This is a genomic window from Haloferax sp. ATCC BAA-644 (genome assembly GCF_000336975.1).
Taxonomy (GTDB): domain Archaea; phylum Halobacteriota; class Halobacteria; order Halobacteriales; family Haloferacaceae; genus Haloferax; species Haloferax volcanii.
The window spans coordinates 109,995-156,212 of sequence record NZ_AOLF01000014.1; the positions used below are offsets into that span (position 1 = coordinate 109,995).

Sequence of the window (46,218 nt, forward strand, 5' to 3'; positions counted from 1 at the left end):
TCGCCGTCGAACTCGACGCGCTCGCCGTAGGTCTCTCTGAGCCGCGACTGCATCCCGAAGATGCGGGAGACGCGCATCTGCGCCGAGCAGATAAACGAGACGAGACAGCCGAACGGCGGGTCGCGGACGAGTCGCATCCCCGGGTACGCCTCGTAGGCCCGCCGAACCAGCGGTTCGTCGGGCATCTCCGAGACGATGGCGTCGAGGTCGTCGTCGAGGCGGAGCAGGTGGGTCAAAAGCGGGGCGGCGTCGAGGTTCGACTCCCACTCCAGCGCGCCGTCGGTCTGACGGACCCTGACGACGGCAGACTCGTCGGCGATGCCGTCGAGCGGCGGAACGACCGTCTGGTACCACGCGTCGCCGCCGTGGGCCGCGTCGCGCTCGTACATCCGGCCGTCGGGGCGGTCCCAGAGGTACGACTGGCCGCTTTCCAGCGTCGATTGGAGGTCGAACGCTCCGTCGAGGCTCCCGAGGTCGATGACACCCGTCTCCATCGCTTCGACGTTGGGCGCGGGGGATTTGCGGGTTTCGATGCCGGCGGGCGAGGCGACGGGTGAGACAGCGGGAACGCGAGGTGGCGAAACGGGTCGCGCGCTCAGCGGTTGCGGCTCACCGGGAAGCTGACGCGGTCCGGGTGGTCGCCCAGTCGGTCGAGGATGCGCTCGTACAGCCGGTTTTTGACGCGCTGGGCGCGGGTCGGCGGAACGAGCACGCGGAGTCGGAAGACGACCCACGACTCCTCCTGTGCGACGTTGACGGTCGGGCCGCCGGCCACGTCGAGGTCCAGCGGCGACTCGCGGAGTCGGTCTCGGTAGCGTTCCATCGCGGCGTCCATGTCGTCGCCGAGTTCCTCGTCGGCCACGTCCAAGAGGAGTCGGCGGACGAACGGGAGGTCCGTCTCGTAGGACACCTGCACGGGTATCTCGGTCCAGACGCGGTCGAACAGTGCGCCGTAGTTGACGACCTCGGAGGAGAGGACCAGCGAGTTCGGGACGGTGACGGTCCGGCCGGTCGGCTGGTTCGACGCGAGGGGGCCGCCGGTCTCCCAGAGCGTCGTGACGAGGAAGTCGATTTCGGCCACGTCGCCGGAGACCGAGCCGATGTTGACGCGGTCACCGACCGCGTAAGGGCGGCTCACGAGGATGTAAAACCAGCCGATAAAAGAGAGAATCGGCTGTTGGAGCGCGAAGGTGACGGCGAAGCCGATGACGCCGAAGGAGACCAACACGCCGAGCCACTGGTCCGTGAACGCCCCGAGGACGCCGACGAGGGCGACGCCGCCGACCCCGAGTCGGAGGACGTTCCGCACGTCGTGGGCGCGGCGGCGGTCCGCGATGCGCGCGACGAGGAACGCGGTGAGAAAGCGGTAGACGCCGTAGGCGACGAGCGCGACCGCGGCGGCCGACAGCCCGGTCGAGAGAAACAGGTCGGCGTTGGGGACGGCGAACTCCGAAAGCGGGGTCGTCGCGCGGACGAGCGCCGAGAGGACCGCGGCGAGAAGCCCGGCGGCGAACGCGCCGAGACCGAGACGGCGAGACATACCGTTGCCGTCGGGTGGGCGATTGAAAAAGGTGCAGTCGAACCGAGGCGAGAGGCGTCGGCCGCTTCAGTTGCGGATGTGGAGGTCCGTGAGGCTCGCGAGGCGGTCAGCGACGCCGTCGTCGAGGCCTTCGCGGGTGACGCGCCACTCCCAGTTACCGGTCCGCGTGCCGGGGGTGTTGAACCGGGCGTCGGAGCCGAGGCCGAGGAGGTCCTGCGTGGTTGTGAACGCGAGGACGGACGCGGAGTTCCAGACGGCGTCGATGATGGACCAGTGAATCTCCGAGCCGTCCGCGCCGATGTTGTAGTGGAGGCAGTCGCGGGTGCGGTCGTCGAGGTCGCGGTAGTAGCCGACGAACGTGTCGGTGTCGTGGGTCGAGGTGTAGGCGACGGAGCTCTCCGGGTAGTGCATCGGCTGGTACATATCGCCCTCGCGGCACCAGTCGGCGTACTGCGGGACGCGCATGCCGGGGAAGGCGAACCGGTCGCGGAGGTCGACGAGCGAGGCGTCGAGGAAGCCGAGGTCCTCGACGATGAAGGGGAGGTCGCCCAGTTCGCGCTCGACCGTCTCGAAGAAGTCGTGACCGGGCGCGTCGCGCCACTCGCCGTCGCCGGGGTCGTCGGAGTCGGCGTCGATGGCCCAGAACTCGTCGAAGCCTTTGAAGTGGTCGATGCGGGTCACGTCCACGAGGTCGAACAGCCGGCGGAGGCGGTCGAGCCACCAGCCGTAGTCGTCCTCGCGGAGCGTCTCCCAGTCGTACAGCGGGTTCCCCCAGCGCTGGCCGGCGTCGTCCGGGTTCGGCGGGACGCCGGCGACGACGGCGGGTTCGTTCGACTCGGTGAGGTCGAACGCCTCGGGGGCGGCCCACACGTCGGCGCTGTCGAGCGCGACGTAGATGGGGAGGTCGCCGACGAGGGTGACGCCCTTCTCGTCGGCGTAGTCGGCGAGGGCGCGCCACTGGTCGTCGAAGCAGAACTGGACGAACTCGCGGTAGCGAATCTCGTCGGCGTACTCGGCGCGGGCGTCGGCGAGCGCGTCGGGGTCGCGGGTCTTCAACTCGGTCGGCCAGTCTATCCACGCCCGCCGGAACTCGTCTTTCAGGGCGGCGAACAGCGCGTAGTCGTCGAGCCAGTCAGCCTCGCGCTCGCGGAAGGCGTCGAAGGCGGCGCGGTCGTCCTCGGCGGCCTCGGCTTCGAAGCGGTCGAAGGCGGCGCGGAGCCGCGAGCGCTTGTACTCGCCGACGCGCTCGTAGTCGACCGCGTGGGGGTCGAAGTCGGGGACGGGTTCGAGGTCGGCGTCGGTGAGCCACCCGCGGGCTACGAGGTCGGTGAGGTCGATGAGAAGCGGATTGCCGGCGAACGAGGAGGTCGATTGGTACGGCGAGTTCGCCATCGCCGGCTCGGTCGGCCCGAGGGGGCAGAACTGCCACATCGACTGTTCGGCGTCGGCGAGGAAGTCCACGAAGGCGCGCGCGCCGTCGCCGAGGTCGCCGATGCCGTGGGGTCCCGGGACCGAGGTGACGTGCATGAACACCCCGCTCTGTCGAGAAAGTCGCATACCCACAGGGTCCGCGGGCGACCCAATTGGTACTTTGGGTCGAAACGGCGAGCCGCCGCCGAGGGCGCGAGCGCGGGGGGGACCGCGTCGGGCCGCCGACGCCGCCACAGTTGTGCTAGCAAACCGCACGAAATCGGCCGCGAGCGGGCGTCGCTCGCGCTCGTCTCAACAACACTTATTCTCCCCCGTCCGTTCCGTGCGCGTATGAGTGAAATCGCTGTCATCCTCCCCGACGGAACGGAACTCTCCGTCGAGGAGGGTGCGACGGTGCGAGACGCCGCGTTCGCAATCGGCCCCGGCCTCGGCAAGGACACCGTCGCCGGCGTCGTCGATGGCGAACTCGTGGACAAGGAGACGCCGCTCCACGACGGCGCGGACCTCGTCATCGTCACCGACCAGTCCGACGAGTATCTGGACGTGCTCCGCCACTCGGCGGCCCACGTCTTCGCGCAGGCCCTCCAGCGGCTCCACCCCGAGGCCAAGCTGACCATCGGCCCGTGGACGGACGACGGCTTCTACTACGACGTGACGAGCGTCGACCTCGAACAGGAGGACCTCGAAGCCATCGAAGACGAGATGCGCGACATCATCGAGGAGGACCTCGACATCGAGCGCGCCCTCGTCGACCGCGAGGAGGCCCTCGAAAAGTACGCCGACAACCCCTACAAGCGCGACATCCTCGAAGAGGAGGCCGCCGGCGACGACGAGCTCTCGTTCTACCAGCAGGGCGAGTTCGAGGACCTCTGTAAGGGCCCGCACGTCGAATCGACGGGCGAAATCGGCGCGGTCAAGCTCCTCAACATCTCCGCGGCCTACTGGCGCGGCGACGAGGACAACGACACGCTGACGCGGGTGTACGGCACGGCGTTCGAGTCCGAGTCCGACCTCGAAGAGTTCCTCGACATGCGCGAGGAGGCCAAGGAGCGCGACCACCGGAAGCTCGGCCAGGAGCTGAACCTGTTCGCCATCGACGAGACGACGGGGCCGGGCCTGCCGCTGTACCAGCCGAACGGTAAGCGCATCCTCGACGAGCTCGCGGACTACGCGAAACAGCTCAACCTCGACGCGGGCTACGACCCCGTCGAGACGCCCCACCTGTTCCGGACGGAGCTGTGGAAGAAGTCGGGCCACTACGAGAACTACGTCGACGATATGTTCCTCCTCGACGTGAACGACGAGGAGTACGGCCTGAAGCCGATGAACTGCCCCGGCCACGCGACCATCTTCGACCAGCAGTCGTGGTCGTACCGCGACCTGCCGGTGCGCTACTTCGAGGACGGGAAGGTCTACCGGAAGGAACAGCGCGGCGAGCTGTCGGGCCTCTCGCGGGTCTGGTCCTTTACCATCGACGACGGCCACCTGTTCGTCCGCCCCGACCAGATTGAGGACGAAATCAACCTCATCATCGACAACATCCTGACGGTGTTCGACACGTTCGGACTGGACGCCGAAGTCGCGCTCGCGACGCGCCCCGACAAATCCGTCGGCAGCGACGAAATCTGGGAACAGGCGGAGACGCAGCTCCGCGCCGTGCTCGACGACAGCGGCATCGACTACGGCATCGAGGCCGGCGACGGCGCGTTCTACGGGCCGAAAATCGACTTCGCGTTCAAGGACGCCCTCGGTCGCAAGTGGGACGGCCCGACGGTCCAACTCGACTTCAACATGCCCGACCGCTTCGACCTCACCTACACGGGCGAGGACAACGAGGACCACCAGCCGGTGATGATTCACCGCGCGCTCTACGGCAGTTACGAGCGCTTCTTCATGGTCCTCATCGAGCACTTCAACGGCAAGTTCCCGTTCTGGCTCGCGCCCGAGCAGGTCCGCATCCTGCCCATCTCGGACGACCAGATTGGGTACGCGAAGAAGCTCCAGTACGAACTCAACGACTTCCGCGTCGATATCGAGGACCGCTCGTGGACGCTCGGCCGGAAGATTCGCGAGGCTCAGACCGACCGCGTCCCGTACATGGTCATCGTCGGCGGCGACGAGGAAGAAGACGGAACCATCTCCGTCCGCGACCGCAAGGAACGCGAGGCCAAGGACGTGAGCGTCGAGGCGTTCCGCGACCACCTCCGGAGCGAGTACGACGAAAAGCGACCCGAGCCCGACTTCCTCGCCGACGAGGAGTGAGGTCCGGCAGTCGGCTCAGGCGGTAACTGATTCTTCCTTCCGGCGGTCCCGCGCCGCCGCGTCCAACTCCCGCCGGACCGTCGTTCGGAACGATTCGTCCCTGCTGAGGGTCGCGAGCACGCCGAAATGTCCGCAGTCCCACTCGCGGCGGTTCGGCCGCGGGACGCCCCACTCGTCGAGGAGCGCGCGGGCCGTCGAGGCGGGAGCCATCTCGTCGCGGCTGCCGACGAACGAGAAGACGCGTTCGGGCGCGAGACACGGCGTTTTGGGTGGATTCAACAGCGGCGCGAACTCGTGGAGCGCCGCGCCGGTCCAGCCGGCCGCGTCGAGCGCGTCGTCGATGTCGAGCAGTTTCGTGAGGCCGCCCGCGAGGAGCGTCTGGTCGATTGCGCCGGGCATTCCCACGGGGAACAGCAGGTCGGGGCGCATCGACTCGGGCCAGTCGCCGCACCGGCCGCCGACGTGGAGCGCGACGGTCCCGCCGAGGCTGACGCCGCCGACGCCGACAGCCGGCGCGCCCTCGGTCCGCGCCCAGTCGATGAGGACGGCGGTCTCCAGCGCGGCCGCCGAGTAGAGCGTGAACAGGCCGACCGGCGCGCGGGCGATGTAGGGCTCGCCGCTGTATCGACCGAGTAGCTCGCGGCGGCCGTGCCACGGCGCGTCGGGGAGGATGACCCGGTAGCCCTCGGGGGCGAGCGCGCGGGCGACAGACTCCTCTTCGGGCCAGTAGGTGAGTTGGTCGTCGAACATCCCCCAGCCGGAGTGGAAGACGAGCGTCGGCAGGTCGACGTCGCCGTCGGCGTGAGCGGGTTCGTACACCCGCGCGGTCGCCCGGTCGCTGAGGTGCGGCGAGGGCGACCGGAAGCGAAGCAGGTACTCGACGGTTCCCGGCCCGCGGACGGTCGCAGAGCGCTCGACGCGAGGGAACTCCTCGGCCGCGCTGGACTCGACGAAGCCGTAGAGTCGCTCGGGTTCGGCGAGTTCGTGGTGCCAGCGGGTCCGCGCGTCCTCGGGCGAGGGAATCTCGAACTTCACCGGCGGTACGAGGTGTTCCTTCGGGAGAAAGCCGAAGATGTCGGTCGGTTTGGCCCGCCGCTCAGAGACTTCGCGGCGCTCGCGCTCGACGGCGACGCGCTCGTCGGGCGTCGACTCGGCGTCACCCCAGAAGACGCTGTCCCAGCGCTCCATCGTCTCGTCGTACGCGCCGCGGAGGCGGGCGTACCGCGCGAGGGCGCGTTCGATTCGGTCGTGGAGGTGCGGCGCGGGCGGCGCGCCGGCCTCGCGGAGGTACGCTTCCGGCCCCTCGGAGAGCGCCACGTCGGCCGCGGCGCGGGCGCGGACGACGCCGAACTCGCGGGGGAGCGAACGGGGCTTGAACGCCTCAAACGGGCGCGAGGTCAGCAGTCGGCCGGCGGGGGAGGTGAGCAACCGGTGTACCGCCGGGGTTTCGAGGTGGTCCATACCGTGTGATACGAGTGACACGATAATGACCCTAGGCCCGCGTGTCGGGGAGTGGGAACGGGCGGGGAGAAGTCCGGCCGGGGCAGAATAAATCAGAGACCACGATACAAAACGCGCGAAGTCCTACCACGCCGTGAGCGCGTCGGTCCCGTGGGACCACGTCAGCGCCGCGAGGAAGGCGAGGACGCCGGTGATGGCCGACGCGCCGCCGACGAAGAACACCCACTCCATGCCGACTTCGGCCATGAGGTAGCCGCCGAGGAGGGGCGCGACGACGCTGCCGGGCCGCCAGAGGAGTTCGCGGATGCCGAAGCTACTGGCGACGCCCGCGCCGCCGGAGCCCTCGTCGGCGAACAGGGCCATGCTGGCCGGTTCGCGGAGGCTGTCGGCGACGCCGAGCAGACCCGCGAGGCCGACGAGCGGGAGGAAGGCGGGCGAAAGTGGACCGAGGACGGGGAAGACCGCGGGGAGCGCGAGCGCCTCACCGACCATGGGCGAGAAGGGGACGGCGAGCGCGATGAGGCCGTAGAGGCCGCCGCCGACGAAGACGAACCGCGCCCGGCCGTAGCCGTCGGAGATGCGGCCGGTGTGGGGCTGACAGAGCATGTTGGTGAACTTCTCGGCGACGACGGTAGCGGCGACGGCGATGCCGCCGTATGCGAGACCACCAGAGGCCGCCGACACGCCGGCGTAGATGGGGACCCACGTCCGAACGAGGGTGACGGCGACGGCGTACTGGACGCGGAACGTCGCCATCGTCAGGATGCGCTCGTTGAGCGCGAGGTCCGTGAACGGAAAGCCGCGGATGCGGGTCTCGTCCGGCGGGAGAAACACCCAGATGGCGACGACGGCGATGGTCAGGAGAATCGTGATGACGATGAAGATGGGCGTGAAGCCGAACAGGTCGTAGAGGATACCGGCGCTGACGCTGCCGAGGATGGAGGCCGCAAAGCGGGCGGCGTTCGCCTTCCCGATGTGGTTCGCGCGCGTTCCCTCGCGGGCGAGTTCGCCGACGAGCGCGAGCGACATCAGCCCCGCGCCGGTGACGGCGACGCCCTGTGCGGCCCGCGCGAGGATAAACGAGAGACTGGAGTTGACGAGCGGGAACGCGGCGTAGACGACCGCGCCGAGGCCGACCGTCCCCGCGAGCACGAGGCGTTTGTCGTAGCGGTCGCCGGCCCACGACAAGGGCACGACGGCGACGGTCTGGGCGAGCGTGAAGCCGGTGGTGAACATCCCGATGACGAAGCCACGAGAGAGGGAGAATCCGCCGAGCGCGAGCCCGCCGAGCGCGAGTTCGGGGACGGCGACCGCGCCCGGGTCAAGTTCGTTGATGTACTTCGGGAGGAGGGTGACGAGCGTGATGAAGCCGAACCCCCCGGCGAACCGAGTGAGATACAACGTCCAGAATCTGAGACGGGTGCGGTCCATGGGCTGTGTGCGGCCAACCGGCGAAAAGAAGTTCCGGAACCGACCGTTGCCGAGGGTAATCTAAAGCCCCGCGAAATAACGGCGGTGAGTTTTATCAGCCGCGAAGAGAGATATGCTAGCATGGAACTGGTGGGTGGAGAAGCGGCGGCGAGAGGTGCGGAGACGCGCCTCGTCCGCGTCGAGCGGGAGATGAACGACCACGGGGCGATGACCGTCCGCGTGGTCGAGACCGGAGAACTGCGCACCGTGGTGGGGTGTGCGAGTTCGGGCCTGCGGGAGCGACTCGCCTCGGTGACGACCGAGTCGGAGTTCCCGCTTCGACTCGCGCCGTCGCCGGGCCGCGGGAACTCGTGGGTCGCGCTCGAGCGGTAGTCAGGAGTCGAACAGCAGTTTCGCACCGACCGCGAGACCGCCGAAGAGCGCCACGAGCACCGCGCCCGCGACGACATCGGCCCCGAACAGCACCCCGAAGTCCGGGGTGAGCGCGGCGACGAACCGGTCGGCGTCGAAGCGGTCCCCGATGCCCATGGCCAGGCCGAAGACGATGGCGACGAGAAGCGTGATGAAGACGAGGACCAGTTCGGTCCTGTCGCTCTGGTTCATAGTCGGTAGCGTTCGGAGCGGGGCATAAAACACCCGAGGGTGGGAAGCGACGTGCCTGTCAGCGGCCCGAGTGGTAGACGGAGCGCCTCGGCCGTCGGAGTCGGTCCGGAAGGAAGGTCGTGAACCGGACGCGATTTGAACAACAACTCTTCTCTCCTAACGTTCACCCGCCTCATCAAGACGACGAGTGTGGTACTTCTGAAAGAAATGCAATGACACGCCAATGAGGATGAGCATCAGGCCGAGTGGGAGTGATATGAACGAAAGAACGACACCAGCAACAGCGATGTGAATAAATTTCATTTGATAAACACATGATGGCTGAGAATAATAATGGTTTCGCGGGGACTGAAATTAATATAAAACGTAGCTACATTCCCAGACAGCCACATCCCATGTGTGCGCGAGTCTATGTGCTGATACCGTCGAACCACTTCGACTATCGACTAATCGCAAGATTGCGTTGAGTTGCGTTAGTCTCGTATTGAACTAACACCGGAATTTCGGGAGTTCCAGAAGGTTCTAATGGCATATACTGCGTATATTTGGGCGCATCAGCCGCTCTCTGGAGGCTGTGGTTTCATCGGAAAGGTAGTGGGCCGGACGCGATTTGAACACGCGACCGTCTGATTAAGAGTCAGACGCTCTGCCTAACTGAGCTACCGGCCCTTGCAATCTCTCGTAACTGCCGGTAGGTAAAATGACTTTCCTTTCTGCACGACGACGGCAGGGACGCACACGCAAGAAACAACGAACAAACGGTGGGTGTTAAGTGGCGGCCGACCGGAGTAGCGGGCAACGATGAGTGCAGGGGTCAGCATTTCCTCGATGTCTACGTACGCGATACTCGGCTGCGGGAGCGTCGGGCACGCGGTCGCCGAGGAACTGACAGACGAGGGAAAAGACGTCCTCATCCTCGACAAGGACGAAAGCCGCGTCGAAGCCCTGCGCGACCAGGATTTGAACGCGCAGACCACGGACATCGCCGACCCGGAGCTCGCCGACGCCGTCGTCGGACGCGACGTGATTCTCATCCTCTCGTCGGACGTCGAGGCCAACAAGGCCGCCGTCTCGACCATCCGCGACCGCGACGAAGACCAGTTCATCGTCGTCCGCGCTTCGGACCCCGTCTCCGAGGACGAACTGACGAAGCTCGGGGCCGACGTGGTCATCAACCCCTCCGAGGTCATCGCGGACTCCGCGCTCCGAAGCGTCGAGTCGGGCGAACTCGAATACAAGGCCCGACAGTTGGCCGATATTCTGCGCGACACCGACCACGGGATGGCAATTCTCACCCACGACAACCCCGACCCCGACTCGCTCGCCTCGGCGGTCGCCTTACAGGCCATCGCCCGCGAGTACGACGTCGAGGCCGACATCCTCTACTCGGGCGACATGGGCCACCAGGAGAACCGGGCGTTCGTGAACATCCTCGGCATCGAACTCACCCCGCGGAGTGACTCGAAACCGCTCCAAGAGTACGGCGCGGTGGCGCTCGTCGACCACATGAAGTCGGGAATGCCCGACCTCGGCGACGCCGACATCACGGTGTTTATCGACCACTTCGAACCCGACGACGGCATCGACGCCCGCTTTACCGACGTGCGACCGAACGTCTCGTCGACCTCGACGATTCTCACGAAGTACATCCAGGAGTTCGACCTCAGCCCGTCGCAGGCGGTCGCCACGGCGCTCCTCTACGGGATTCGCGCCGAGACGCTCGACTTCAAGCGCGACACGACGCCCGCCGACCTGACCGCGGCGGCGTATCTCTACCCCTTCGCTGACCACGATACCCTGGAGAAAGTGGAGTCGCCGTCGATGTCGCCGGAGACGCTCGACGTGCTCGCCGAGGCCATCCAGAACCGCGACGTACAGGGCTCGCATCTCGTCTCGAACGCGGGGTTCATCCGCGACCGCGACGCGCTGACGCAGGCGGCCCAGCACCTCCTCAATCTGGAAGGCATCACCACGACGGCGGTGTTCGGCATCGCCGACGACACCATCTACCTCGCGGCGCGGTCGAAGGACATCCGCATGAACATCGGGAAGATTCTGAGCGACGCTTTCACCGGCATCGGTGAGGCCGGCGGCCACTCCACGCAGGGGTCGGTCGAGATTCCGCTCGGCATCTTCACGGGCATCGAGTCCAACGACGACAACCGCGACACGCTCTTGCAGCTCACCGAAGAGGCGGTAAAGCGCAAGCTCTTCCGTGCGATGGGCGTCGAGGGCAGCGAGAGCGGAAACGGGAGTTAGAACGTCAGGCGACCAGCGACTCTTCGTCTTCTTCTGGGTTCTTCAGGCGTTCGATGACGTCGTTGATGAGGATGACGTCGCCGACGGCGCGGACCCACCGATACGGGATGAGAACGCCCTTCCCGGGTTCGATCTGGTTACGGAACAGTTCGTCGTTCAGCGCCGTCAGCGCGAGGCCGGTGACCGTCTCGTGGTCCAAGTCGAGGCGGACGTCTTCGACCTCGCCGACGAACACACCGTTGTTCGAGTAGACCTCTCGGCCTACGAGCGTCGTAATCTCTTCGGGCGTCCCGTCCATATCCGCCAACATGGGATGCCGGGTCTTAATTGTTCGTAGCCCGCGAGTCGGGGCGCAGACGCGCGGCAGACGGGCGTCCGACGCCGGCGAGAAATCACCGGACGAAGACGTGTTGGTCGGTTGAGAAGACGGAGGTCAAGGGCGTCGCGGGCGACGGCCGAGACCGGGGTCGAGACGGGGCGCGTTACCGCCGCGGCGCGACCAGTTGAATCGGGTGTTGCGTCGGCCGGCTGAGGAGCGAATCGAGCTGTTCGAGACAGGAGGTGCCGCTGGCGACCACGGTGCGGTCTCTGTTCTCGTCGGTCTGGAACTGTCCCCGTAGCTCGGAGCCGACATCGACGCTGAGTTCGTAGTACTCGGATTTGTAGCCGAACGAGCCGGCCATGCCGCAGCACTCCACGTCGGAGGTGGCGACATCGTAGCCGAGGTCCGAGAGGACGGCCTCGGTGTGGCCTTCGAGGCCGAGGGTGCGCTGCTGGCAGTGGCTGTGGTAGGCGATTTCCTCGCCCGCGCCCGCCGACAGCGCGTCGGCGTCAGCGCCGTTGTCCAGCAGGCCGAAGACGTACTCCATGACCTCGTAGCTGGCCTCGGAGATGCGCTCGAAGGACTTCTCGGGGAGGAACTTCTCGTACTCGGTTCGGAACATCGCCAGGTCAGAGGGCTCGATGACGACGATGTCGCGGCCGTCGTCGATGTGCTCGGCGAGGCCGGCGTACACGTCGTGTGCGTGGTCCTCCGCGGTCGCAATCATGCCCTGCGAGAGCGGCGCGCGACCCGAGGAGCGAACGTCGGGGACGACGACGTCGACGCCGAGCGCTTCGAGGGCGCGGACGGCGGCCTTTCCGCGTTCGACCTGCACGTGATTCGTGTACACGTCGGGGTAGAGCACGGCGGTGCGGACCGGGTCGTCGACCCGCGAGGTGCGGCTCTCGAACCAGTCTTTCAGCGTCTCGCGCTGGAATTCGGGGAGATCTCGGCGGGCGTCGATGCCGAGGAACCGCTCCATGAGGTCCCGAGAGACGCCGAGGCCGGCGGCCCAGTTGGAGACCGGAGCGAAGAAGCTCCCGACCTTCGCGGCCGTCTCGAAGTTACCGAAGAAGCGCTTCTGGAGGCTGACGCCGCCGGGCTCCTCGTCGGGGGTGAGCCCCTCGACGAGCCAGTCGAGTTCGGACACCTCACCGCGGTTGACCCGGTCGCGGACGACCGTGTTAATCCACGGGATATCGATTTCGACCGGACAGGCGGTGGTACACCGGCTACAACCGGTACAGAGGTCGTTGAACTCGGCGGCGCTGTCGAGGCCCTCGACGCCGGCCTCCCAGCCGGTGCCGATGCCGCCGGAGTAGGTCTCGCCGCCGAAGGCGTGGCCGCCGACGTGCTGGAAGTTGGCGCAGACGTTGGAACACGCCGAACACCGGATGCAGTAGAGCGTCTCGCGGAGTTGGTCGTCCTCGCGCATGTCGAACCGCCCGTTGTCGATGAGGACGAGGTGGAAGTCGCGGTCCGTCTCGGTCTCCGAAAGCGGCGTGTCGGGGGCGTCGAAATCGACGGGCGGCGACTCGACCGGCGGCGTCAGAAGCGAGATGTAGGAGGTGATGTCCTGTCCCGTCCCCGACTTGCCGATGAGTTCGACGAAGGGCCGGAGGTCCTCGACGGTCGGGATGACCTTCTCGACGCCGGCGACCGCGACGTGCGTGTCGGGGACGACGGCCGTCTTCCGGGCGTTGCCCTCGGAGGTGACAAGCGCCATCGTGCCGGTGTCGGCGGTGATGAAGTTCGCGCCGGTCATCCCCACGTCCGCGCCCTCGATGAGGTCGCCGAGCTGTTCGCGGGCGAACATGGTGAGTTCCTCCGCGGTTTCGAGGGGTTCGTCGGGCTCGAACGTCTCGTTGAACAGGTCGGCGATAGCGTCCCGCGACTTGTGGATGGCGGGCGCGACGATGTGCGACGGCGACTCGTCTGCGACCTGCAAGACCCACTCGCCGAGGTCGGTCTCGACCACGTCGATGTCGGCGGCTTCGAGGTCCTCGTTGACCTCGATTTCCTCGGATGTCATCGACTTCGACTTGACGACGCGCTCGGCCTCCTTGTCCTCGCAGACCTCGCGGACGTACCGGTTCGCGTCGGCCGCGTCGTCGGCGATGTAGAGCGTGCCGCCGTTGGATTCGACCGTCTCGCGCAGTTGGTCGATGAGTTCGGGGAGGCGCTCGATGGCGTCTTCCTTGATGGCTCGCGCCTCCGACTTCAGCCCCTCGTAGTCGTCGAGCGTCTGGACCGACTCGTAGCGACCCTCGTTGAACCCGCGGGTGCTCGTGCCGACTGCGTCGCCCTCGGTCTCCATCAGCTGTCGAATCTTCGCCGCCTTGGCCTCGCGCGCCTTACTCATCGAGAATCACCACGTGGACTTCCTTCGGACCGTGTGCTCCTTTCACCAGCGCGCCCATGTCGGCGGTGGCGCTGGGACCGGTGGCGATGATGGCCGAGGAGTGTCCCGTGCGGAACTCCTCGCCCAGCCAGTCGAACGCCTCGGGCATGCCGGGGACGATGTCCGACCGCCGGAGGACGGCGACGTGGAGGTCGCCGAACAGACTCACCGGTTCGATACCGTCGGGCGTGCCTTGCACGACGACACTCCCGTAGTCAGCGATGCCCAGTCCCGCGGCCGTGACGCCGGCGTTCGCCTCGCGGAGGTCCGCGGGGGTCGGGTCCGTGTTCACCCAGTCGGGGAGGTCGACGCCGTCGTACGGGAGTTCCACGCCGACGGCCGGCTCCGGACAGCGTTCTTCGAGTACGTCCGCCAGCCCGTCGGGCGACGCGTGTGTCCAGCCTACTTCGAGTCGTTCGAGCGAGTCCTCGAACGTCGCAACCGTGCCGGTTGACATACGTTGAGCTAGCGCGTTCTACATAATCGTTCTTCGGGTTCGAGCACCACGCTGTCGGTTAATTATGAAGGATGGAGGTCAGGAGAACCGGCCGACCGCCTCGTCCGCGTCAGCGACCGTGCCGGCCGCCTCGCGCTTGCCGGCGGCGGACTTCGCCACCGCGTAGGCCTGCACGGCGAAGTAGCCCGCCCAGAGGAGGTAGCCGCCGGTCCCGCTTCCGATGATCGTCGGGACCGTCCGAAACGCCGTGAGGCCGACCCGGTTGAGCCACGTCCCGATGAGGAGGACGCTGAAGTAGCCGTAGAAGCCCGTCGCCCACCACATGCCGACGACGCGCGCCCAGCCGGGTTGGACGTGTTCGGGGAGCCGCGTCGTGTTCATCACGAGGACGAGCGCGGTGTAGGGCCACATCATCACGCCGGACATCGCGGCCCCGACGACGAGGAAGAAAAACGGCTCTTGGCCCTCGAACGGCGAACTAAACAGGAGGATGATGACGACGCCCCAGACGCAGAAGGCGGTGAGGAGCCGCCAGAACAGCTTCGGGAGGTCCCAGCCGGCCTCCCGGCCGTAGGACTCGTAGAGGGCGTCGGCGCTGTTGCGGACGAACGACTCGACGATGGCGTACTCGGTGGTAAACAGCGCGACGAAGAGGACGGCGAAGACGAGGAAGGAGCCGACCGGGCCTAAAAGCGGGACGACATCGCCGAGCCACATCTGGATGGCGTTGGCGGTCGACCCCGAGGCGTAGCGCATGGCGACGCTCATCAGCGCGGGGGCGACGAGGAGCAGGCCGAACGCGAACGTGAGCAGGTGTTCGAGTTGGACGACGCGCCACCAGCCGCGCCAGCGGCGGAGGTTCGTCAGCGTCGGGCGGAACGCGAAGCCGTCGCGCTCGATGGGTTCGGGGTCGTCGCCGCGGAGCGGGTTCTTCACGCGCCCCTGATAGTTGCCCATGCCGTAGCCCTTCTCCCGCATCCAGAGGCTCTGGGAGAGGTTCAGATAGCCGCCCGCGCCGGCGAAGGCGAGGCCGCCGAGGAAGACCGCGATATCGAGGCCCTCGGGGAGCGTTCCGACCGACCCCGTGGCCGCGGGGAGGTCAGCGAACTCGACCCACGAGCCGGTGACGGCGACGAGCAGCAGGGCCGCGCCGATGGCGACGAACAGGAGGCCGATTTGGAACACCTCGACGGCGTTGTACATGACCGACGACACCTGATACGACAGCCAGATGACGCCCATGAGGGCGGCGGCGACGAGTTTCCACGTCGCGAGCGACGCGCCGAACAGCGCCACCGTCCCGTCGAGTCCGAGCGCCGTCGTGGCGACCTGCGCCGCGCCGGCGGCCCACCCGGGCCAGCCGAGGCTGATGAGCCCGCCGACGAGGAACGCCCACGGCCAGTACGACCCCACGCGTGCGAACGCGCGGAAGATGCTCTCCCCGGTGGCGAGCGTCCAGCGCTGAAGCTCCGTGTTGATGAGGAACTGCGTGAAGACGCCGACGACGAACGCCCAGAACACCGCCCAACCGTACTGCGCGGTCAACACCGGCCAAAAGAGCGTCTCGCCGCTCCCGAGCGACGCCCCGAGCATGATGGCCGAGGGGCCGACGACGTGGCCGACCCGCGGGACGCGCGGGAGGTCAGCGAGGCGGAACGACCCGCCCTCGCCCGATTCGGGGTAGTCGTCCGAGTCGTCGGACTCCTCTAACCCCTCGTAGCGAAGCGGGAGATACCACGTCCCGCGGTACTGTTTTCCCTCGACCTCGGAGGCGTAGACGTCGTCGCCGCCGGCGACGCTCGGTTCCGTCGAAGGCGCGGACTCCGAAGGGTGCGTGTTAGACTCGTCCGAGTCGTCGAGCGCGTCCGACCGCGCGGACCCGTCGGCGTCGGAACCGGGGCGACCGTCGCTCACGAGACGAGACCCCCCGGAACGACACTATCGGACGGCGAATCGCTTGACATCGATGCGTTTGCCGGAATTGTGGCCCGATGGTGTATAAATTCGTAGGGTGGCTGTCGCGTTCGAAAACCGGACTCCCCGCCGAGGAAGTGCCAGATGTGGCCGCGCTCTTCCGGCGGGTCGACGCCGGGCAGTTGCTTGAGCGCCGGCTGAATCGCGTTCCACCAGCCCTCGGCGGACTCGAAGCCGGCGGGGTAGTCGTGGTACACGTCCCGCAGGAAATCCGCCTTCTTCGCCTCCGGGTGATCGGTGAGATACTGGTACGCCGCCGACAGCGCCTCGCGGCGAGCGTCGAGCATCGGGCCGCTCCCCGGCAGGTCGGCGCGCTCGATGGCCGACGAGACGGCGGGCGGGTGGTCGAGGTCGTCAGAACCGTCGGCCTCGGCCTCGTCCGTGGCCGCGGTTTCGGCGGTCGAAGCCGAGTCAGTCGAGTCGGCGGCCCGCCCCGCAGTCGGCTCCCCGCGGGCGGGCATCGGAATCCAGAACACCCGGCTCCGAGCGCCGACTTTCCGGGTCGCGAGGTCGCCGCGTGCTTCGAGTTCGTTCAGTTTGTTGTGCGCGGTACGCCGCGAGCAGTCGAGCGCCTCCATCACGTCGGTGGCGGTCAGGGGGCGAGCGGCGTCGTCGCGCGCCTCGAACACCTCCAAGACGGCATCCAGCGAGATGCGTCCCACGTACTGTCCGTGCTCGTTTCGAGAGCGCGCGCGAGACTCATCGCCCATGAGAATTCCTTTTCACACGACTGCATAAGCCTTTGTACACGAGTGAATCACCAGTTCATTCGTGTGTTGTAGCCGTGAAATACGTATGTGGCGGCTATTTCGAGAATCGATTTTCCAAAATCGGCTCCGAACGCGAATCGACAGGATAGACCATGTAAAACCCGAAATCGGGGTTTAATCGCGTATTTGACGCAGTATCTACGACTGTACTGGGTTGTGTACTTCGGGTAAGACGACACCAACCGAGATGTCACGAATAGCGACGAACGATAGATATATATCACAAAAGTTGTGTAGCGGATTCCACGATGCACCGCATCAGGCACGAATCTGGAACGGCACAGGCTGGAACGAACTGCGGAGGTGTGCGGCATGGTTAGCGCGACGAACGCGCTCATCGCACTGCTCCCGCTCATCACCATCGCCTATCTGATGGTCGGGCGGTACTGGCCCGCGACGCGGGCGATGCCCGTCGCGTGGGTCGTCGCAATCGGAGCCGGCGTCCTCGGCTGGGGCATGACGCCGCAGTGGATTATCGCCTCGACCATCAACGGCTTCATCACCGCCTCGAACATCCTGTACATCGTCTTCGGCGCGATTCTACTCCTGTACACGCTCAAGCAGACGGGCGCGTTCGACGCCATCAACAACGGCTTCGCCTCCATCAGCGAGGACCGCCGCGTGCAGGTCGTCCTGCTCGTGTTCCTCATGGGCTCGTTCATCGAGGCGGCCGCCGGCTTCGGCACGCCCGCGGCCATCGTCGGCCCGCTCCTCGTGGGCCTCGGCTTCCCGCCGCTCGCGGCCGTCGTGGTCGCGCTGACGGGGAACCTCATGGCCATCACCTTCGGCGCGGTCGGCACGCCGCTCATCATCGGGATGATAGACATCTTCGACGACGTGCCGGTCATCACGAACGCGCTCGACGCGCAGGGCATGGGCGTCGAACAGTGGGTCTCCGAAATCGCCGTCTTCGCTGCGATGAACCACGTCGTGGTCGGTATCGTGCTCCCCTTCATCGGCGTCGCCATGATGACGCGCTTCTTCGGCGAGGAGCGCTCCGTCAAGCCGGCGCTCGAAGTGCTGCCCCTCACGCTGTTCGCGTGGGCGTCCTTCTCGGTGCCGTACTTCCTGACGGCCTACTTCCTCGGCCCGGTGTTCCCCGGCCTCGTCGGCGCGATGGTCGGCCTGCTGCTCACCGTCTCCGCGCTCAAAGCCGGCTTCTTCCACCCCGACGAGGAGTGGGACTTCGCGCCGGAGAGCGAGTGGCCCGACCACTGGGTCGGTGACATCCAACCCGGCGAGACGAGCCAGCGCGGCGGCACGGTCGCCGCCGACGGCGGAGCCGTCCAGCAGATGTCGCTGTGGAAGGCGTGGACGCCGTACGTCCTCGTCGCGGCGCTCCTCGTCGTCACCCGCGTGTTCGACCCGCTGACGAGCTTCCTCACGTCGAACCTCGTCTTCGAGTACGCGGACATCTGGGGCACGGAGTTGGCCGGCGACTTCCAACTGCTCTACCTGCCCGGCGCGGTGTTCCTCGTGGTCCACGCCGTCACCATCGGCCTCCACGACATGGACGCGAAACAGGTCAAAGCGACGTGGGCGGAGACCGTCGAGAAAGTCACCCCGGCGGTCGTCGCGCTGTTGTTCGCAGTCGCGACCGTCCAAATCATGCTCCAGTCGGGGAACGCCACGGGCACCGACAGCATGCTCATCGTCCTCTCGGAGGGCATGGCCGGCATCGCGGGCGGCGTCTACCCGTTCTTCGCCGCCTTCGTGGGCGCGTTCGGCGCGTTCCTCGCGGGGTCGAACACCGTCTCCGACATCCTGTTCGGGACCTTCCAGTACGGCGTCGCCGACCAAATCGGCACGCCGAAGACCGTCATGCTGGGCGCGCAGGCGGTCGGCGGGGCCATCGGCAACCTCATCGCCGTCCACAACGTCGTCGCCGCGCTCGCGGTCGTCGGCCTCGTCGGCGAGGAGGGCCGCGTCATCCGCCTCGAACTCATCCCGCTTCTGTACTACGGGACCGCGACCGGCGTCCTCACGCTCCTGTTCAGCTACGTGCTGTTCCCGGGCGTGTTCTGACCGGTCGGGGACCCCCGACTCGGAGCGACCTGACTCGTCCCGAGTTGCGTCGTCCCGGTCCGGAGTGACTCAGACTGACCCGACTCAACTCGGTTCGATTCGAACCGTGAACCGACTCGCAAACCACCCGCACGCGACCCGGAATGACGCCCGTCACCGGGTGTCTTTATCCGTTCACGCAAACCGACATACGACAGAGCTAATCAATGGCATCTAACACGCACGAACCGGCCACCGACCCCGCGCTCGCTGGCGATTACGACTACGTCAGCGACGACGTCGAGCGGCCGGGGCTGGTCGAAGACCTCGAATCCCTCGTCGAGGGCGACGTGCGCTTCGACACCTACACGAGAACGCTGTACGCGACCGACGCGTCGGCCTACGAGCAAGTCCCCATCGGCGTCGTCATGCCGACCTCCACGGCCGACGTGGCGGCGGTGATGGAGTACTGCGCCGACCGCGAGATTCCCGTCCTTCCCCGCGGCGGCGGCACGAGCCTCGCCGGCCAGACCGTCAACGAGGCGGTCGTCCTCGACCTCGTCCGCCACATGGGCGGCGTCGAGGAAATCGACCCCGAGGCGCGGACGGCCACGGCCGAGGCGGGCGTCCGCCTCGGCGAACTCAACGAGGAGCTCGCCCCCCACGGCCTGAAGTTCGCGCCCGACCCGGCGTGGGGCGACCGCTCCGCGCTCGGCGGCGCAATCGGCAACAACTCCACCGGCTCGCACTCGCTGAAGTACGGCAAGACCGACTACTACATCGAGGAGTTAGAGGTCGTCCTCGCCGACGGCACGGTGACGACGTTCGGGGAGGTGAGCGTCGACGAACTCCGCGAGGCCGGCGACCCCGACGGCGACCTCGAAGCGCGCGTCTACGCCGAAGTCGCGCGGATACTCGACGAGGAGGCCGACGAGATTTCCGAGCGCTTCCCCGACCTGAAGCGCAACGTCTCGGGCTACAACCTCGACATGCTCGTCGACGAGATGCGCGGCGAGCGCCGCACGCCCGACGACGCCGGCATCGACGACGACTGGGAGGCCGGCCGCGTCAACCTCGGTCGGCTCATCGCCGGGAGCGAGGGCACCCTCGGCATCGTGACGAAGGCGACCGTCTCGCTGGAGGAGATTCCGAACACCGCGTCGGTGGCGCTTCTCACCTACGACGACGTCATCGACGCGATGCACGACGTTGCGCCCATCCTCGAACACGAGCCCGCGGCCGTCGAGGTGATGGACGACGTGCTGCTCGACCTCGCGCGGGACACCGCCGAGTTCGCGGACGTGGTCGGGATGCTCCCCGAGGGCACGGACTCGACGCTCCTCGTGGAGTTCTACGCCGACTCCGACGAGGCGGGCAAACAGAAGGTGGCGAACCTCATCGAAGACCGCGTCATCGACGCCGACGGCACGGAGTTCGACCCCGACGAGGGCTCGGCCTCGGTGACCGAAAACGAGCGCCGCGCGACCGACTTCATGGAGGCCCACGACGCCGACACGCGCGCGAAGTTCTGGAAGATGCGCAAGTCGGGGCTCCCGATTCTCCTCGGTCGGACGACCGACGAGAAGCACATCGCGTACATCGAGGACACCGCCATCCCCGCCGAGAACCTCCCGGCGTACGTCTCCGACTTCCAGGACATCCTCGACGAACACGACACCTTCGCGTCGTACTACGCCCACGCCGGACCGGGCGTCCTGCACATCCGCCCGCTCGTCAACACGAAGACGGCCGAGGGCGTCGAGACGTTCGAGGCCATCGCCGACGAGGTGACGGACCTGGTCGTCAAGTACGGCGGCTCCGTCTCGGGCGAACACGGCGACGGCCGCGCGCGGACCCAGTGGAACCGCAAGCTGTACGGCGACCACCTCTGGAACGTCTTCCGCGACCTCAAGACCGCGTTCGACCCCGATTGGCTTCTGAACCCGGGGAACATCTGCGGCGACTACGACATGACCGAGAACCTCCGGTTTTCCCCCGATTACGAGTTCGACGCCGGCTTCGACCCGGCGCTGAACTGGGACAACGACAACGGGTTCGAGGGCATGGTCGAACTCTGTCACGGCTGTGCCGGCTGTCGCGGCCAGCAGTCCACGGTCGGCGGCGTCATGTGCCCGACGTTCCGCGCCGCCGAAGAGGAGATTCAGGCGACTCGCGGGCGCGCCAACATGCTCCGGCAGGCGATGAGCGGCGGCCTCCCCGAAGACGAGATGTTCACCGACGAGTTCGTCGACGAGGTGCTCGACCTCTGTGTCGGCTGTAAGGGCTGTTCGAAGGACTGCCCCAGCGAGGTCGACATGGCGAAGATGAAAGCCGAGGTCGTCCACGAGTACCACCAGCGCAACGGCTCCAGCCTCCGCGACAAACTGTTCGCCAACATCGACTCGCTGTCCAAACTCGGGTCGGCGTTCGCCCCGCTCGCCAACGCGGCGACGAAGGTGCCGGGCGCGCGGACGGTCATGGAGAAGACCGTCGGCATCGCCAAGGAGCGCACGCTCCCGAAATTCCACTCGACGAGCTTCGTGGACTGGTTCGAGGGCCGCGGCGGGGCCGGCGTCCCGGAGGCGGAGGCCGACCGCAAGGCGCTGTTGTTCCCCGACACCTACACGAACTACAACCACCCCGAGGTCGGCAAGGCCGCCGTGAAGGCGCTTGAGGCCGCGAGCGTCCACGTCCGGATTCCGGAGGGCGTCGCCGGCTCCGGCCGGCCGCCGCACTCGAAGGGCTTTCTCGACAAGGCCCGCGCCGACGCCGAGCAGAACGTCGAGGCGCTCGCGCCCTACGTCGAGGAGGGCTGGGACATCGTCCTCTGTGAGCCCTCGGACGCGGTGATGTTCCAGTCGGACTACCTCGACCTGCTCTCCGGCGACGACGTGGAGGCCGTTTCGGCCAGCGCCTACGGCGTCATGGAGTACGTCGACGCGTTCCGGCTGGACGAGTCGCTGTCGTTCCGCCCGCAGGACGACTCCCTGACGTACCACGGCCACTGCCACCAGAAGTCCACGAAGAAGGACCACCACGCGGTGGGCGTCCTCCGGCGCGCCGGCTTCGAGGTGGACCCGCTGGACTCGACGTGCTGCGGGATGTCCGGGTCGTTCGGCTACGAGGCCGAGCACTACTCCATGTCGAAGGCCATCGGGAACATCCTCGAAGGCCAAGTGGCCGAGAGCCCCGGCGACGTGGTCGTCGCCCCCGGCGCGTCGTGTCGGACGCAACTCGAAGACATGGACGGCGCGACCGACGACCCGCCGCACCCCGTCGAGGTGCTCGCGCGCGCCATCGACGCGTAAGCGACGCGACGGCGACGCTCCGACGGCGCGGCACTGCGGGCCCGACTCGGACGCGACACGGGTCGCAGTCTTCCCTCGTTTTTCGACGCAGATACGTTTAGGGCGCTCGGCGGCCAACCGCGGGACGACCGAGATGCGAGGAATGCCATGACACCGATGGAACTCGACGACGTGCGCGTCGACGCATACATGACGACCGGCGTGGAGACCGTCGGCCCCGACGCGTGGGTCACGGACGTGGTCGACCGACTCAAGGCCGGCCCGCAGTACGGCGGCCTCCCGGTCGTCGACGACGAAGACCACCTTCTCGGGTTCGTCGGCGCGATAGACCTCTTGGAAGTCCACGGCGACGTGCGGGTCGAGTCGGTGATGAGCCGCGACCTCGTGGTCGTCCGCCCGGAGATGACGGTGAAGAACGCCGCGCGCGTCATCTTCCGCACCGGCCACCAGTTCCTGCCCGTCGTCGACGACGACCGAGTGTTGCTCGGCCTGTTTTCGAACGGCGACGCGGTGCGGAGCCAAATCGAGCGGACGACGCCCTCGAAGGTCCAGAGCACCCGCGAGATGCTCGAACGGACCCACGACACGTCCATCGGCGTCGGTGAGCGGGAAGTCGAGGTCAGCTCGCTGATTCCGACCCAGCGGGAGGTGTACGGCGACGAGCTCGAGGGGCGGAAGTACGAACTCCAGAACGGCCTCGCGGAGCCGCTCATCGTCGTCTCCCACGGCCCCGAGACGCTGCTCGTGGACGGCCACCACCGGGCGATGGCCGCGAGGCGACTCGATATCGACCGGATGCTCGCGCACGTACTCACGGTCTCGCCGGAGGAGGTCGACGAGTTGGGCCTGCGCCGGATGGCTCGCGTCGGGGGCCTCCGGTCGCTCGCTGACGTGGAGGTCAACGACTACCTCCAACACCCGCTCATCGAGAAGACCGAACAGTAGGCGGACGCGAAGCGAGGAAGCGAAACCGGTGAGTCAGTGGTCAGTGGGTGCGGCGGGCTACTCGTCGAGGTCGTCGAGCGCGTCGCCGAAGGCTTCGAGGCCGGTTTCCATCGCCTCGGGGTCGCCGCCCAGCGAGATGCGGAACGACTCCGGCGCGTCGAAAAATCGGCCGGGAACGACGAGGACGCCGCGGTCCCACGCGGCGTCGACGACCGCGTCACCGTCGGCCGAGGCGTGGTCGAGGAAGGCGAACGTCCCGCCGGCGTGGATGCGCCCGTCGAGTTCGTCGCGGTCAGCGACGAACGTCGCCAGCAGGTCGTGATTCGCCGAGAGGTGTTCGCGGGCGGCGGCCTCTATCTCGTCGCCGTGGTGGAGCGCGCGCCGGGCGAGTTTGGTGCTCGGCTCGGCGACCGCGGGCAGGTACATCGACGCCGAGCGGGCGCGCTCGACGACCTCCTCGGGGCCGATAATCCAGCCGACGCGGAGGCCGCCGAGGCCGTAGAACTTCGTCAGCGACCCGGTGACGACGGTGTTGTCGAGGCCGGACGCCGTGGTGCCGCCGAAGGGACCGTCGGCGGCGGGGTCGACGAAGGGCGCGTACACCTCGTCGACGAGGAGGTAGCCGCCGGCGTCGGCCGCGGCCGACGCGACCTCTGCGAGTTCGGCGCGCGGCGTGAGTTTCCCCGACGGATTGTGGCGGTTAGTGACGATGGCGTAGGCGAAGTCGTCGGTCGACGCCCCGTCGAGGCGGTGCGGTTCGAGTTCGTAGTCGTACTCCGGCGGGCGGACGAAGCGGTCGACGCGCGCGCCGAGCGCCTCCGACGTGGCCACGAGCGGCTGGTAGCCGGGCTTTTCCACGAGTACCTGCGGGCGCGAGGCGCTGGAGTCGTCGCCGCCGTCGCCGTCTTCGTCGTCGCCGGACGCAAGTTCGAGAAGCGCGCAGGCGGCGAGGAAGTTCGCGTTCGTCGCGCCCGCGGTGACGAGGACCGACGACTCGGAGACGCCGTAGCGCGACGCGAGCTGACCGCTGAGCGTCGCGTCGTCGGGGTCTGAGCGACCGGCGAGAACCGGCGGGACGAGGTCGTCACCGCGCCGGGAGGAGCCGAGGTCGCTCGTCGCGAGGTCGTGGGTGGCCTCGTCCACCCGGTCGACAATCCACTCCAGATAGGGGATTCCGGGAAACGTCGTCGTCATTGGGACCCCTTCGCGGCCGCCCCCGTAAGTCGTTGGGGTCTCGGGAACACCGGCTGCCGGCGGCGGGTCGTCAGGGTTCGTCGCCCGGCGGCCGGGGGAGCGGCGAGGCGTCCGACCGCCAGTCTTCGATGCGCCGGCTGGCCCACGACACCGCCGGCCGCGAGTCGTTGTAGATGACCCCCGCGAGACCTCGCTCGGAGTACGCGACCAGGAACGCGACGGGGCCATCCGGGAGGTCCGAAACGACGAGGCTGTACGGAAGCGCCGCGGTCGACCGAAGGGAAAAAGAGTCAACCGACCACGCCTCGGCGAGCTGCGGTCGATAGGCAGTGACGAGGCGTTGGACCACGTCGTCGGTGGCGACGATATCGACCGGCGTGCCGTCGTTGACGACGGCCCGATAGTAGGCGTCGACCTGCGAGGGGAGCGCTCCCCGGACGCACCCGCGGACCGACTCCGCCTCCTCGACGAGGGACGTGAGCTTCGAGAGCGCGGGCCCGGAGCCGCCGTCGGCGACGGGGACGACCTCACAGCCGTCGAGGAACACCGGCGCGAGCGGCGCGTCCGAATCGAGCGCGTCGAGCACCGCGGCGGCGGCGTCGATGTCGTCCAAGCACTCGACGAACTGCGAGTACGTTTCGAGCGCCATGCGGCCGGCGAGCGTCGAGTAGTGGACGGCGTCGCGCGTCTCGACGAAGCCCGCGCGCTCTAGCTCGCGGAGGCCGCGGTCGACGGTCGACCGCGACACCGGGAGGTCGCTCGCGAGTTCCGCGGTCGTTCGAGACTGTCGAACGACGGCCTCGAGCACGTCGGCCCGCGACGCGAGCACGTCGAACACCCCGGCGACCTCGGACCGAACCATGTCGAACTGCATGAACGTGTCACTACTTAAGTCACAGGAGAAGCCGCCATCAGAATATAAACAAACGAATTATTTTTATACTCGAAATCACGGACTGAGTGAGTGATGCGATGGGTGAAGTAAAGCGTGTAGCCGGAGTATGGAGGTATGCCGGGGTGCCTCTGACAACCGGCTTATCGTTCGAACCGGGGTGCCCGGTCCGGTTCGGGCGTCAGAAGGGGAAGACATTCCCCTTCACATTTTGCTTCGAAACGCTGCTTCGACGAGCGGCGTCACCGTCTCGACCGAGTCGCCGCGCGCGAGGTGCGCGTCGCACGAACAGTCCGACGAGCCGAAGCCGTCGATTGGGGTCGACCCGAGCGACGACGCGAGTTCGGTCGCGACCGCACACTCCACGTCGCGGTCGGTGACGCAGACGACGCGCGCGAGGTCGACGGCCGGATGGCCGCCGAGGTAGTCGACGTGCCAGTGGCGGGCGTCGTGGTCGCCGGCCGCGACGCGCCGGTGGCGGCGGACGCGGCGTAAGCCGCCGGTTCCGAACGCGCTCCCGACGTAGACGTACGCACCGGCCGAAAAGCGGTGTGCGCCCAGCGCGCCGACCTCGACGGTCGCCTCGGGCGCGTCGAAAACGAGCGCGTAGGTTCCGACGGGCGACCGAGAGCCGAGCGCCAGCGGGTCGTCGTCGGTGCCGAGGACCGCGGGGTCGAGCGAATGGACTGTCGGATTCTCGTCGGTCGGGTTCCTCGGGTCGCTCATCGAGTGACGAACGTCGCCCCGACTACGAAAGTTCGGCGGGTCGTGGCTCGGCGTTGTCGAGGAGGGGCGCAAACAGGTCGGCTGCGTCGGGGTCGAGGTCGTAGACGCTGTGGACGTCGTCGGGGTCGCGGCCGCGGCCGCTGGCTGCGCCGACGACCTTGGCGATTCTGTCGTAGTTGTCGCGGACGAGACTGCCGAGGAGTCCAGGCATCCCCGCGCGGTCGGTGAGCTCTTTGGCGGCGGCGCGGCCGGCGTAGACGCGGTCCTCCCGGCGGTCGACGAGGACCATGGCGAACGGCACGTCCGCGAACTGGGCGTCGAGAAACGCCTGCGCCGCGTCGTCGTACCACGAGATGGCTTCCACGTCGTCGAGGCGCTTCAGCGCCGACGCGGCGACGGAACAGTAGGCGCACTCGCCGTCGTAGATGAGCACGGCGTCCGCGGACTCGTTCATACCTTTCGTCGGGACGCGGAGAACAAAAACGGCGCGGCGGGCGTGCCGTGTGCTATCAGTTACGGCCTGCGACAGCGTTAGGGCGACTACGTCCGCAGTAGACGTGTGGACGACCTCATCGAGTGGCTTCGGACCAGACCGTACTACGAGGGGCAGATTCGGTCCCACCGCCGGTTCGAGGCGCGCGAGCCGGCGTTCGCCGGCGTGGACCTCGAACCGCGGTTGGCGTCGGCGCTCGAAGACCGCGGCATCGACCGACTCTACCGGCATCAGGCCGAGGCGGTCGAGGCGGTCCGCGACGGGGACAACGTCGTGTTGGCGACGCGGACCGCGAGCGGCAAGAGCCTCGCGTACACCGTGCCGGCGTTCGAGCGGGCGATGGACCACGGCGGGCGGACGCTCTATCTCGGCCCGCAGAACGCGCTCGTCGCCGACCAACTCGACACGCTGTCGGAGCTCGCCCGGGGCCTCGGCTTCGGCAGTCGCGTCTCGGTCGACCAGTACACGGGTCGGCTGTCGAAATCGGAGAAGCGCGGGGTGAGAAAGCGGATGCCGACGGTCCTGCTTTCGAACCCCGACATGGTTCACTACGCGCTGCTCCCGCACGCCCACCGGCTGTGGGAGTGGTTCTTCTCCTCGCTGGAGACGGTCGTCATCGACGAGGTCCACGGCTACCGCGGGGTGTTCGGGAGCCACGTCGCCCTGCTCCTCCGCCGGCTCAAGCGCGTCTGCGAGCGGTTCGGGGCCGACCCGCAGTTCGTCTGCTGTTCGGCCACCATCGGCAACCCCGTCGAACACGCCGCGCGCATCACCGGCGAGCGGGCGGACTCCTTCGCGCTCGTGGACGAGGACGCGAGCGGGACCGGCGAGACCAACTGGCTCCTCTGGAACCCGCCGGAGTACGACAACCCCGACGCCGGCGGGTCGGGCCGGCGGCGCTCGGGCCACGTCGAGACCAAGAACCTCTTTGTCGACCTCGTCGCGCGCGGCCACCAGACGCTGGCGTTCACCCGCGCCCGACAGGCCGCCGAGCGGTACGCCTCCGAGAGCGCGAGCGACCTCAGAAGCCGCGGCGAACACGAACTCGCGGGCGAGGTGGCGGCGTATCAGGCCTCGCTGACCCACGACCGGCGACGGGAGATAGAGGCCGGCCTCCACGACGGCGACATCGCGGGCGTCTGGAGCACCAACGCGCTCGAACTCGGCGTCGACGTGGGCGGCCTCGACGTGGTGCTCATCGACGGCTACCCCGGCACGCGGATGTCCGCGTGGCAACAGGCCGGACGGGCGGGCCGCGGCGACAGACCCGCCTTGGTCGTCCTCGTCGGCGGCGAGGACCAACTCGACCAGTACCTGATGCACCACCCCACCGAGTTCTTCGACGGCGACCCCGAACGCGCCGTCTCCGACCCGGAAAACGACCACTTGCTCCCCTCGCACGTCGCCTGCGCGGCCGCCGAGAACTGGCTCTCGACGGAAGACGAATCGAAGTTCGGCGCGTCGTTCCCCGGGGTCGTCTCCGACCTCGAAGCCGACGGGACGCTGGCGCGTCGGGAGACCGACGACGGCCTCCGGTGGACCCACGACGGGAGCGAGAGCCCGCAGCACGCGATGAGCCTCCGAACCATCACCGACCGCGAGGTCCGGCTGATGGACTCGCGGAACGACGAGACCATCGCCACGCTGGCGTTCGACGACGCGCTCCGGGATGCCCACCCCGGCGCGGTCTACCACCATCAGGGCCAGACGTACGAGGTCGCGGAGTTGGATTTGGACCGCGACGTGGCCCGCCTCCAGCCGACGTGGGCGGACTACTACACCCGCGTCCTCCACGACAAGCACATCACGGTCGAGCGGGACATCCTGTCGAAGCCGCTGTCGGCGCGGTCCGACGTGGAGGTCCGGTTCGCGGAGGTGACGATGCGCAAGCAGATTACGGGGTTCGAGCGCCGCGACCCGAAGCGCGGGACGACCATCGGCCAGCAACCGCTCGACCTCCCGGAGACGAGTCTGCGGACGAAGGCGCTGTACTTCACCGTCCCCGGCGACGTGGAAGCGGAGATGCGCGAGCTATCGAGCGACCGCCCGGAGGGCCGCGACTACGGCTTCGACGGCGGCATCCACGCCGCGGAACACGGGATGATTTCGCTGTTTCCGCTTCGACTCCTCTGTGACCGCGGCGATATCGGCGGGCTCTCGACGCCGTATCACGCCCACACCGACCAGTCGACCATCTTCATCTACGACGGCCACCCCGGCGGGGTCGGCATCACGCGCGCCGGCTACGACATCGTCGAGGGGTTGATGCGCCAGACGGCCGAGTTGATTTCGGACTGCGACTGCGAGGACGGCTGTCCCTCCTGCGTGCAGTCGCCGCAGTGCGGCAACGCGAACGACCCGCTGGCGAAGGACACGGCAGTCCTGCTGTTGGAGTCGCTGACGGGGACGCGGGACTGAAGCGGACGGTCGGGCGTGAATCGCCCGCCCTCGACGGCCCGACGGATTAATTATCACTATATCGGCATTTCAGGGCCGCTATTTCGAACCAACAGCTATTTTTGGGTTGCCTAAATCCATAGGAGCAATGAACGCGGATATCTGTGTTATCGTCCCGACTATCCGGGAGTACGAGTGCATGCGGGCGTACTTCGACAACGCGCGGGCACACGGTTTCGACCTCGACCGGCTGTTCGTCCTCCTCGTGACCGAGGACTTCTGCGACACCGAGGGGATGGCGTCGATGCTGGACGACGAGGGGGTTTCGGGCGCGGTTTTCGACGGGACGGCCCGCGAGGAGTGGTACGACGACCACGACATCTCGGAGTACTCGCATCTCGTTCCGGCGGCGAGCCACGCCCAGACGAGCTTCGGCCTGCTGTACATGTGGGCGCACTCCGAGTTCGACTACGGCGTCTTCATCGACGACGACACGCTCCCGCACGACGAGTGGGACTTCTTCGGCCGCCACATGGCGAACCTCGACCGCACCGACGAGGTGGAGTCGGTGTCGAGCGACGAGCACTGGGTGAACGTCCTCTACCAGAACGCCGACGAACACGGGCTGTACCCCCGCGGCTACCCCTACTCCGCGATGGACGAGACGGTCGAGACCGGGACGCGCGAACTCCGCGACGTGGTGGCCTCGCAGGGGCTGTGGACGAACGTTCCCGACCTCGACGCGGTCCGCATCCTGATGGACGGCGACCTCGAAGGGCAGGCCCAGACTCGGACGGACTTCGACGACTTCGACGGCGACTTCGTCGCCGAACCGGGGCAGTACCTCACCGTCTGCTCGATGAATCTCGCGTTCGAGCGCGAGGTCATCCCGGCGTTCTACCAGCTCCCGATGGACGACAACGAGTGGGAGGTCGGCCGCTTCGACGACATCTGGTCGGGCGTGTTCCTCAAGCGCGCCGCCGACGTGCTCGGGAAAGACATCGTGACGGGCTACCCGCTGTGCGAGCACAACAAGGCCGCACGGCCGACGTTCGACGACCTCAACAACGAGGTCCCGGGTCTCGAACTCAACGAGCACCTCTGGGAAGTCGTCGACGCGGTCGGCGGGGACGCCGACAGCTACGCCGGCGTCTTCGAGGCGATGGCCGACGCCCTCGCCGACGGCGACTGGTCCGACTACCGCAACGGCGACTTCTTTAACTACGTCGGCGAGCACATGCGCGACTGGCTGGACTGCCTCGACGCGCTCGCCGCACCGCGGGCCGCCGCGCCGGCCGACGACTGAGTGAGCGACGGCGAACGCCACCCCGCGCCGCCGCGGGAGAAAGCTGACCCGTGGCCCGCGATTCGGCCGCTTCGCCCGACGAATCGGTAGGTATAAATGGTTTAGGGAGACCTAAATTCACATATGCACGAACGCGACCGAGAGCCTCGCGGCCACAGTCGTCGGCGGTTCATCGCGACGACGGCGGCCCTCGGGGTCGGCGCACTCGCCGGGTGTACCGGCGGAAGCGACGAGGAGACGGAAACGACGACCGAATCCAGTACGAACGAGTCGGTCGGGCAGATTGGGTCCGGGCGCTCGCCGTTCGGTGACCGCGACATCACCGGCGGCGTGTCCGTCACGGAGATGCCGGACCTCTCGGGCGAACTCACGCTCTACTCCGGGCGCGGGCAGGCGCTCGTCGGTGAGCTTATCACCTTCTTCGAGGAGTACTACGACGACTTCACCATCCGGCCGCGGTACAACTCGGCGGCCGAACTGGTCAACCAGATTCAGACCGAGGGGCAGAACAGCCCCGCGGACGTGTTCTTCTCGGTCAACGCCGGCTCGCTCGGCGCGCTGAAGGACGCCGGTCGCACGCAGGACCTCCCGAGCGAGGTGCTCGACCTCGTCCGCGACGAGTTCCACGACCCCGACGGCCAGTGGACCGGGACCTCCGGTCGCGCCCGGACCGTCCCGTTCAACACCGACCAGTTCGACGAGTCGGGCATCCCCGACGACATCATGGCCTTCCCGGACACGGAGGCGTTCCGCGACAACATCGGCTGGGCACCGACGTACTCCTCGTTCCAGGCGTTCATCACGGCGATGCGCGTCCTCGAAGGCGAGGACGCCACGAGAGAGTGGCTCCGGGGGATGCAGGACCTCGGCGTCACGGAGTACAACAACGAGTTCCTCGTCTCGCAGGCCGTCGCGGACGGCGAAATCAACGCGGGCTTCGCCAACCACTACTACATCCAGCGAATCCTCGCGGGGCGGCCGAACGCGCCGCTTTCGACCGCGTTCACCGCGGGCGACGCCGGCTCGATTTTCAACGTCGCGGGCGCGCTCGTCCTCGACACCGCCGACGACACCGAGTTGGCGAGCAACTTCGTCCGCCACCTGCTTTCGGCCGAGGCGCAGGACTACTTCGCGCGGACCACCTTCGAGTACCCGCTGGTCTCGGGCGTCGACCCCATCGGCGAACTGCCGAGCATCGACGAACTCAGCCCGCCCGAGGGCCTCGACCTGACGCAGCTTTCGGACCTCGAAGGAACCGTGGAACTCTTGCGTGAGGTGGGCGTTCTCTGAGGTAGCTCACTCATGGCGACCGAACAGCAGACGGGGACCGGTGGGGGAGACGACGAGCAACCGCTCGGCTTGACTCTCGCGAGCGGGGCCGTCGCCGCCGCGGTCGTCGTCCCGCTGTTGTGGCTCGTCAGGACCGCGCTCGACGTGGGGTTCGCCGAGGCGGTGGCGCTCGTTACCCGGCCGGCGACCGTCGAGGTGTTCCTGAACAGCGCCGTCCTCGTCACGCTCGTCACCGCCGCGTGTATCGGTCTGGGCGTCCCGCTGGCGTATCTCACCGTCCGGACCGACCTGCCGTTCAGACGCTTTTGGACCGTCGTCGTCTCGCTCCCGCTCGTCATTCCGAGCTACATCGGCGCGTTCGCGTTCGTCTCTGCGTTCGGCCCGCAGGGCGCGTTTCAGCGGCTGTTAGCTCCCCTCGGTATCGAGTCGCTCCCGGAGATTTACGGGCTACCCGGTGCCGTTTTGGTGCTGACGCTCTACACGTACCCGTACGTGTTCATCACCACCCGGGCCGCGCTGAAGTCGATGGACACCACGCTCATCGACGCCGCGCGGACCCTGAACCACAGCCGCTGGGAGGCGTTCAAACGGGTGACCGTCCCCCAGATTCGCCCGGCGGTCGCCGCCGGCTCGCTCTTGGCGGCGCTGTACGTCCTCTCGGACTTCGGCACGCCGGCCATCATGCGGTTCGACGCCTTCACCCGCGTCATCTACGTCGAGTTCGGGACGTTCGGCCGCGACACCGCGACGCTCCTGTCGCTTCAACTGGTCGCCGTGACGCTCCTCATCTTGACCCTCGAATCGAAGATTCGGGGCGACGAGCGCACGACGACCGGCGGGCGCTCGGGAGCCCCGATGCCGCTCGGCCGCTGGAAGTACCCGGCGCTCGGCTTCGCGGCGCTCGTCGCCACCGTCGCGCTCCTCGTCCCGCTCGGCATCCTCTTTACGTGGCTCGCGCAGGGCGTCGCCGCGACGAGCGGGTCGCTCGCGTTCCAGCCGGAGTACGCGCTCAACTCGGTCCTCGTGGCGGCCGCGACGGCCGGCGCGGCGACGCTCGCCGGCCTCCCCGTCGCGTACCTCGCCGCCCGGCACCCCTCGCGGCTGAGTTCCGTCTTCGAGCGCGCGACCTACGTCGGCTACGCGGTGCCGGGCGTCGTCCTCGGGCTGGCGCTCGTCTTCTTCGGCAGTTCGTACGCGACGCCCATCTACCAGACGCTCTACCTCCTCGTGTTCGCGTACGTCATCCGCTTTCTCCCGCAGGCCATCGGGTCGCTCCGGGCGTCGTTCCTCCGGGTCGACCCCGCGCTCCCGGAGGCGGCGCGGACGCTCGGCGAGACCCCGTCGGGGGCGTTCCGTCACGTCACGCTCCCGCTCGTCGCGCCCGGCCTGTTCGGCGGCGCGGCGCTCGTCTTCCTGACCACGATGAAGGAACTGCCCGCGACGCTCCTGCTTCGCCCCTCGGGGTTCAGCACGCTCGTGACCCACATCTGGACGGCCTACGAGCAGGGCTACTTCGGTCAGGCCGTCGTGCCCGCGTTCATCCTGCTTTTCGTCTCCGGGCTCTCGATGCTCGTCATCATCACCCAAGAGGGATACGATGTCAAATAGCACACTCCCGACCACCGACCGCTCGAACCGCGCGGAAGCCACCGACTCCGAGACCGACGACGCGGACGCCGGCGGCGTCCTCGAACTCGACGGCGTCTCGAAGTCCTACGGCACCGAGTCGGTCATCGACGACCTCTCGCTCAGCGTCGAGGAGGGCGAGATTCTCACGCTGCTCGGGCCGTCGGGCTGCGGGAAGACGACGACGCTCCGGCTCATCGCCGGCCTCGACCGCCCCGACGGGGGCGAGGTCCGGCTGAACGGAAACGTCGTCTCCGGCGGCGACACCTTCCGCGCGCCCGAAGAGCGCGGCGTCGGCGTCGTCTTCCAGGAGTTCGCGCTGTTCCCGCACCTCACCGCGGCCGAGAACATCGCGTTCGGCCTGAAGGACCTCAGTGAGTCCGAGCGCGACGAGCGCGTGGCCGACCTCCTCGACCTCGTGGGGCTGGAGACCCAAGGCGACAGCTACCCCGACGAGCTCTCCGGCGGCCAGCAACAGCGGGTCGCCCTCGCCCGCTCGCTCGCGCCGGAGCCGGCTATTCTGCTCCTCGACGAGCCGTTCTCGAACCTCGACGTGGACCTCCGCGTCCAGATGCGCGAGGAGGTCCGCCGCATCCTCAAGGAGGCCGGCGTGACGGCCGTCTCCGTCACCCACGACCAGGAGGAGGCGATGTCCATCTCCGACCGCGTGGCCGTGATGAACGACGGCGACCTCGAACAGGTGGGCGAACCGGAACAGGTGTTCCAACACCCCGAGTCGCGGTTCGTCGCCGGCTTCCTCGGCTACGCCGGGTTCCTGCCGGGACGCATCGCGGGCGACGCGGTCGAGACCGAACTGGGGACGGTCGACCGCGACCAGATTCACGGCCTCGCGCCCGAGTACGACGACACGGACATCGACATCCTCGTCCGCCCCGACGACGTGTCGGCCCATCCCTGCGACGGCGGCGGCGACGGCCACGGCAAAGTCGTCGGCAAGCGCTACCTCGGGCCGACAATCCTCTACGAGGTCGAACTTCACGGCGGCGACAATCTGCTGTGTATGCACAACCACGACGAGACCGTCCCGACCGACGGCTGCGTCGAGGTGACGCTCGACGCCGGCCACGAACTCGCGTGGTTCCCGCGCGAACAGCGCCCCGAGAGCGGCCTCTACTCGGACTGAGGATGGGCCGGCGAGACTCGAACACGGGCGGCTCCCTCCCGCTTGGCGAACGCGTGCGAGCCGCAGTCCGCGGACTCGCATTCGATTTTGACGGTACCATCGACATCGACCGAACCCGGACGCAGCGGCGACTCGCAGCGCTCTGTGTCTCGCTTCTGGTCGGGCTCGTCGTGACGTGGCTCGCGGTCGACCTCTTTCCGTACCACACCGTCAACGACGACGAGGGCGTCTACCTCACGCAGGCCGCGATGCTCCTCGAAGGCAAGCTGTTTCTCTATCCCGGCCGGCTGACCGAGGCCGTCAGGCCGTGGTTCTTCGTGGTACAGGAGACGCCGAGCGCCCCCGGCGGCGTCCAGCTCTACTCGAAGTACTCGCCGGCGGTGCCGGCGCTGTTCGCGGTCGGCCTCGCGGTCGGGCTTCCGAACCTCGTGTTGGGCGCTATCGCCGCGATATCCGCCGCGCTGGTCTACGCGCTCGCGGCCGACGCGTTCGACCGGACGATCGGCGTCGTCGCGGCGGGCCTGCTCGGCCTCTCGCCGCTGTTTCTCCTCACGTCGTCGACGTTCCTCGCGTACGCGCCGACGACGATGCTCAACCTCGGGTTCGCCGTCTGTTACGTCCGGGCCGCCCGCCGCGACTCCTCGGGCTACGCGGTCGTCGCCGGCGCGCTCGTCGGCGCGGCGTTTTTCGCCCGCCCCTACACCGCCGTCCTGTTCGCGCTGCCCTTCATCGCCCACTCGCTGTGGGCGCTGGCGACCGCCCGCCGCGCGGGGACCGGCTGGGTCGTCCTCCGTCGGTACGCCGCCATCGCGCTCCCCGGCCTCGCGTTCGTCGGCCTGACGCTCGCCTACAACGCCGTCGTGACGGGCGACCCGCTCACGTTCCCCTACATCGCCTTCGCCCCGCGGGACGGCATCGGCTTCGGAGAGCGGGCAATCCTCGGCTACGAAGTCGTCTACACGCCCGCGATGGGCGTCGAGACCGCCGCCGAGGCGCTCGACCTGCTCGTGACGCAGTGGGGGCCGATGGGCTGGCTCGGCACCGTCGCCGCGGTGGTCGGTCTCGGCGTCACCGCCCGCCGCTGGTGGGGCCACAAGACCGGCCGGAACCTCCGCGGGAGCGCGAGACGCCGCCACCACGGCCTCGGCGGCCGCGACCGCGCGTTCACCGAACTCTCCGACGACGCCCTCGCCTGCGTCGTCGCGGGCGTGTTCGCCTCGGTGTTCCTCGGCAACGCCGCCTTCTGGGGGACGCACAACGGCCTCCGAAACGGCCTCATCGACCTCCTCGGCCCGTTTTACCACTTCGACGCGCTCGTCCCGCTCGCGGTGTTCGGCGCGGCCGGCGTCGTCGCCGGCGCTCGCCTCCTCCGTCGGCTGGCCCACCGTCGATTTTCGGCTTCGGAGGCCCGCGGCGTCGTCTTCTCGGTGCTTCTCGTGTCGGCGCTGTTCGCGGGCGGCGTGACGGTCGGCGCGGTCGAAGACCCCTACGACGAAAACCGGCTCCGAACGGAGAACCTCGCGGCGACCTACGAACCGCTCCTCGACGCCGGCTTCGAACAGCCGCCGCTGACCCCGTCCGTGCCGGGCGTCGACGCCGGCAGTCTCGGGGGCGGTGACGACGGTCTCGGCATCGACGGTGACTCGGCCGCGGCGGGCAACGAGACGAAGGCGCTCGTCTTCCACCCCGACCCGTACGGCGACTGGTCGGCCCATCCCTTCCAAGCGCTCCGCAACGACCCCGGCTTCGACGGCCCGGTGATGTACGCCATCGACGGCGGGGCCGAACGGGACTTCGCGGTCCTCGACGCGACGAACCGGACGCCGTATCGCTTCACCTATCGGGGGACGTGGACCGGAGCTGTTGACCCCGTCGAACCCGAACTGACCCGACTCGACGTGCTCGCTGGCGAGCGGGTCGACGCGACGACGACGCTCGGCGCGCCCGAGGGGACGAACACGGCGTCGGTCCGCGTCGAGACCGACGAGGGCTACGCCCGCTACGACGCGACGACGGCGGAGAACCTGACCGTCGAGTGGTCGGTTTCGTCGGCGGGCGTGGCCGTGACGAATCGCCCCCTGGCCGCCGGTCCAGAACGGCTGTCGGTTCCGGCGGGCGCGAGCGAGGTCGACCTCGTGGTGACCTATATCGGCGACTTCGGTGAGACGGTCACGTACCGACAGACCGCGACGGTCGAGCGCTCCGGCGACGAGGTGCGCGTCGTCTGGCCGCCGGAGACCCGCGTCTGCCGGCTGACCACCGACTGCGGGAGCGAGCGCGAGTGGGTCGGCCCCGACGGCGACTACCTCGACGGCGTCTCGGTCGAGACCGACGCGCGCGTCGCCTGAGGCGAGCGTCGAAAGCCGGCGGCTCGCGGGCAGTCGGGCGGGCGAAAGAAATGAAACGTCGCAGTCGCGGTCGGCGGCTCAGTCGTCGGCCGGGCCGGTCGAGCCCGACGAGCCGAGGAAGCCGTCGACGGTCGCGCGCTTCGCGATGTGCGGGCGGTAGACCCACGCGTTCAGGAGGACGATGGGAACCATCGTCGCCGCGACGAGCGCGTAGCCGACGTGCAGGTTCGGCAGGAGCACCGACGAGTAGACGAGCGGGTAGGTGATGCCGCCGATGGTGCCGACGCCGCCGACGACGCCCGCGACGGCCCCGGAACTGTTGGGGAACATCGCGGGAACCTGCGCGAAGATAGCGCCCTCAGCGAACGCGCAGGCCATGCCGACCATGAAGCCGGCGGCCACCGCGATGAGGACGGTCCCCGAGAGGCCGGCGAGCGTCATGACGAGCATGGAGACGACGATGAACGAGAGCGCCACGAACGTCCACTGCTCGCGGTAGCGACCCTCGAACACGGGCAGGATGTCCATCTCCTTGCGCGCCAGCACGTCGCTGACGTAGCCGCCGATGGGCCGGAGCAGGCCGGCCGCGATGGAGAACGTGGCCGCGAACGTGCTCGCGAGCACGAGGTTGTTCGTGTTGAACGCCTCGCGGTAGTAGGTGGCGAGCCAGCCGTTCATCGAGAGTTCGAGGCCGAAGCTCATGACGTAGGCGAGCGCGAGCGCGACGGTCCCGTACCGGGTCGCGGTGTGGACCCACTGCTTGAGCGTCGCGTTGTCGGCGGTCGCCTGCCGGCGCTCCTTGCTCGACGCCGCCTCGCCGAGGACGTAGTAGGCGATTGCGAGCAGAATCGAGACGACGCCGGTGTAGAAGAACGCCGCGCGCCAGTTGCTCTGGAACAGGGGGCCGCTCCAGTCCGCCCCGAACACGCGGGGCAGGATGAGCGCGCCGCCGGCGGCCCCGGCGTTCCCGATGCCGGCGTAGACGCCCTCGGCCATCCCGAGGTTCTCCTCTTCGAACCACTCCGAGACGTGCTGGATGCCGATGACGAACGTGATGCCCGCCGTGGCGACGATGAGGCGCTCGACGAAGAACACGGTGTAGCTCTCGGCGAAGGCGCTCGCCATCGAGAACACCCCGACGTAGCCGAGGACGATGGCGAACACCACCGGCGCGCCGAACTTGTCTGAGAGCCAGCCAGTGAGGATGCGGCCGAAGGGCGCGAGCCAGATTGCCGCGCTCGCGAGGATGCCGATTTCGGCCAGCGAGAGGCCGAACTCCTCAGCCATCGGTCCCGTAAAGGGTGCAAACGAGAACCAGATGAGGAAGGAGAAGTTGAATCCGATAGTGGCGAGAAGCAGCGTCCGCCACTTGGTCATCTTTACGAGTCCCATACACAATCCTCCGCAGAACATGCACAACCGTGCATAATTCTACCGTTTACTTGTATTGGTTTGGACATCATGTAGCGAAACGCACAGAGCTATCATAGAAAAGTGCTGCCCACAATGAGCCATAAACACCTACCGAATGTTTAGAGAAATGGACTAGATAAGGAGAATATTATCGATATTACCCGATAATACACCTCGTTATGAGGTAGACATACGTCCAAAAGTTTTCGGGACGTATGAATCTGGTGGTGAGGGCCGCCCTGACTGGGGCGGTCCGTCAGCGAACGCTTCCCCCTCTCGTCGGCGTGTTCGACCGCGATCGGGGTGGGTTGCGGCGAGCGGGGGGAGTCACGGCGGGCGAGGAGGGAGTCACGGCGAGCGGGCGTCAGGCGAGCGGGCAGACGACCACGTCGTCGACGCGGATACCGCCCTCGGCGGCGACCGAGTCGCCGGAGACGATATCGGTCGCGTCGACCGCGAGGTCACCGACATCGACCGTGGTCGCGCCGGGCGCGAAGTTGAGCGCACAGAGGTACGAGCCGTCGTCGTGGTCGCGGACGAAGGCGATGGCGCGGTCGGAATCGGCCTCGTAGTCGATGCGGCGGAACGTCCCGCCGTCCCGGAGCGCGGGCGTCTCGTCGCGGGCCTCGATGAGTCGCTCGTAATGCTCGCGGATGTCGTCGCGGGCGTGGTCCCACGCGAGGGCGTCGCGGCGGCCGCGCTGGCCGATTTCCTGGCCGCCGTAGACCATCGGCACGCCGGGGAGCGTAAACAGCGCGCCCGCGGCGGCCAGCGCCTCGTCCTCGCCGCACTCGACGATGTAGCGCGTCTCGTCGTGGTTTTCGAGGTAGAGCATGAACGCCGCGTGGTCGGGGAAGCCGACCTGCGTGCGCTGTTCGACGGCGTCGAGGATTCGTTCCGCGGGCTCGTCGCCGCGGCCGACCTGCCGGAGCGTGAAGTACAGCGTCGTATCGAAGTGCATATCGAACATCCCCTCGTGGAAGTCGGCGATGTAGGGGATGGTCTCGTCGAGAAGCAGGAACTCGGGGTCCTTCGCCTTCACGCGGTCGCGAATCTCCTGCCAGAACGTGTCGGGGACGGCCCACGCCATGTCGCAGCGAAAGCCGTCGACCACCTCGGCCCACATGTCCACCGCGTCGAGCAGGTAGCGCCGGACTTCGAGGTTCCGGTGGTCGAAGTTGGCGATGTACTCCCAGTCGAAGTACGTTCCCGGCTCGCCGTCTTCGCGCCACTCGTACCAGTCGTAGTACTCGGAGTCGGGGTTCTTGTAGGCGTCCTCGAAGAAGGGGTGGTCCCGCGCGGAGTGGTTGAGCACGAGGTCGAAAAGCACCTTCATGCCGCGGTCGTGGGCGGCCTCGACGAACCGCTCGTAGTCCTCGCGGGTGCCGAGGTCCTCCGCGATGGAGTAGAAGTCCACGATGTTGTAGCCGTGGGGCGCGTGGTCGTTCTGGAGGACGGGCGTGAGCCACAGGCAGTCGATGCCGAGCGATTCGAGGTAGTCGAGGCGTTTTTCGAGCGCCTCGAAGGTGTTGTCGGCGTCCTCGTCGTCCGAGGCGTAGCCGCGGACGTAAATCTCGTAGAGCGTCACCTCCCGGGACCACTGCGGCGGGTCGTTGGGGCGGGAGACTGACGCGCTCCCCGCGCCGGAGCCGTCGGCGTGGCTCGTCACGTCGGTCTGTACCGGGTCGGTCTCCGCCCCGGCGAACCCGCCGTCGGCGACGGCCTCGCGCTCGACGGTCACCGCGTCGGGGACGCTGTACGTCTCGTCGAGGGCGACCGCGTGGACGCGGAGTCGGTCGCCGACCGCCGAAAGCGGGACGCGGAGCTCCCAGCCGTCGGTCTCGACGGCCCCGTCGTCCACGTCGTCGCGGTCGTCGACGACGAACTCGACCACGAGGTCGTCGCGGTCGGTGTCGCTGTCGGGGTTCGGTTGCGGGTCGGCGCGGACGACGACCACGCCGTCCTCGACGGTCGCGTCGAGCCTGATGCGCGGGCGACCCCCCCGTCCCCGGTCGGCGTCGCCGATGGCGCTCCCGGAGCCGGACGCGCCGCCGCTGAATCCCGTCGGGCGCGCTGAGCCGCTCTGTCCGCTGTACCCGCTCATTCCGCTCATCCCGCTCGCGCCGCTTCTGGCGGAGCCGGCGGGCAGGTAGGAGCCGGGGAAGACGCGGACGGTGAGCGTGTACGTCACGTCGGGCGCGTCGAGTTCGACCACGTACCGGCCGGCCGCGTCGGGCGTGAACTGCACGACTGCCGTGTCTTCGTCGAGTTCGAGACTACTGGCGACCGGCGCGCTCCGAATCCGCCACGAGTAGTCGGCGTCGGGGTCCGGGTCGCGAGGCGCGAGTTGTACTGACTCGCCGACAGCCATGAACTGCGGCGGTCCTGGGTGTTGCATACTCACAATCAACGTGCCGGGTGACTTTGAGTTTACCCCTGGTGGGACCGGCGTTCCGGTGAGAGACGGGTTCTACCGAGTCGCCTCGGCGTCTCCCGAATTCGTCGGTTCACAGGCATAACTGATGGCGAACGGGCGGCCAATACTTATGGTTCGGGACCCTCGTCTACCTCTATGCGACTTCGGACCGCGTTAAACGAATACAAACGCGACCGGGGCGGGCGCTTCCCAGAGGAGTGTCGGACCTCGGACGGCGCGTTTTCGGGTCACGGGGACCGACTCGTCTACGTCGGACTCGACGGCTCTCTCCGGGATTATTCCGCTCCACTTTCGGGTCTCTACGGTATCGACCGCTCTCGGTTCGGCATCGAGACGAACGGCGAGACGCACTGGTTCGACGAGTTGGAGTCCGTGCGGCAGCACTACTACCGGGAGACGAGCCTCGTCGAGACCGAGTACGACGCCGGGGAGTACACCGTCCACCAGTACGACCTGACGCTCGGTCGCGCCCACGTGACGCACGTCGAACTCCGCGGTGCGATTCCCACCGACGCCCACCTGACCGCCTTCCTCACCTTCGCCCCCGAGGGGCGAGAGACGCGGGTCGGCCGGCTCATCCACGAGGCCGGCGGCCCGAACGACACCCAAGCGGTCGAGGTGTTCCACCGGAACGAACACGACTACGTCACCGCGTCGACCGGCCTCACCGACGTTCGCGGCCAGATTCCCGAGCGATTCGACGAGATTCTCTCCGACGACACCTTCGACTTCCCGCGGGAGGCCGTCCTCGACCGCTACGAGGACACCCATCTCTCGGGCGACGTGGTCGTCAGCGCCCCGCTCGAACAGGAGGGCCGCGCCGCGCGGACCACCCTCGTCACCCAGCTTTCGGACCACAACGAGATGGCGCGGACCGACGCCCTCGCCGACCTCCGACACTGTTCGGTCCAGCACGCCACCGCCGACGCGCTCCGCGATGCCGCCCGCGAGCAGGCCGAGGTGTTCGTCCCCGACGGGACGCCGCGCGAGCGAATCGTCCGCGCCGACCTCCGAGCGCTGTCGCTTCTGACCGCCCCCAGCGGCGCGCGCATCGCCGGACCCGAGTTCGACCCGTTCTACGCCCACTCCGGCGGCTACGGCTACACCTGGTTCCGCGACGACGCCGAGGTCACGCAGGCGCTCGCGCACGCCGACGACGCCTTCGGTCTCGACCTCGGTGACCGCCTCGCCACGAGCGCCGAGTTCTACTGTCAAACCCAACTCGAAGACGGCACGTGGCCCCACCGGGTCTGGGCCGTCGACGGAAGCGTCGCCCCCGGCTGGGCACACGGCCGCGTCGAGGGCACCGGCGACGAGGAGTACCAGGCCGACCAGACCGCGAGCGTCGTCGCCGCGCTCGCGTCGCTCCTCGCCGAGCGCCGCGACGAACTCGACGACGAACTCGTCGGGCGGCTCCGCTCGACCGTCGCGGCGGGCGTCTCCGGCCTCGACAGCAGCCTCGAATCCGACGGGCTCCCGAAACCCTGTCAGAACGCGTGGGAGAACATGAGCGGCCGGTTCACGCACACGGCCGCGACGTTCCTTCAGGCGTACGCCACGGTCGCCACCGCGCCCGTGAACGACGACCTCCGCGAGCACGCCGCCGAGCAGGCGACCGCAGTGTACGAGGGGCTCGACGAGCTCTGGTCCGAAGAGCGCGAAGTCTACGCCCTCCGCATCGACGGAAACGGCGGCCTCGACGACCGCCTCGATTCGGCCACGTTCGCCCTCGTCGACGCCGTCGACGCCTACGCCGACATCGGAGACGTCGACTCGCAGACCGCCAATCGGCTCGTCAAGCACATGGCCGCGACGCTGAAGGGGCTCTACCGGAACCCCCGCGGCGACGTGGCCGGGTTGGTCCGGTTCGAAGACGACTACTGGCGCGCCGAGGGGCAGGACGGCGAGAAAGTGTGGTCCGTCTCGACCGCGTGGGGCGCGAACGCCGCCGCGAAGTTCGGCGTCCTCTGTGACCGCCTCGGCAAGGACGGCCGCCGCTTCGTCGAGCGCGCGACGAACCTCTACGAACTGCTCCAGCCCGACGGCCCCTTCACGACCGACGCGGGCTACCTCGCGGAACAGGTGTTCGACGACGGGCGCTTCGACAGCGCGACGCCGCTGGGGTGGCCCCACGCAATCCGCATGGAGACGACCGCCATCCTCGCAGATATCGACGCGCTGCCGGCCCCGAAGCCCGCGCCGACCGGCCCGGAGAACCGGCCGCGGTGGACGACCGGCGAGAAGTACGGCATCGGCACCGTCGCGGACCACTACGCCGAGGACCCCTCGCGCGTCTGGTTCACCCTGACCGAGGGCGCGCTGACCGAGGTCCGCTTCCCGCGGGTCGACCTGATGAACCTCCGGACGCTCGACTTCCTCGTCGTCGACGCCGACCCGAACGACGAGTACACGGCGCGGACCCACAACGAGACCCGCCGCGACGACCACGCGGACACGGTCGAGCGCCGGGCCGAAATCGTCGACGACGACGCGCTCGTCTTCCGCCACGTCGTCACCGAGACGGGCGACGGCCGCGGCCACGAGTGGGAGCTCACCGTCGAGTACGTCCTCGACCCCGAACACGACGCGATGCTCGCGGACGTGCAGTTCGAGTCCATCGACGGCGACGACTACGAGCTGTACACCATCGCCGACACGGCGCTTGCGAACACCGGGACGAAAGACCGCGGCATCCGCCTCGGCCAGCTCGGGAGCTACCACCTCGTCGCCCGCGACGCGGGCGCGTTCGACGCCGGCGACGGCCACGAACCGCTCCTCATCGACCAAGACGGCAGGGAGTACAGCGTCGCAATCGCGCTCACCGCCGCCGGGCGATTCGAGTGGGCGACCGTCGGCGTCGCCGGCTCGCGGTATCTCGCGGACTTCTTCTCGAAGGGCGAACTCCCGAGCGCCCAAGAGCGCATCGACGACGAGAACGTCGTGCTCGTCGGGCGCATCGGCACGGGCGACGAACTCGGCGAGACGCTGGCGCTCGGCTTCGCGGAACACGCCGACACCGCCGCCGCGCTGGGCGAGGCGGCCGGCGCGCTCACCCGCGGCTACGAGACGGCGCGGGCGGCGTACGTCGACTCGTGGGCCGACTTCCTCGCCGACAAGGAACTCCCCGGCTCGGTCGCCGGCGACGACGACCTCGCCGCGCAGTACAAGACCGCACTCATGAGCCTGCGGGCGGTCGAGGACAAGACCTACCTCGGCGCGGGGCTCGCCTCGCCGTCGGTGCCGTGGGGCGAGGCCGTCCCCGCCGAGGAGGCGAAGGGGTACGGCTACAACTTCGTCTGGTCGCGCGACCTCTATCAGGTCTTCACCGTCTTCGAGGCCGTCGGCGACGTGGAGACGGCCATCGACGCGCTGGAGTACATCTACACCTACCAGCAGGACGATCGCGGCTTCATCCCGCAGAACACCTACCTCAACGGGCGGACCCGCTGGGGCGGCGAGCAGATGGACAACATCTCGTTCCCGCAGGTGATGGCGTACATGCTCCACGAGCGCGGCGTCGCCTTCGACGACGTGGCCTACGGCTACGAGAACGTCAAGTACTCCGCGGACTACGTCGCGCGGAACGGGCCGCCGACCGCACAGGAGCGCTGGGAGGAGGAGGCCGGCTACTCGCCGTCGTCCATCGCGGCCGAGATCGCCGGGCTCGGCTGCGCGGCGGCCATCGCGCTCGACGAGGGCCACACCGACGACGCCCTCGTCTGGCTGGCGCTGGCCGACGACTGGGCCGAGCGCGTCGACGACTGGACCGCCACGCGGACCGGCACCGACCGCAACACCCACACGCCGTACTACGTCCGCATCACCCGCGACGGCGAACCCGACGCCGGACACCTGCGGACGCTGGCGAACAACGGGCCGACGCTCGACGAGCGCGAAATCATCGACGCCGGTTTCCTCGAACTCACCCGCCTCGGCATCAAGCCCGCCGACGACGAGATAATCCGCAACTCGCTGAAAGAGGTCGACGAGACCATCCGCGTCGACACGCCGCACGGCCCGGCGTTCTACCGGTACAACGGCGACGGCTACGGCGAGCGCGAACGCGACGAAGAGGGCGCGCCGTGGTCCGTCGACGCCAAGGGGAAAGGCCGGCTGTGGCCCATCTTCACCGGCGAACGCGGCGAGTACGAACTGCTCGCGGGAACCGAAGACGGCGACCTCGCGCCGGACAACCTACTGCGGACGATGGCCGCCTTCGCCAACTCCGGCCGCATGCTCGCAGAGCAGGTCTGGGACCGCGAACACGCGACCGACTTCAACTGGGAGTTCGGTGAGGGCACCGGCAGCGCGACGCCGCTGGCGTGGTCGATGGCCCAGTACGTCCGCCTCGCCCACGGCGTCGACGCGGGCGAACCCGTCGAGACGCCCGCGTTCCTCCGCGAGCGATACGTCGAGTCCGACCGCCCGACCGGGCCCTCGCTCCGCGTGAGCACGCGCTTCAAGGGCGACAAGCTCGTCGTCTCGGGGCAGACCGACGCTCCCGTCGCCGCGGTGAAGACGCCCGGCGAGACCCGACTCGTCGAGCCCGAAGACGGGGCGTTCGAGGTCGAAGTCGCCATCGAGTACGGCGAAAACCAGGTGACCGTCGCCGCGGCGACCCACGAGGACCTGACGAAAGCCGGCACGACCGTCTCGCGCTTCACGCTCTGAGGCGGCGCGACCGGCCGGCTGCCGTCACCGTCCCCGACCCCGAACTCGAACTCGCGGGCGGCGCTTCGACGACTTCTTTCGACCCGTTCCGCCGGCACCGCTTTTCCGTCTCCGGCCTAACGGTCGGGTATGCCGGTCTACCAGCGTCGAACCCGTATCGCCGCCCCGCTCGAACGCGTCTGGGAGTTCCACTCCGACGTGTCCGGACTGGAGGCGCTCTCCCCGGCGTGGATGCACCTCGACATCGAGTCGGTCCGTGGCCCCGACGGCGACGACGACCCCGACGAACTCGTCGCGGGGACGGAAATCGAGATGTCGATGCGACCGTTCGGGGTCGGTCCCCGCCAGCGATGGACCTCGCGCATCCTCGACCGCGAGGCCGGGGAGACGACGGCGTGGTTCCGCGACGACATGGTCGGCGGCCCCTTCTCGCGATGGGTCCACACCCACCGGTTCGTCGCCGACGGCGACGAGACGATAGTCGAAGACCGCGTGGAGTACGAACTGCCGTTCGGTCCCCTCGGTGACCTCGCGGGCGTCTTCGGCGGCGTCGGCTTCGAGGGGATGTTCCGCGCGCGACACGCCGAGACGAAGCGACTGCTCGAAGAACAGTAACCGGTAGCGCGGGAGTCGAATCGAGTCGAATCGAGTCGAGTCGGAGCGTCGACGGCTCAGTCGTCGCTGAGCGAGAACCGCGGTTCGACCTCGGAGCGGACGCCGCCGATATCGAACTCGAAGCGCGCGCCGCCGAGGTCGACCTCCGGGGGGGTCACCTCGATATCCCAGCCGTGGGCCTCGATGATGCTCTCGACGATTGAGAGCCCGAAGCCCGTGCCGGAGTCGGACGTGGTGTGACCGTGTTCGAAGACGGTGTCGCGCTCGTCGGCCGGGATGCCGGGACCGTTGTCGGCGACGTAGAAGCCGGTCTCGGTGGGACCGACGCGGACGGTCAGCTCGTCGGTCGCGTCCGTCGGCGGCGACTCGGCGGACGCCGTCTCGTCGGCGGGCGCGTCGTCATCGGAGTCACAGCAGGAGCCGCCCTGCTCGACGGCGTCACCAGACGCGGTCTGGTTGCCCGTGGAACCGTGTTCCACGGCGTTCCGAAACAGGTTT

At 68.0% G+C, this 46,218-nt stretch carries 31 protein-coding genes, 1 tRNA gene and 1 pseudogene (1 of these 33 cut by a window edge); 14 read left to right on the forward strand and 19 right to left on the reverse strand.

The window, feature by feature from the left end:
* The 3 genes from C458_RS07535 to malQ all read right to left on the reverse strand — a co-directional run.
* A protein-coding gene (locus C458_RS07535) for a DNA-3-methyladenine glycosylase (protein ID WP_008574532.1) crosses the window boundary here: on the reverse strand, positions 1–494 show its 5' portion. 421 nt of this gene lie to the left of the window's left edge; the window shows 494 of its 915 coding nt (coding positions 1–494); it begins with the start codon at positions 492–494; its stop codon lies off the left edge, out of view.
* A gap of 101 nt (positions 495–595) precedes the next feature.
* Entirely contained in the window at positions 596–1,540 is a 945-nt protein-coding gene (locus C458_RS07540) for a mechanosensitive ion channel family protein (protein WP_008574533.1), read from the reverse strand.
* 66 nt (positions 1,541–1,606) lie between these two features.
* Positions 1,607–3,097, reverse strand: coding sequence for a 4-alpha-glucanotransferase (gene malQ, locus C458_RS07545; protein WP_049896927.1), 1,491 nt, complete (start codon positions 3,095–3,097; stop codon positions 1,607–1,609).
* A gap of 204 nt (positions 3,098–3,301) precedes the next feature.
* Here malQ and thrS point away from each other — a divergent pair, with 204 nt between their 5' ends.
* The gene (thrS, locus tag C458_RS07550; RefSeq protein WP_008574535.1) at positions 3,302–5,233 is read left to right on the forward strand and encodes a threonine--tRNA ligase; all 1,932 of its coding nucleotides are present in this window, start codon (positions 3,302–3,304) and stop codon (positions 5,231–5,233) included.
* 15 nt (positions 5,234–5,248) lie between these two features.
* On the opposite strand, the gene C458_RS07555 is transcribed toward thrS, so the two are convergent.
* Both C458_RS07555 and C458_RS07560 read right to left on the reverse strand, forming a co-directional pair.
* On the reverse strand, positions 5,249–6,694 hold the full coding sequence (locus tag C458_RS07555; RefSeq protein ID WP_008574536.1) for an alpha/beta hydrolase family protein: 1,446 nt from the start codon (positions 6,692–6,694) through the stop codon (positions 5,249–5,251).
* 123 nt (positions 6,695–6,817) lie between these two features.
* Complete coding sequence (locus tag C458_RS07560) at positions 6,818–8,125, reverse strand: MFS transporter (protein ID WP_008574539.1); 1,308 nt, start codon at positions 8,123–8,125, stop codon at positions 6,818–6,820.
* A 120-nt stretch (positions 8,126–8,245) separates the two neighbouring features.
* Between C458_RS07560 and C458_RS07565 the strand changes: the two genes are divergently transcribed.
* Positions 8,246–8,497 carry a hypothetical protein gene (locus tag C458_RS07565; protein ID WP_008574540.1) on the forward strand — a complete coding sequence of 84 codons (252 nt, stop codon included), beginning with the start codon at positions 8,246–8,248 and terminating at the stop codon, positions 8,495–8,497.
* On the opposite strand, the gene C458_RS07570 is transcribed toward C458_RS07565, so the two are convergent.
* Both C458_RS07570 and C458_RS07575 read right to left on the reverse strand, forming a co-directional pair.
* Positions 8,498–8,728, reverse strand: coding sequence for a hypothetical protein (locus C458_RS07570; RefSeq protein WP_008574541.1), 231 nt, complete (start codon positions 8,726–8,728; stop codon positions 8,498–8,500).
* A 595-nt stretch (positions 8,729–9,323) separates the two neighbouring features.
* Positions 9,324–9,397 (reverse strand) — tRNA-Lys (locus C458_RS07575).
* 132 nt (positions 9,398–9,529) lie between these two features.
* Here C458_RS07575 and C458_RS07580 point away from each other — a divergent pair.
* Complete coding sequence (locus C458_RS07580; protein ID WP_004041579.1) at positions 9,530–10,987, forward strand: DHH family phosphoesterase; 1,458 nt, start codon at positions 9,530–9,532, stop codon at positions 10,985–10,987.
* Positions 10,988–10,991: 4 nt separating this feature from the next.
* Here the strand turns inward: C458_RS07580 and C458_RS07585 are convergent, their stop codons facing one another.
* From C458_RS07585 to C458_RS07605, 5 genes and pseudogenes are all read right to left on the reverse strand, one after another.
* Positions 10,992–11,285: a PRC-barrel domain-containing protein gene (locus tag C458_RS07585; protein ID WP_004041580.1), complete on the reverse strand. Its 294-nt coding sequence runs from the start codon at positions 11,283–11,285 to the stop codon at positions 10,992–10,994.
* A gap of 184 nt (positions 11,286–11,469) precedes the next feature.
* Positions 11,470–13,671: an LUD domain-containing protein gene (locus C458_RS07590; RefSeq protein ID WP_008574542.1), complete on the reverse strand. Its 2,202-nt coding sequence runs from the start codon at positions 13,669–13,671 to the stop codon at positions 11,470–11,472.
* Entirely contained in the window at positions 13,664–14,167 is a 504-nt protein-coding gene (locus C458_RS07595) for an LUD domain-containing protein (RefSeq protein WP_008574544.1), read from the reverse strand. Before C458_RS07595 ends, C458_RS07590 begins: the two co-directional genes overlap by 8 nt.
* Positions 14,168–14,245: 78 nt before the next feature.
* On the reverse strand, positions 14,246–16,081 hold the full coding sequence (locus C458_RS07600; protein WP_008574547.1) for an Nramp family divalent metal transporter: 1,836 nt from the start codon (positions 16,079–16,081) through the stop codon (positions 14,246–14,248).
* Between the two features lie 125 nt (positions 16,082–16,206).
* Positions 16,207–16,851 (reverse strand): annotated as a pseudogene (locus C458_RS07605) (helix-turn-helix domain-containing protein); the annotation flags it as partial.
* 372 nt (positions 16,852–17,223) lie between these two features.
* Here C458_RS07605 and C458_RS07610 point away from each other — a divergent pair.
* The 3 genes from C458_RS07610 (at position 17,224) to C458_RS07620 (ending at position 23,168) form a co-directional block, all read left to right on the forward strand.
* The gene (locus C458_RS07610) at positions 17,224–18,936 is read left to right on the forward strand and encodes an L-lactate permease (protein ID WP_008574550.1); all 1,713 of its coding nucleotides are present in this window, start codon (positions 17,224–17,226) and stop codon (positions 18,934–18,936) included.
* Positions 18,937–19,142: 206 nt separating this feature from the next.
* Positions 19,143–22,223 (forward strand): FAD-binding and (Fe-S)-binding domain-containing protein, encoded by a 3,081-nt coding sequence (locus C458_RS07615; protein ID WP_008574551.1) that lies wholly within the window; start codon positions 19,143–19,145, stop codon positions 22,221–22,223.
* Between the two features lie 156 nt (positions 22,224–22,379).
* On the forward strand, positions 22,380–23,168 hold the full coding sequence (locus C458_RS07620) for a CBS domain-containing protein (protein WP_008574553.1): 789 nt from the start codon (positions 22,380–22,382) through the stop codon (positions 23,166–23,168).
* Positions 23,169–23,225: 57 nt separating this feature from the next.
* Here C458_RS07620 and C458_RS07625 read toward each other — a convergent pair whose 3' ends face one another.
* From C458_RS07625 to C458_RS07640, 4 genes are all read right to left on the reverse strand, one after another.
* A complete protein-coding gene (locus C458_RS07625; protein WP_008574555.1) occupies positions 23,226–24,362 on the reverse strand; it encodes a pyridoxal phosphate-dependent aminotransferase in 1,137 nt (378 codons plus the stop codon).
* Positions 24,363–24,432: 70 nt separating this feature from the next.
* The gene (locus C458_RS07630) at positions 24,433–25,236 is read right to left on the reverse strand and encodes a winged helix-turn-helix domain-containing protein (protein WP_008574557.1); all 804 of its coding nucleotides are present in this window, start codon (positions 25,234–25,236) and stop codon (positions 24,433–24,435) included.
* Between the two features lie 222 nt (positions 25,237–25,458).
* Positions 25,459–25,980: a DUF123 domain-containing protein gene (locus C458_RS07635; RefSeq protein WP_008574559.1), complete on the reverse strand. Its 522-nt coding sequence runs from the start codon at positions 25,978–25,980 to the stop codon at positions 25,459–25,461.
* A gap of 22 nt (positions 25,981–26,002) precedes the next feature.
* Positions 26,003–26,434 (reverse strand): DCC1-like thiol-disulfide oxidoreductase family protein, encoded by a 432-nt coding sequence (locus C458_RS07640; protein WP_008574561.1) that lies wholly within the window; start codon positions 26,432–26,434, stop codon positions 26,003–26,005.
* 105 nt (positions 26,435–26,539) lie between these two features.
* On the opposite strand from C458_RS07640, the gene C458_RS07645 reads away from it, so the two are divergent.
* The 6 genes from C458_RS07645 to C458_RS07670 all read left to right on the forward strand — a co-directional run bounded on the left by C458_RS07645 (position 26,540) and on the right by C458_RS07670 (position 36,584).
* Complete coding sequence (locus tag C458_RS07645; protein ID WP_008574565.1) at positions 26,540–28,891, forward strand: DEAD/DEAH box helicase; 2,352 nt, start codon at positions 26,540–26,542, stop codon at positions 28,889–28,891.
* A gap of 127 nt (positions 28,892–29,018) precedes the next feature.
* Positions 29,019–30,176: a hypothetical protein gene (locus tag C458_RS07650; RefSeq protein WP_008574567.1), complete on the forward strand. Its 1,158-nt coding sequence runs from the start codon at positions 29,019–29,021 to the stop codon at positions 30,174–30,176.
* A 123-nt stretch (positions 30,177–30,299) separates the two neighbouring features.
* The gene (locus C458_RS07655) at positions 30,300–31,466 is read left to right on the forward strand and encodes an iron ABC transporter substrate-binding protein (protein WP_008574569.1); all 1,167 of its coding nucleotides are present in this window, start codon (positions 30,300–30,302) and stop codon (positions 31,464–31,466) included.
* A 12-nt stretch (positions 31,467–31,478) separates the two neighbouring features.
* A complete protein-coding gene (locus C458_RS07660) occupies positions 31,479–33,074 on the forward strand; it encodes an iron ABC transporter permease (RefSeq protein WP_008574572.1) in 1,596 nt (531 codons plus the stop codon).
* Complete coding sequence (locus tag C458_RS07665) at positions 33,064–34,236, forward strand: ABC transporter ATP-binding protein (RefSeq protein WP_008574573.1); 1,173 nt, start codon at positions 33,064–33,066, stop codon at positions 34,234–34,236. Before C458_RS07660 ends, C458_RS07665 begins: the two co-directional genes overlap by 11 nt.
* 2 nt (positions 34,237–34,238) lie before the next feature.
* Positions 34,239–36,584 carry a glycosyltransferase family 39 protein gene (locus C458_RS07670; RefSeq protein WP_008574574.1) on the forward strand — a complete coding sequence of 782 codons (2,346 nt, stop codon included), beginning with the start codon at positions 34,239–34,241 and terminating at the stop codon, positions 36,582–36,584.
* 78 nt (positions 36,585–36,662) lie between these two features.
* Here C458_RS07670 and C458_RS07675 read toward each other — a convergent pair whose 3' ends face one another.
* Positions 36,663–37,961, reverse strand: a complete 1,299-nt coding sequence (locus C458_RS07675; protein ID WP_008574575.1) for an MFS transporter — start codon at positions 37,959–37,961, stop codon at positions 36,663–36,665.
* 400 nt (positions 37,962–38,361) lie between these two features.
* Complete coding sequence (malA, locus tag C458_RS07680; protein ID WP_275450228.1) at positions 38,362–40,395, reverse strand: alpha-amylase MalA; 2,034 nt, start codon at positions 40,393–40,395, stop codon at positions 38,362–38,364.
* Between the two features lie 174 nt (positions 40,396–40,569).
* On the opposite strand from malA, the gene C458_RS07685 reads away from it, so the two are divergent.
* Together C458_RS07685 and C458_RS07690 are read left to right on the forward strand one after the other, a co-directional pair.
* Positions 40,570–45,105: a glycoside hydrolase family 15 protein gene (locus C458_RS07685; RefSeq protein ID WP_008574577.1), complete on the forward strand. Its 4,536-nt coding sequence runs from the start codon at positions 40,570–40,572 to the stop codon at positions 45,103–45,105.
* A 129-nt stretch (positions 45,106–45,234) separates the two neighbouring features.
* On the forward strand, positions 45,235–45,720 hold the full coding sequence (locus C458_RS07690; protein WP_008574578.1) for an SRPBCC family protein: 486 nt from the start codon (positions 45,235–45,237) through the stop codon (positions 45,718–45,720).
* A gap of 56 nt (positions 45,721–45,776) precedes the next feature.
* On the opposite strand, the gene C458_RS07695 is transcribed toward C458_RS07690, so the two are convergent.
* Positions 45,777–46,218, reverse strand: a 442-nt coding sequence (locus C458_RS07695; RefSeq protein ID WP_008574580.1) for a HAMP domain-containing sensor histidine kinase, incomplete at its 5' end; no start/stop codon positions are given.

Bases quoted from the DNA above. Each gene is read 5' to 3' on its own strand.
- C458_RS07635 (WP_008574559.1), bottom strand. From the start codon at position 25,980: ATGAGCGACCCGAGGAACCCGACCGACGAGAATCCGACAGTCCATTCG.
- C458_RS07565 (WP_008574540.1), top strand. From the start codon at position 8,246: ATGGAACTGGTGGGTGGAGAAGCGGCGGCGAGAGGTGCGGAGACGCGC.
- malA (WP_275450228.1), bottom strand. From the start codon at position 40,395: ATGCAACACCCAGGACCGCCGCAGTTCATGGCTGTCGGCGAGTCAGTA.
- C458_RS07595 (WP_008574544.1), bottom strand. From the start codon at position 14,167: ATGTCAACCGGCACGGTTGCGACGTTCGAGGACTCGCTCGAACGACTC.
- C458_RS07560 (WP_008574539.1), bottom strand. From the start codon at position 8,125: ATGGACCGCACCCGTCTCAGATTCTGGACGTTGTATCTCACTCGGTTC.
- C458_RS07610 (WP_008574550.1), top strand. From the start codon at position 17,224: ATGGTTAGCGCGACGAACGCGCTCATCGCACTGCTCCCGCTCATCACC.
- C458_RS07675 (WP_008574575.1), bottom strand. From the start codon at position 37,961: ATGACCAAGTGGCGGACGCTGCTTCTCGCCACTATCGGATTCAACTTC.
- malQ (WP_049896927.1), bottom strand. From the start codon at position 3,097: ATGCGACTTTCTCGACAGAGCGGGGTGTTCATGCACGTCACCTCGGTC.
- C458_RS07665 (WP_008574573.1), top strand. From the start codon at position 33,064: ATGTCAAATAGCACACTCCCGACCACCGACCGCTCGAACCGCGCGGAA.
- C458_RS07625 (WP_008574555.1), bottom strand. From the start codon at position 24,362: ATGACGACGACGTTTCCCGGAATCCCCTATCTGGAGTGGATTGTCGAC.
- C458_RS07650 (WP_008574567.1), top strand. From the start codon at position 29,019: ATGAACGCGGATATCTGTGTTATCGTCCCGACTATCCGGGAGTACGAG.
- C458_RS07690 (WP_008574578.1), top strand. From the start codon at position 45,235: ATGCCGGTCTACCAGCGTCGAACCCGTATCGCCGCCCCGCTCGAACGC.
- C458_RS07685 (WP_008574577.1), top strand. From the start codon at position 40,570: ATGCGACTTCGGACCGCGTTAAACGAATACAAACGCGACCGGGGCGGG.
- C458_RS07555 (WP_008574536.1), bottom strand. From the start codon at position 6,694: ATGGACCACCTCGAAACCCCGGCGGTACACCGGTTGCTCACCTCCCCC.
- C458_RS07655 (WP_008574569.1), top strand. From the start codon at position 30,300: ATGCACGAACGCGACCGAGAGCCTCGCGGCCACAGTCGTCGGCGGTTC.
- C458_RS07570 (WP_008574541.1), bottom strand. From the start codon at position 8,728: ATGAACCAGAGCGACAGGACCGAACTGGTCCTCGTCTTCATCACGCTT.
- C458_RS07540 (WP_008574533.1), bottom strand. From the start codon at position 1,540: ATGTCTCGCCGTCTCGGTCTCGGCGCGTTCGCCGCCGGGCTTCTCGCC.
- C458_RS07640 (WP_008574561.1), bottom strand. From the start codon at position 26,434: ATGAACGAGTCCGCGGACGCCGTGCTCATCTACGACGGCGAGTGCGCC.
- C458_RS07585 (WP_004041580.1), bottom strand. From the start codon at position 11,285: ATGGACGGGACGCCCGAAGAGATTACGACGCTCGTAGGCCGAGAGGTC.
- C458_RS07660 (WP_008574572.1), top strand. From the start codon at position 31,479: ATGGCGACCGAACAGCAGACGGGGACCGGTGGGGGAGACGACGAGCAA.
- C458_RS07670 (WP_008574574.1), top strand. From the start codon at position 34,239: ATGGGCCGGCGAGACTCGAACACGGGCGGCTCCCTCCCGCTTGGCGAA.
- C458_RS07615 (WP_008574551.1), top strand. From the start codon at position 19,143: ATGGCATCTAACACGCACGAACCGGCCACCGACCCCGCGCTCGCTGGC.
- C458_RS07630 (WP_008574557.1), bottom strand. From the start codon at position 25,236: ATGCAGTTCGACATGGTTCGGTCCGAGGTCGCCGGGGTGTTCGACGTG.
- thrS (WP_008574535.1), top strand. From the start codon at position 3,302: ATGAGTGAAATCGCTGTCATCCTCCCCGACGGAACGGAACTCTCCGTC.
- C458_RS07590 (WP_008574542.1), bottom strand. From the start codon at position 13,671: ATGAGTAAGGCGCGCGAGGCCAAGGCGGCGAAGATTCGACAGCTGATG.
- C458_RS07620 (WP_008574553.1), top strand. From the start codon at position 22,380: ATGGAACTCGACGACGTGCGCGTCGACGCATACATGACGACCGGCGTG.
- C458_RS07580 (WP_004041579.1), top strand. From the start codon at position 9,530: ATGAGTGCAGGGGTCAGCATTTCCTCGATGTCTACGTACGCGATACTC.